Origin of the sequence: Pseudomonas sp. MWU12-2029 (assembly GCF_023242425.1) — a bacterium.
Taxonomy (GTDB): Bacteria; Pseudomonadota; Gammaproteobacteria; order Pseudomonadales; family Pseudomonadaceae; genus Aquipseudomonas; species Aquipseudomonas kribbensis.
Window position 1 is genome coordinate 230,687 of sequence record NZ_JALJDY010000001.1, and the last position, 57,671, is coordinate 288,357.

Annotated in this window: 49 protein-coding genes (2 of these 49 running past the window's edge); 29 read left to right on the forward strand and 20 right to left on the reverse strand. The window is 61.0% G+C overall.

Annotation, left to right across the window (positions count from 1 at the left end; genetic code table 11):
• From M5B44_RS01100 to M5B44_RS01110, 3 genes are all read left to right on the forward strand, one after another.
• Positions 1-341: the end of an AAA family ATPase gene (locus M5B44_RS01100; protein WP_248737987.1), read on the forward strand. The gene continues 1,060 nt to the left of window position 1, outside the view; only the last 341 of its 1,401 coding nucleotides appear in the window; its start codon lies beyond the left edge, outside the window; its stop codon occupies positions 339-341.
• A gap of 18 nt (positions 342-359) precedes the next feature.
• A complete protein-coding gene (gene ptuB, locus M5B44_RS01105) occupies positions 360-1,007 on the forward strand; it encodes a retron Ec78 anti-phage system effector HNH endonuclease PtuB (protein WP_263860086.1) in 648 nt (215 codons plus the stop codon).
• Between the two features lie 431 nt (positions 1,008-1,438).
• On the forward strand, positions 1,439-1,810 hold the full coding sequence (locus M5B44_RS01110) for a DUF6124 family protein (RefSeq protein ID WP_248737989.1): 372 nt from the start codon (positions 1,439-1,441) through the stop codon (positions 1,808-1,810).
• Between the two features lie 68 nt (positions 1,811-1,878).
• Here M5B44_RS01110 and M5B44_RS01115 read toward each other — a convergent pair whose 3' ends face one another.
• Complete coding sequence (locus tag M5B44_RS01115) at positions 1,879-10,560, reverse strand: retention module-containing protein (protein ID WP_248737990.1); 8,682 nt, start codon at positions 10,558-10,560, stop codon at positions 1,879-1,881.
• Positions 10,561-11,093: 533 nt separating this feature from the next.
• Here M5B44_RS01115 and M5B44_RS01120 point away from each other — a divergent pair.
• From M5B44_RS01120 to M5B44_RS01130, 3 genes are read left to right on the forward strand one after another with little or no spacing between them, the layout of a single operon-like run.
• On the forward strand, positions 11,094-12,458 hold the full coding sequence (locus tag M5B44_RS01120; protein ID WP_248737991.1) for a TolC family outer membrane protein: 1,365 nt from the start codon (positions 11,094-11,096) through the stop codon (positions 12,456-12,458).
• 30 nt (positions 12,459-12,488) lie between these two features.
• Positions 12,489-14,651: a type I secretion system permease/ATPase gene (locus M5B44_RS01125; protein WP_248737992.1), complete on the forward strand. Its 2,163-nt coding sequence runs from the start codon at positions 12,489-12,491 to the stop codon at positions 14,649-14,651.
• Positions 14,652-14,660: 9 nt separating this feature from the next.
• The gene (locus M5B44_RS01130; RefSeq protein ID WP_248737993.1) at positions 14,661-16,022 is read left to right on the forward strand and encodes an HlyD family type I secretion periplasmic adaptor subunit; all 1,362 of its coding nucleotides are present in this window, start codon (positions 14,661-14,663) and stop codon (positions 16,020-16,022) included.
• A 29-nt stretch (positions 16,023-16,051) separates the two neighbouring features.
• On the opposite strand, the gene M5B44_RS01135 is transcribed toward M5B44_RS01130, so the two are convergent.
• Both M5B44_RS01135 and M5B44_RS01140 read right to left on the reverse strand, forming a co-directional pair.
• Positions 16,052-16,645, reverse strand: a complete 594-nt coding sequence (locus tag M5B44_RS01135) for a tRNA-uridine aminocarboxypropyltransferase (RefSeq protein WP_248737994.1) — start codon at positions 16,643-16,645, stop codon at positions 16,052-16,054.
• A gap of 4 nt (positions 16,646-16,649) precedes the next feature.
• Positions 16,650-17,543, reverse strand: a complete 894-nt coding sequence (locus tag M5B44_RS01140) for a LysR family transcriptional regulator (RefSeq protein WP_007956593.1) — start codon at positions 17,541-17,543, stop codon at positions 16,650-16,652.
• Positions 17,544-17,748: 205 nt separating this feature from the next.
• On the opposite strand from M5B44_RS01140, the gene speB reads away from it, so the two are divergent.
• From speB to M5B44_RS01170, 6 genes are all read left to right on the forward strand, one after another.
• Positions 17,749-18,699, forward strand: coding sequence for an agmatinase (gene speB, locus M5B44_RS01145; RefSeq protein ID WP_007956591.1), 951 nt, complete (start codon positions 17,749-17,751; stop codon positions 18,697-18,699).
• Positions 18,700-18,709: 10 nt separating this feature from the next.
• A complete protein-coding gene (locus M5B44_RS01150) occupies positions 18,710-19,132 on the forward strand; it encodes a YybH family protein (protein ID WP_248737995.1) in 423 nt (140 codons plus the stop codon).
• A 56-nt stretch (positions 19,133-19,188) separates the two neighbouring features.
• On the forward strand, positions 19,189-20,700 hold the full coding sequence (locus tag M5B44_RS01155; protein WP_248737996.1) for a purine-cytosine permease family protein: 1,512 nt from the start codon (positions 19,189-19,191) through the stop codon (positions 20,698-20,700).
• A 79-nt stretch (positions 20,701-20,779) separates the two neighbouring features.
• A complete protein-coding gene (locus tag M5B44_RS01160) occupies positions 20,780-22,159 on the forward strand; it encodes a sodium:solute symporter (RefSeq protein ID WP_248737997.1) in 1,380 nt (459 codons plus the stop codon).
• An 85-nt stretch (positions 22,160-22,244) separates the two neighbouring features.
• On the forward strand, positions 22,245-22,970 hold the full coding sequence (locus M5B44_RS01165; protein ID WP_248737998.1) for an MBL fold metallo-hydrolase: 726 nt from the start codon (positions 22,245-22,247) through the stop codon (positions 22,968-22,970).
• A 47-nt stretch (positions 22,971-23,017) separates the two neighbouring features.
• Positions 23,018-23,266, forward strand: a complete 249-nt coding sequence (locus M5B44_RS01170) for a phosphopantetheine-containing protein (protein ID WP_085710356.1) — start codon at positions 23,018-23,020, stop codon at positions 23,264-23,266.
• A 101-nt stretch (positions 23,267-23,367) separates the two neighbouring features.
• Here the strand turns inward: M5B44_RS01170 and M5B44_RS28845 are convergent, their stop codons facing one another.
• A complete protein-coding gene (locus tag M5B44_RS28845; RefSeq protein WP_263860087.1) occupies positions 23,368-23,496 on the reverse strand; it encodes a PA1414 family protein in 129 nt (42 codons plus the stop codon).
• Positions 23,497-23,638: 142 nt separating this feature from the next.
• Positions 23,639-24,532, reverse strand: coding sequence for a putrescine utilization regulator PtrR (gene ptrR / locus M5B44_RS01175; protein ID WP_114881847.1), 894 nt, complete (start codon positions 24,530-24,532; stop codon positions 23,639-23,641).
• A 105-nt stretch (positions 24,533-24,637) separates the two neighbouring features.
• On the opposite strand from ptrR, the gene M5B44_RS01180 reads away from it, so the two are divergent.
• Positions 24,638-25,819, forward strand: a complete 1,182-nt coding sequence (locus M5B44_RS01180) for an MFS transporter (protein WP_248737999.1) — start codon at positions 24,638-24,640, stop codon at positions 25,817-25,819.
• Here the strand turns inward: M5B44_RS01180 and M5B44_RS01185 are convergent.
• From M5B44_RS01185 to M5B44_RS01195, 3 genes are all read right to left on the reverse strand, one after another.
• Positions 25,764-26,696 carry a DMT family transporter gene (locus M5B44_RS01185; protein ID WP_248738000.1) on the reverse strand — a complete coding sequence of 311 codons (933 nt, stop codon included), beginning with the start codon at positions 26,694-26,696 and terminating at the stop codon, positions 25,764-25,766. The two genes, M5B44_RS01180 and M5B44_RS01185, sit on opposite strands and share 56 nt — an antisense overlap.
• Before the next feature lie 152 nt (positions 26,697-26,848).
• Positions 26,849-27,259, reverse strand: coding sequence for a DUF2177 family protein (locus M5B44_RS01190; RefSeq protein ID WP_248738001.1), 411 nt, complete (start codon positions 27,257-27,259; stop codon positions 26,849-26,851).
• Between the two features lie 45 nt (positions 27,260-27,304).
• Positions 27,305-28,141, reverse strand: a complete 837-nt coding sequence (locus M5B44_RS01195) for a S1 RNA-binding domain-containing protein (protein ID WP_085710349.1) — start codon at positions 28,139-28,141, stop codon at positions 27,305-27,307.
• 350 nt (positions 28,142-28,491) lie between these two features.
• Between M5B44_RS01195 and M5B44_RS01200 the strand changes: the two genes are divergently transcribed.
• The 3 genes from M5B44_RS01200 to M5B44_RS01210 all read left to right on the forward strand — a co-directional run bounded on the left by M5B44_RS01200 (position 28,492) and on the right by M5B44_RS01210 (position 30,553).
• Complete coding sequence (locus M5B44_RS01200) at positions 28,492-28,680, forward strand: hypothetical protein (RefSeq protein ID WP_016985943.1); 189 nt, start codon at positions 28,492-28,494, stop codon at positions 28,678-28,680.
• Between the two features lie 215 nt (positions 28,681-28,895).
• Complete coding sequence (locus tag M5B44_RS01205) at positions 28,896-29,612, forward strand: TorF family putative porin (protein ID WP_248738002.1); 717 nt, start codon at positions 28,896-28,898, stop codon at positions 29,610-29,612.
• A gap of 71 nt (positions 29,613-29,683) precedes the next feature.
• A complete protein-coding gene (locus M5B44_RS01210; RefSeq protein ID WP_248738003.1) occupies positions 29,684-30,553 on the forward strand; it encodes a DUF6279 family lipoprotein in 870 nt (289 codons plus the stop codon).
• 58 nt (positions 30,554-30,611) lie between these two features.
• Here the strand turns inward: M5B44_RS01210 and M5B44_RS01215 are convergent, their stop codons facing one another.
• Positions 30,612-31,004 (reverse strand): transcriptional regulator, encoded by a 393-nt coding sequence (locus M5B44_RS01215; protein ID WP_085710345.1) that lies wholly within the window; start codon positions 31,002-31,004, stop codon positions 30,612-30,614.
• Between the two features lie 175 nt (positions 31,005-31,179).
• On the opposite strand from M5B44_RS01215, the gene M5B44_RS01220 reads away from it, so the two are divergent.
• From M5B44_RS01220 to M5B44_RS01235, 4 genes are all read left to right on the forward strand, one after another.
• A complete protein-coding gene (locus M5B44_RS01220; protein WP_248738004.1) occupies positions 31,180-31,914 on the forward strand; it encodes a DUF899 domain-containing protein in 735 nt (244 codons plus the stop codon).
• Between the two features lie 81 nt (positions 31,915-31,995).
• Positions 31,996-32,271: a hypothetical protein gene (locus M5B44_RS01225; protein ID WP_248738005.1), complete on the forward strand. Its 276-nt coding sequence runs from the start codon at positions 31,996-31,998 to the stop codon at positions 32,269-32,271.
• 226 nt (positions 32,272-32,497) lie between these two features.
• Positions 32,498-33,082 (forward strand): papain-like cysteine protease family protein, encoded by a 585-nt coding sequence (locus M5B44_RS01230; protein ID WP_248738006.1) that lies wholly within the window; start codon positions 32,498-32,500, stop codon positions 33,080-33,082.
• A 12-nt stretch (positions 33,083-33,094) separates the two neighbouring features.
• Entirely contained in the window at positions 33,095-33,694 is a 600-nt protein-coding gene (locus M5B44_RS01235; protein WP_248738007.1) for a hypothetical protein, read from the forward strand.
• A gap of 63 nt (positions 33,695-33,757) precedes the next feature.
• On the opposite strand, the gene M5B44_RS01240 is transcribed toward M5B44_RS01235, so the two are convergent.
• A complete protein-coding gene (locus M5B44_RS01240) occupies positions 33,758-35,098 on the reverse strand; it encodes a DEAD/DEAH box helicase (protein WP_248738008.1) in 1,341 nt (446 codons plus the stop codon).
• Between the two features lie 191 nt (positions 35,099-35,289).
• Here M5B44_RS01240 and M5B44_RS01245 point away from each other — a divergent pair, with 191 nt between their 5' ends.
• Complete coding sequence (locus tag M5B44_RS01245) at positions 35,290-36,588, forward strand: mechanosensitive ion channel family protein (RefSeq protein ID WP_085710335.1); 1,299 nt, start codon at positions 35,290-35,292, stop codon at positions 36,586-36,588.
• 64 nt (positions 36,589-36,652) lie between these two features.
• Here M5B44_RS01245 and M5B44_RS01250 read toward each other — a convergent pair whose 3' ends face one another.
• Positions 36,653-37,294, reverse strand: coding sequence for a hydrolase (locus M5B44_RS01250; RefSeq protein WP_007956548.1), 642 nt, complete (start codon positions 37,292-37,294; stop codon positions 36,653-36,655).
• Between the two features lie 169 nt (positions 37,295-37,463).
• On the opposite strand from M5B44_RS01250, the gene M5B44_RS01255 reads away from it, so the two are divergent.
• The gene (locus tag M5B44_RS01255) at positions 37,464-38,369 is read left to right on the forward strand and encodes a LysR family transcriptional regulator (RefSeq protein WP_248738009.1); all 906 of its coding nucleotides are present in this window, start codon (positions 37,464-37,466) and stop codon (positions 38,367-38,369) included.
• Here M5B44_RS01255 and M5B44_RS01260 read toward each other — a convergent pair.
• The 3 genes from M5B44_RS01260 to M5B44_RS01270 form a co-directional block, all read right to left on the reverse strand.
• A complete protein-coding gene (locus tag M5B44_RS01260; protein ID WP_114881835.1) occupies positions 38,314-39,195 on the reverse strand; it encodes a carboxylate/amino acid/amine transporter in 882 nt (293 codons plus the stop codon). The two genes, M5B44_RS01255 and M5B44_RS01260, sit on opposite strands and share 56 nt — an antisense overlap.
• A gap of 212 nt (positions 39,196-39,407) precedes the next feature.
• Entirely contained in the window at positions 39,408-40,007 is a 600-nt protein-coding gene (locus M5B44_RS01265) for an FMN-dependent NADH-azoreductase (protein ID WP_134825822.1), read from the reverse strand.
• A 169-nt stretch (positions 40,008-40,176) separates the two neighbouring features.
• Positions 40,177-40,491, reverse strand: a complete 315-nt coding sequence (locus tag M5B44_RS01270) for a 3-phosphoglycerate kinase (RefSeq protein WP_085710332.1) — start codon at positions 40,489-40,491, stop codon at positions 40,177-40,179.
• Between the two features lie 49 nt (positions 40,492-40,540).
• Between M5B44_RS01270 and M5B44_RS01275 the strand changes: the two genes are divergently transcribed.
• From M5B44_RS01275 to aqpZ, 5 genes are all read left to right on the forward strand, one after another.
• Positions 40,541-41,464, forward strand: coding sequence for a LysR family transcriptional regulator (locus M5B44_RS01275; protein ID WP_007956543.1), 924 nt, complete (start codon positions 40,541-40,543; stop codon positions 41,462-41,464).
• Positions 41,465-41,478: 14 nt separating this feature from the next.
• Positions 41,479-42,282 carry an alpha/beta fold hydrolase gene (locus tag M5B44_RS01280; RefSeq protein WP_085710330.1) on the forward strand — a complete coding sequence of 268 codons (804 nt, stop codon included), beginning with the start codon at positions 41,479-41,481 and terminating at the stop codon, positions 42,280-42,282.
• A gap of 3 nt (positions 42,283-42,285) precedes the next feature.
• Positions 42,286-42,849 carry a peptidylprolyl isomerase gene (locus tag M5B44_RS01285; RefSeq protein WP_085700647.1) on the forward strand — a complete coding sequence of 188 codons (564 nt, stop codon included), beginning with the start codon at positions 42,286-42,288 and terminating at the stop codon, positions 42,847-42,849.
• Between the two features lie 88 nt (positions 42,850-42,937).
• Entirely contained in the window at positions 42,938-44,770 is a 1,833-nt protein-coding gene (locus M5B44_RS01290; RefSeq protein WP_114881833.1) for an ABC transporter ATP-binding protein, read from the forward strand.
• 185 nt (positions 44,771-44,955) lie between these two features.
• The gene (aqpZ, locus tag M5B44_RS01295; protein WP_134825819.1) at positions 44,956-45,651 is read left to right on the forward strand and encodes an aquaporin Z; all 696 of its coding nucleotides are present in this window, start codon (positions 44,956-44,958) and stop codon (positions 45,649-45,651) included.
• Positions 45,652-45,669: 18 nt separating this feature from the next.
• Here aqpZ and M5B44_RS01300 read toward each other — a convergent pair whose 3' ends face one another.
• Positions 45,670-46,794 carry a GNAT family N-acetyltransferase gene (locus M5B44_RS01300; protein ID WP_248738010.1) on the reverse strand — a complete coding sequence of 375 codons (1,125 nt, stop codon included), beginning with the start codon at positions 46,792-46,794 and terminating at the stop codon, positions 45,670-45,672.
• 280 nt (positions 46,795-47,074) lie between these two features.
• Here M5B44_RS01300 and M5B44_RS01305 point away from each other — a divergent pair, with 280 nt between their 5' ends.
• Positions 47,075-48,406, forward strand: a complete 1,332-nt coding sequence (locus M5B44_RS01305) for a putative porin (protein WP_248738011.1) — start codon at positions 47,075-47,077, stop codon at positions 48,404-48,406.
• Between the two features lie 136 nt (positions 48,407-48,542).
• Here the strand turns inward: M5B44_RS01305 and M5B44_RS01310 are convergent, their stop codons facing one another.
• The 5 genes from M5B44_RS01310 to aceK form a co-directional block, all read right to left on the reverse strand.
• Complete coding sequence (locus M5B44_RS01310) at positions 48,543-48,779, reverse strand: anti-sigma factor family protein (RefSeq protein WP_248738012.1); 237 nt, start codon at positions 48,777-48,779, stop codon at positions 48,543-48,545.
• The gene (locus M5B44_RS01315) at positions 48,773-49,384 is read right to left on the reverse strand and encodes an RNA polymerase sigma factor (protein ID WP_248738013.1); all 612 of its coding nucleotides are present in this window, start codon (positions 49,382-49,384) and stop codon (positions 48,773-48,775) included. The genes M5B44_RS01310 and M5B44_RS01315 overlap by 7 nt, the downstream gene beginning before the upstream one ends.
• Positions 49,385-49,533: 149 nt before the next feature.
• A complete protein-coding gene (locus M5B44_RS01320) occupies positions 49,534-50,655 on the reverse strand; it encodes a beta-ketoacyl-ACP synthase III (RefSeq protein ID WP_114881826.1) in 1,122 nt (373 codons plus the stop codon).
• A gap of 212 nt (positions 50,656-50,867) precedes the next feature.
• Positions 50,868-54,779, reverse strand: a complete 3,912-nt coding sequence (gene hrpA / locus M5B44_RS01325) for an ATP-dependent RNA helicase HrpA (protein ID WP_114881825.1) — start codon at positions 54,777-54,779, stop codon at positions 50,868-50,870.
• A 135-nt stretch (positions 54,780-54,914) separates the two neighbouring features.
• Positions 54,915-56,636: a bifunctional isocitrate dehydrogenase kinase/phosphatase gene (aceK, locus tag M5B44_RS01330; protein WP_248738014.1), complete on the reverse strand. Its 1,722-nt coding sequence runs from the start codon at positions 56,634-56,636 to the stop codon at positions 54,915-54,917.
• Positions 56,637-57,122: 486 nt separating this feature from the next.
• On the opposite strand from aceK, the gene M5B44_RS01335 reads away from it, so the two are divergent.
• On the forward strand, positions 57,123-57,671 hold the beginning of the coding sequence (locus tag M5B44_RS01335) for a methyl-accepting chemotaxis protein (protein ID WP_412546957.1). The gene runs 1,008 nt beyond the window's last position; 549 of the gene's 1,557 nt are visible here — the first part of the coding sequence; its start codon is at positions 57,123-57,125; the stop codon falls past the right edge of the window.

Below are 57,671 nucleotides of genomic sequence, written 5' to 3' on the forward strand. Positions count from 1 at the left end.
CCTCAGTTCCTGCGCATTGCATCCGAGTGCTGCAAGCCGTATCCAACGAAGGCATCCGACGCATCACTGTCAGCAATGTGGATCAACAGACTCAAGGGGTAGCCAGCTCACAGGTACTGGCGCATGTAATGGGCATCGACCCGACACCCGATAATGAGCCTGCACGAAAACTGAGTTTGTACATGGGATTGATTCAGCAAAATCTACATGAGGGTGCGGAAGGACTGGAACTGCGAACCTATCTGGACAAGCACTTCACTCCCCAGCACCCAAGCATGCTGGACTGCGATCGGCTGATCCGACTCGAAGCCTTCAAGCGCAAGCAACTGACGAAACAGTAAGGACAAAGGAATCGGCAAATGCGAAAGCTTGTCCGGGGTGAAGGCCCACACTGTCTGACCCGCTATAGGCATGGAGTGCATAGATGGTCCCTCGAATCTCCGACACCACCCGAGCGCGAACAGGTATGGGAGCATCTTCGAACCATGCAGGGTACCCGTTGTGCCTACTGTGAAGCAGATATTGGTCGACCCGGTCGTTCTCATATTGAGCACTTTCGACAGAGAGACCGGCACCCACAAGGTACTTTTGACTGGTCGAATCTGTTTGGCTCATGCAACCGCGAAGATACCTGCGGTAAATTCAAGGACGCCTGCGGTCCCTATGAACACAGTGACTTGCTCAAACCTGACGTAGATGAACCTGATGATTTCTTCATCTACGTCAACGACGGCACTATCGCACCGCGCGACAACCTGGATGAACCAGCACGTAAAAGAGCTATCGAGACTCTGCGCATTTTCAATCTGGATGCTCAAAACGGAGCACTGCGTGAAATGAGGCGGGAGGCAATTCGCCCGTACCTGGATACGGCACAGACAATCATGGAGATGCTTGAAGAGTTCTCGCCGAGCGATATTCAAGCGTTCATAGATGGAGAGATTCAGAATATCGCGCACCTCCCTTTCGCAACTTCGATCCGGCACACGCTCTCCGTGATGGCCTGATCAAACCAATTAAATTGCTCAAAAAAGCCCATCCTCCAATTCAATAGAGAGTTTGGGCTTTTTCGTTTTTGCACAAACCCAAGCTGTTGTTGAAGAGTGTTGAATGTTATGTCCGCAAAGCCACGCCACCTTGCGCCTTTGCCTACGCATCCGCCAGAATCCGCCGGCTTGTGCGCCTTGGGGGCGGGTTCTATTGTTTGGCGGTCGCTGAAAAACAGCGATCGGGTTTAGCAGCCCGGATTCACTCTAGACGCACAATGCCGTTCGCTCGTGATCAGGCTGACGCCTGTCCGTTCACGTTATGGCGGCTTTGCGTGGGGCACTTCGGTGCGCCGGGTTCTAGAGTCCTGGTCTGCTAACCCGCGTACGGCCGCCACCTCTTTCGTTTAGCAGCGAAGCGTGGCGCCTCCACTACTCTAGAGGCTTTACCCATGATCAAACCAACGCCAAACCCGCCGGAAGTCGATTCGACTTCCCCCTACGAAACCCTCGATTCCAAGAAATTCCACGAAGCCGCCGAACGCGCCCTCGATCACTACCTCAACCCCTTCCACCCCAGAAAGCCGCTGCTCAAACCCAACACCCGCTACCTCATCGCCCCCGGTATCCCGAGCGAAGAACTGTTGGCCGACGCCTGCGAAACCCTGACCTCGGCCAAAACCATGGCCAGCGATTTCGCCGGGATGATCGATGCACCGCAGCGGTATGTGCTGCTGGGGATCGGGCAACTGATCATGCTGGCGGAACTGGCGGTAAATCGGGTGCTGGATAATCTGGAACTGAAGGCAGAGGCGCCGCTGTAGCCTTAGCAAAGAAAAAACCCGCCGCCCCGTTAGATCGGGACGGCGGGTTTTGTCGTTTCAGCCCCGGCTCACACCGTGTCCACCTTCAACGAATGATCATTCAACATCCCGTTGATGATGGTCGCCGTGTCATGGCCGCCGGCAATCACCCCGCCCGCCCCCGGTGTCACGCCGTAGTGGCTGGCGAGGTTGACGCCCGCCAGGTCGATGGTCTGGTTCGGCGTGGCGCCGGCCATGGCGCTGACGTCGATGGTGGTGACCACCGAAGCGCCGCTGCCGGTGACGGTGAAGTGCAGGTAGTCATCCAGTGACGCCGCCGTGCCGTTTTCACCTTGCAGCAGTTGCGACAGGTCGAGCTTGTCGGTGCCCGGAGTGAAGTCGGTGACGGTGTCGTGGCCGCTGTTGCCCTTGAGCCACTGGAAGGTGTCGGCGCCCGGCCCGCCGGTCAGGGTGTTGTTGCCCATGCCGCCAATCAGCAGGTCATCACCGCCGCCGCCGTTGAGGATGTCGTTGCCCAGGCCGCCGTTGATGACGTTGTTATTGTTGTCGCCGGTGAGGGTGTCGTTGAAGTTCGAACCGACGAGGTTTTCGACGTTGCTGATGGTGTCGATGCCGGCGCCGATGGTGTTCTGCGCACCGAGCAGGCTCAGGTTGACCGTGACCCCGGCCGTCGCGTGGGCATAGCTCACCGTATCGATACCGGTGCCGCCATCGAGGATGTCGTTGCCCGGGCCGCTGTAGAGCAAATCGTTGCCGGCGCCGCCGTGCAGTTCGTTGTTGCCGGAGCCTGCGGTCAGCACGTCGTTGCCATCGCCGCCGTTGAGGATGTTGTCGCCGCTGCCCGCCACCAGCACGTCATCGCCGGACGTACCGGTGAGGGTGTGGCCGTCCTGATAAGTGATGGTCACGTTGGCGGAGTCGCTGCCGCCGTGGTTGTCGTTGGCGGTGTAGGTACCGTGGAAGTCCGGGGTGACGTCGTGGGCCCCCGCGTAGTTGACCGTCATGGTCAGTTGGTAGTTTTCCGCGGCGTTGGTGTTGCTGCCGCTGGTGTTGGTGATGTTTGTTATGTGGATCTGATACGTGCCATCGGCGCTGGCGGTGATGGTGCCGCCATCGGCGATGCTGACGAACGCCCCGCCGTTCACCGAATACTCCATGGTGATGTGCCCGGCCGCCAGGTTGTGATCGAGGTTGAGGGTCTCGCCCTGTTTCAGTTTGACGGTGATCAGGTCTTCATCGTTGGCATTGGCGTTGGTCACCGCGCCGAGGTAGCCACTGACCACCAGCACGGCGGTCATGGCCGCGGTGTTGGCCGCAAAGGAGCTGCGCACATCGGCCAGGTTCTGGTTGGCGCTGGTGTTGGTGGTGCCGGTGAAACTGATCGCGCCGCTGCCGGTGAAGTCCGCGCCCTTGGCGGCCCAACCGGTGTTGAAGGTGGTGGGCGAAGCGCTGAGGGTGTCACCGTCCGGATCGGTGTCGTTGGCCAGCAGCAGCTCGCCCGGCACAGTCACATTGCTCGACAGCACGTTGGTGATGATGTGGTCATCCACCGCCACCGGTGGCGAGTTGGGGATCACTTTCACCGTCAGCGTGGAGCTGGCGAGGTCGCCGTCGTTGTCGCTGAGGGTGAAGCCAATGTTCTCGGTGATCACCGTCGTGGTGGTTTTCTGAGAGGTGTAGCTGTAGTCGCCGGTATCGAGGTTGACCACCAGCGTGCCGCTGTTGTTGGTGGCGATGCTCAGGGTGTTGTTCACCGTGTTGAAGGTGCCGTGGTTGGTGCCGCCGCTGGCGGTCAGCGAACCCTGGCCGCTGTTGGCTTTCGGATCGTAGGTGTAGGTGGTGCCGTCGACCACGATGGACTTGATGAAACCGCCATCGGCGCCGAACGTTCCGCCATCACCCAGCAACGAACCGGTGACCGGTGCGCCTTCCACGGTGCCGGACAGCACCGAGTTCAGTTGATTGAGATCGGTGACCACCACCGCATTGGTGTTGGTGTGGCTGATGCCGTCGTATGCCAGCGGATCGAGGTTGGCGTTGCTGACACCGTTGCCGAGGCCGATCGCGTAGTTCTTGATGTTGTTGGCATCAAGGAAGGCCTTGAGCGCGGTCTCGTCGGCGGTGCCGATTTCCTGGCCGGTGGTGGGTTTGCCGTCGGAGAAGAAGTACCCGACATTCTGCGCCCCGGTGAGTTTGCCCGAGGTGTTGAACGCGGTCTGCATGGTCGCCACGGCCGCATCGTAGTTGGTGCCGCCACCGGCGCTGAGGCCGGCGAGCAGGGTCTTGGCGGTCGCCACATCGACCCACACCGAAGTGCGATCGGTGGCGTTGCTGCTGAAGGTGACGAGCTGCACTTTCACATCACCCAGATCGTCGTACTTGTCGAGCAACGCACTGATCGCCTGCTTGGCCAGGTCCAGCCGCGACAGGCCTGGCACGCCGGAGGCGTCGGCCATGCTGCCGGAGATATCGAGCACGATGAGGATGTTGGAGTCGATCTCCACCGCCGCCACCGAGCGATCCGAGGCCACCGCTTTTGGCACGTCGTCGACGATGTTGACCACGATGGTGCTGGTGGTGCTGTTGCCCAGCGCATCGGTGGCCTTGTAGGTGAAGCTTTCGCTTAGCGTGTTCGCACCGTCATTGGCGTTCGGCGTGGTTTTCGGTGCCGACGTCAGGGTGTAGGTGTAGGTGCCGTCGGCGTTGAGCTGGATCTGCCCGTACGTGCCGGTGCTGCTGCCGACCAGGGTGTAGGTGATCGCGCCGCTGCCGCCGGTGACCGCGCCGACCAGGGTGCCGCTGGCGGTTTCGCCGGTGTTGGTCGGGTCGCTGCCGATGACCGTGCCGGGGGCCAGGTCTTGCCCGTCCTTGGTCAGGTCGAGGGCTTTTTCGTAGACGGTCACGTCCTGATCCACCGAGGCCACGAGTTTGCTGTCAGCCACGTTGACGGTGATGGTGGTGGTGCTTTCGTCGCCGTCACTGTCGCGGATGGTGTAGGTGAACGTGTCGGTGGCGCCCGGCGGGCTCACCGAGTTCGGGTTGCTGTGATAGACCGCGTTGCCCGCCGCATCCAGGGTCAGGTAACCGTAGGTGCCGTTGATGTTGCTGTTGAGGCCGCCAATGGCCGAGGTCGAGGTGTCGCCGCCGGCCCTTACGCCCACCACCGCACCGCCCGCTGCCGGGCCGTCGGCACCGGTGACGTCGTTGCCCAGCACACTGATATTGACGGTGCCGCCCTCCACCACCGAGCCGGTGTCGGCCTTGGCGGTCGGCAGGTCATCGACGATGTTGACGTTGATCTGCCCGGAGGCAGTGCTGCCGTCACCGTCGGTGGCCACCACGTTGAAGTTCTCGGTGATGCTGTTGGCGCCGTTGCCGGTCGGGTGCGCGTCGTTATGCACCAGGGTGTAGCTGTAACTCACGACACCGGTAGCGGCGTTAAAACCGGTGACCGTCAGCGTGCTGCCCAGCGGTGTGGTGACCGATTGCGGGAAGCCTGCGGCGACGCCGTTGGTAACCACCGCGATGCCGCCGACGGTGAGGGTTTGGAGACCGTCGAGTGCGGTGACAGTGAAGGTGCCGCTTTGGGTCAGAGCCGTGGCGTCCGGCGCTGTGCCGTTGCCGAGGTTTTTCTCGTAGACGGTGAGTTCGCCGCCATTGACGTCGAGGCCGCTGAGAATCACCGGATCGTCGTTGTTGTGGATCTGCAGCACGAGGTTGGCGGTGCTGGTGTCGCCGTCCGAGTCAGTGATGGTGTAGGTGAAGGTTTCGGTGCCGTTGCCACCGCCGTGCAGGTTTTTGAAGTCGGCGTCATTGGTGTTGAGGGTGTAGGTGTAAGTGCCGTTGGCGTTCAGCACCAGCGTGCCGTAAGTCCCGGTGAACGTACCGGCGGTGATCGGGCCGGCGTTGGGACCGGTCGGGACGCGGTCGGCGCCTTGTACGTCATTGGTCAGGACGTTGCCGGTCAGGGTCAGGTTGGTTTCCGAAGCGGTGCCGGTGTTGGTGTCGTTTACGGCTTTTGGCAGGTCGTCGACGATGTTTACGTCCAGCGATGCGTTGGCCGTGGTGCCGTTGTCATCAACCACCGTCACAGCGAATTGCTCACTCAGGGTGTTGGCGCCGTTGGCGGTTGGGTGGGCATCGTTGTGGACCAGGGTGTAGCTGTAGCTGACGACGCCGGTCGTGGCGTTGAAGCCGGTGATGGTCAGTGTGCTGCCCAGCGGTGTGGTGACGGATTGCGGGAAGCCAGCAGCTACACCGTTAGTGACAACGGCGATACCGCCCACGGTCAGGGTTGTTACGCCGTCCAGCGCAGTGATGGTGAACGTGCCACTTTGAGTCAGCGCGGTAGCATCCGGCGCGCTGCCGGTGCTCAGATTTTTCTCAAAGACGGTGAGCTCGCCGCCGTTAATGTCGAGGCCGTTGATGATCACCGGATCGTCGTTGTTGTGGATCTGCAGCACGAGGTTCGCAGTGCTGGTATCGCCGTCCGAATCGGTGATGGTGTAGGTGAAGGTTTCGGTGCCGTTGCCACCGCCGTGCAGGGCTTTGAAGTCGGCGTCGTTAGGGTTGACGGTGTAGGTGTAAGTGCCGTTGGCATTCAGCACCAGGGTGCCATAGGTCCCGGTGAAAGTGCCCGCAGTGATCGGTCCGGCATTGGGTCCGGTCGGAACGCGGTCGGCGCCTTGCACGTCGTTGGTCAGCACGTTGCCGGTCAGCGTGAGGTTGGTTTCCGAAGCCGTGCCGGTGTTGCTGTCGTCCACGGCTTTGGGCAGGTCGTCGACGATGTTCACATCCAGCGATGCGTTGGCCGTGGTGCCGTTGTCATCCACCACGGTGACAGCGAATTGCTCACTTAGCGTGTTGGCACCGTTGGCGGTCGGGTGGGCGTCATTGTGGTCGAGTGTGTAGCTGTAGCTGACGACGCCGGTCGTGGCGTTGAAACCTGTAATCGTCAGCGTGCTACCCAGCGGCGTCGTGACCGATTGCGGGAAGCCGGCGGCCACACCGTTGGTAACGACCGCAATACCGCCCACGGTCAGCGTCGTTACGCCGTCCAGCGCAGTGATGGTGAACGTGCCGCTCTGAGTCAAAGCCGTAGCATCCGGCGCACTGCCGGTGCTGAGGTTTTTCTCGAAAACCGTCAGCTCGCCGCCATTGACGTCCAGGCCGCTGATAACCACAGGATCGTCGTTGTTGTGGATCTGCAGCACGAGGTTCGCGGTGCTGGTATCGCCGTCCGAGTCGGTGATGGTGTAGGTGAAGGTCTCGGTGCCGTTGCCACCGCCATGCAGGGCTTTGAAGTCGGCGTCATTCGGATTGACGGTGTAGGTGTAAGTGCCGTTGGCGTTCAGCACCAGTGTGCCGTAAGTCCCGGTGAAGGTGCCGGCGGTGATCGGTCCGGCATTCGGGCCGGTCGGTACGCGATCGGCGCCTTGCACATCGTTGGTCAGGACATTGCCGGTCAGCGTCAGATTGGTTTCCGAAGCCGTGCCGGTGTTGCTGTCGTCCACGGCTTTGGGCAGGTCGTCGACGATGTTTACATCCAGCGAAGCATTGGCCGTGGTGCCGTTGTCATCCACCACGGTGACGGCGAACTGCTCGCTCAACGTATTTGCGCCGTTGGCAGTCGGATGCGCGTCGTTGTGATCGAGGGTGTAGCTGTAACTCACCACACCGGTCGCGGCATTAAACCCTGTGATGGTCAGCGTACTGCCCAGCGGAGTCGTGACCGATTGCGGGAAGCCGGCGGCCACACCGTTGGTGACGACTGCAATGCCGCCCACAGTCAGGGTCGTTACACCATCCAGAGCAGTGATAGTGAACGTGCCACTTTGAGTCAAAGCCGTGGCATCCGGCGCACTACCGGTGCTCAGATTTTTCTCAAAGACGGTGAGCTCGCCGCCGTTAATGTCGAGGCCGTTGATGATCACCGGATCGTCGTTGTTGTGGATCTGCAGCACGAGGTTCGCAGTGCTGGTATCGCCGTCCGAATCGGTGATGGTGTAGGTGAAGGTTTCAGTACCGTCTCCGCCACCGTGCAGGCTTTTGAAGTCGGCGTCATTCGGGTTGACGGTGTAGGTGTAAGAGCCATCCGCATTCAGCACCAAAGTGCCATAGGTTCCAGTGAACGTGCCGGCAGTAATCGGCCCGGCATTCGGGCCGGTCGGCACACGGTCGGCACCCTGCACATCGTTGGTCAGGACGTTCCCCGTGAGCGTCAGGTTAGTTTCCGAAGCCGTGCCGGCATTGCTGTCATTCACGGCTTTTGGCACGTCATCAACGATGTTCACGTCCAGCGATGCATTGGCCGTGGTGCCGTTGTCATCGACGACAGTGACCGCGAACTGCTCGCTCAAGGTATTGGCGCCGTTGGCGGTTGGGTGGGTGTCGTTGTGGTCGAGGGTGTAGCTGTAGCTGACGACGCCGGTAGTAGCATTGAACCCGGTGATGGTCAGCGTGCTGCCCAGCGGCGTGGTGACCGATTGCGGAAAGCCGGTGGCCACGCCGTTGGTGACGACTGCAATGCCGCCCACGGTCAGTGTGGTTACGCCGTCCAGAGCAGTGATGGTGAAGGTCCCGCTTTGGGTCAACGCAGTAGCATCCGGCGCACTGCCGGTACTGAGGTTTTTCTCGAAAACTGTCAGCTCGCCACCGTTTACGTCCAGGCCGTTGATGATCACCGGATCGTCGTTGTTGTGGATCTGCAGAACCAGATTCGCGGTGCTGGTGTCGCCGTCGGAATCCGTAATGGTGTAGGTGAAGGTCTCGGTGCCGTTGCCGCCGCCATGCAGGTTTTTGAAGTCGGCGTCGTTAGGGTTGACGGTGTAGGTGTAAGAACCATCGGCATTCAGCACCAGAGTGCCGTAGGTCCCGGTGAAAGTGCCGGCAGTAATCGGACCAGCGTTCGGCCCTGTCGGCACACGGTCGGCACCTTGCACGTCGTTGGTCAGCACGTTGCCGGTCAGCGTGAGGTTGGTTTCCGAAGCGGTACCGGCGTTGCTGTCGTCCACGGCTTTTGGCAGGTCGTCGACGATGTTCACATCCAGCGAAGCATTGGCGGTGGTGCCGTTGTCATCCACCACGGTGACGGCGAACTGCTCGCTCAGAGAGTTAGCGCCGTTGGCGGTTGGGTGCGCATCATTGTGATCGAGGGTGTAGCTGTAGCTGACAACGCCGGTGGCGGCGTTGAACCCGGTGATGGTCAGCGTGCTGCCCAGCGGAGTCGTGACCGATTGCGGAAAGCCTGCGGCCAGGCCGTTGGTGACGACCGCTATACCGCCCACGGTCAGCGTGGTCACGCCGTCCAGCGCGGTGATGGTGAAAGTGCCGCTCTGAGTCAAAGCTGCAGCATCCGGCGCGCTGCCGGTGCTCAGGTTTTTCTCGAAGACTGTGAGTTCACCACCTTCTACGTTCAACCCGTTGATCAGCACCGGATCGTCGTTGTTGTGGATCTGCAGCACGAGGTTCGCAGTGCTGGTGTCACCATCGGAATCGCGCAGGGTGTAGGTAAAGGTTTCTGTGCCGTTGCCGCCGCCATGCAACGCCTTGAAATCCGCGTCGCTGGTATTGAGGGTGTAGGTGTAAGTGCCGTTGGCGTTCAGTACCAGCGTGCCGTAAGTCCCGGTGAATGTACCGGCAACTACCGGGCCGCTGTTGGGGCCGACAGCAATGCGGTCAGCGCCCTGGACGTCGTTGGTCAGGACGTTACCGGTCAGGCTCAAGTTGGTTTCCGAAGCGGTGCTGGCGTTGCTGTCATCCACCGCTTTGGGCACGTCATCAGTGATGTTCACATCCAGTGAGCCGGTGGCGGTATCGCCATTGCTGTCACCGGCAATCACCGTGAAATGTTCGCTGAGGCTGTTGGCACCGTCACCCGCAGGATGGGCATCGTTGCCGTTGAGGGTGTAGCTGTAGCTGACCGTGCCGTTCGCCGGGTTGTAACCGGTGATGGTCAGGGTGTTGCCCAGTTGCGTGGTGATCGATTGCGGGAAACCGACGGGCACACCGCCGACGATCACGCTGATGCCGCCGATGCTCAGGCTGGTCAGACCATCGGGCGCGGAGATGCTGAAGCTGCCGGCCTGGGTCAGCGCGCCGGGATTGGCGGCGGAACCGTCCGGCAGATTGGCTTCGTTGAGCGTCAATTCGCCCCCGGGCACATCCAGGCCTGTGAGGGTCACAAGGTTATTGACCGGTGGCGGGATGACCGGCGCCGGCGTGTTGTCGCCGTTGTCGATCACCGCGTAGTGGCGCTCTTGCGGGAACTCGGGAATGCCATTGAAACCGGCAGTGGGGAAACCGACGACCGGATCGACCCGCCCGGCGACTTCCGTCAGCAAGACGAAACTGTGGCCACCGCCCTTGCCGCCATTGGCATCGCCCGGGGCATCGGGGCCTGCGGCAGTGGCCTCAGCAGATTTAGTCGGGTCTTCACCGGCGGCAATGGCTTTCTGGATCTGGGCGACATCGGTGAGTTGAGCATCGCTCGGGGTCAGCGCTTCCGGGGCATCCACATGGGGCGCGTGGTTGGCCAGCAATTGGCCGGTCAGGGTCATGCTGCTGTCGCGGCCCAGGGTCAGTTCCTGACCGTTTTGCAGATGGACGGCGACCGCCCCTTCCGCACCGGTGATCAATTGATCCCCCGTAAACAGCCGATCGCCCTCGACCAATGCACGCCGACTTCCGTCAGCGGCTTGAGCGAAAACCTGACCAATGACTTTAGTGACGGTCCCGATGAGCGTTGCCATGTGCATTTCCTCCGCTGCCGACCACCGTCGGCACTGGTTCGCGAAGCAGCCCATGGCTCAAGCGGGTTGTCGGGGCGACGCTCGCACCTCGACAGTTCGTTTCGCAGGTTGTGCAAGTTCAGAAACCCCAGCGCCCTCAGGCACCTGGAATCCCTGATCGATGCAGCACGCCCACTAGCGCTACGTAACGGTGGTGAATCACCCGAGTGACAAAAAACTGTCGCCCATTTGCCGCTACGCGTCCCTCCCCTTTAGCAGTACTTCGCCCGTATGTCGCAAAGTGAGTGGAACTTTCCTCAAGCCTTCATGCACTCCCTAAAGCACATAAAACAAAGGCTTTCGAATGGAACAATGTGCCGGATTCGGAGAAGCGCATAAGTTTTTTTTGGCATAAGCCATATGAAAAATTTTTCTTAGCTACGCTTCAGGATGTTCTTAGCTCTGTTGTAACAGCGATGAGACGCTAAACACTAAAAATATCGTCAATAAATTGGCGACAGCAATACACCATCAGGATTCAGGGAGATGCACCCATGCGCGTTCTAACCCCCCTCTGCAGTGCGGTTTTGCTGGCCATGGCTTGCACTTCCCAAGCCCAGGCCATGAACCTCACCGAAGCCATTCAGAGCACCATTGCGACCCACCCGGATCTCGCTTCGCGCGTCGACGCGAAACTGTCGGCGGATGAACAGGTGAACGTCGCCAAGGGCGGCTACTATCCGTCCGTCGATCTGAATGCTTCCTATGGGCGCGGCTACAGCGACAACACCAACACCCGGGCGCTGACCTCGAGCGGCCACAACACTGAAACCCTCAACTACACCCAGTCCGAGCTGCGCCTGCGTCAGATGCTGTTCGACGGCTTCAACACGTCCAACGAAGTCGCGCGCACCAAAGGCGTCTCCAATTCGCGCGCGTACTACGCGCAAGGCACCGCTCAGGATCTGGCCCTGCGCACCATCGAGGTCTACCTCGAAGTGCTCAAGCGCCGCGAACTGGTGACCCTGGCCAGGAACAACCTGCAGGCGCACCTGCGGGTCAACGACCAGATCGGCCTGCGTACCCAGCGCGGCATCGGCAGCACCGCCGACTCCGACCAGTCGGTGGCCCGTAAGGCGCTGGCACAGAACAACCTCGACACCGCCGAGGTCGATCTGGCGGACGCCGAATCGAACTTCTACAGCGTCGTCGGACGCATGCCCGACGAGCTGGAAACGCCCGCCTCAACCCGTGGTGAATTGCCCGCCACCCTGCCCGAAGCCCAGCAGAGCATGGTCGAGAACAACCCGTACCTGAAATCCGCCCAGGCCGACGTGCAATCGGCCGAGAGCCAGTACGAAGTCGCCAAGTCGCCGTTCTATCCGCGCTTCGATGCGGAAGCGGCGGTCGGCGCCAACAACAACGTGCAGGGTGACGAGGGCCACGACAACGAATGGCGGGTCGGCGTGGTGATGAACTACAACCTGTTCCGCGGCGGCAGCGACAAGGCGCGACTGGCCTCCGATGCGCACCAGATCAACCAGGCCATGGACATCCGCAACAACGCCCTGCGCCAGCTCAACGAGAACATTCATCTGGCGTGGAACGCCATGGTCAACGCCAAGAAACAGACCCCGACCGCCCGCGAATACGCGGAGACCACCAAGCGTGTGCGCGCCGCGTATCAGGATCAGTTCGGCCTTGGCCAACGCACCCTGCTCGACCTGCTCGACAGTGAAAACGAGCTGTACAACGCCAACCGTCGCTACACCGAAATCCGCTACACCGAGGAGTTTTCGATGTACCGCGTGCTGGCGAACATGGGGCAGTTGCTGAGCAAGCAACGGGTGGTGCTGCCGGCTGACGCGATTGCCGCTGCCGAAGTGAAGAACGAGGCGCGCTTGCCCGAACTGAAGTAGTCCCGATGATGTAGCCAGGGAGCGATCAATATGAATAGCATGGCCGAAGGCGGTGTTTCCGGGATCGATCCGCGGCTGAGCTTCGATGATCCGTTACTCGACGGTCTGTTGATCCTCTGCAAACTGCATGGCGCGACGGTCAGTCGCGCCAGCCTGAGTGCCGGCCTGCCCCTGGACAAACAACGCCTGAGCCTGGACCTGCTGCCCCGCGCCGCAGCCCGGGCCGGTTTGCAGGCGCGGCTGCTGCGCCGCGACCTCAAGGACATCTCCCCGCTCAACCTGCCGGTGCTGTTGCTGCTGGGCAATGGCCGCACCGCGGTGTTGCGGCGTTTTGCCGACGACGGCAAGGCCCTGATCCTGCCCAGTGAAGCCGACGGCGGCGAGCAGTGGGTCAGCCGCGAAGAACTCGCCGAACACTACACCGGCCAGGCCCTGTTTGCCCGACCCCGGCATGAACTGGAAGACCTGCGTTCACCGCTGGTGCCAAGGGTCCAGGCGTGGTTTCGCGACACCCTGAAGCTGTCGAAATGGCTGTACAGCGACGCGATCCTCGCCAGTTTCCTGATCAACCTGCTGGGCCTGATGGTGCCGCTGTTCGTCATGCAGACCTACGACCGCGTGGTGCCGAACCAGGCCACGTCGACCCTGTGGGTGCTGGCCATCGGATTGCTGATCGGCACCGGTTTCGAACTGGTGCTGCGGGTGGTCCGCGCGCACCTGCTGGACACCGCCGGCAAGAAGACCGACGTGATCCTTTCCGCCACTTTGTTCGAACGCATCACCGGCATGGCGATGAAGGCCCGGCCGGCGACCATCGGCGGATTCGCCCAGAGCATTCACGACTTTCAGGGGCTGCGGGAGTTTCTCACCGCCGTGACCCTGACCAGCCTGATCGACCTGCCGTTCGTGGTGCTGATGCTGGTGGTGATCGGCCTGCTCGGCGGCTGGCTGGTGGTGATTCCGTTGCTGGCGTTTCCGATCACGATCATGTTCGCGATGATCATTCAGGTGCGCTTGCGTGACACCGTGCAAAAAAGCCTGAGCCTCGGCGCCGAGCGTCAGGCATTGCTGATCGAAACCCTCGGCGGCCTGGAAACCCTCAAGGCCTGCAGCGCCGAAAGCGAGCGCCAGCACAAATGGGAAAGCACCCACGGCGCCCTCACCCGCCTCGACAGCCATGCGCGCAATCTCTCGGCACTGGCCACCAACGGCACGCTGTTCATCCAGCAGTTCTCGGGGATGGCGACCATCGTCGCCGGGGTCTACAGCATCATCGCCGGCAACCTCAGCGTCGGTGCGCTGGTGGCCAGCTACATGCTCGGCAGTCGCGTGCTCGCGCCCCTGGGCCAGATCGCCGGGCTGATCACCCGTTACCAGCAAGCGCAACTGACCATGAAAAGCACCGATGCGCTGATGGCCCTGCCTCAGGAGCGCGACGGCAAACAGCGGCCCCTGGAGCGCACGCAACTGCAAGGCGCACTGGATGTCAGCGGTGTGACCTTCCATTACAACGGCCAGAATGCACCGGCCCTGAGCAATGTCAGTTTCAGCCTCAAACCCGGCGAGCGCATCGGCATCATTGGCCGCAGCGGTTCCGGCAAAAGCACCCTGGCGCGGCTGGTGATGGGTTTCTACGAACCGGAAGAAGGCCAGTTGCTGCTCGACGGCCTCGACCTGCGGCAACTGGATGTCGCCGACCTGCGCCAGCAGATCGGTTACGTCGCCCACGACCTGCCGCTGCTGGCCGGCAGCCTGCGCGACAACCTCACGCTCGGCGCTCGTTACGTCAGCGATTCGCGGATGCTCGAAGTCGCCGAACTGACCGGCGTCACCGAACTTGCCCGTCAGCACCCGCAAGGCTTCGACCGGCCAGTGGGCGAACGCGGGCAATTGCTCTCCGGCGGTCAGCGCCAGGCCGTGCTGCTGGCCCGGGCGCTGTTGCTCGACCCGCCGATCATGCTGCTCGACGAACCCACCAGCGCCATGGACAACAGCAGCGAAGACGTCCTGCGCCAGAAGCTCCACGGCTGGGTGCAGGGCAAAACCTTGCTGCTGGTCACCCACCGCACCTCGATGCTGAGCCTGGTGGACCGGTTGCTGGTGCTGGACAACGGCCGGATCGTCGCCGACGGTCCGAAGGATGCGGTCATCGATGCACTGCGCAAGGGCCGGGTCGGCTCGGCAGCGGTCTAGGAGTTGCACATGTCTGCTTCCTCCTCTTCAAAACAGCGCGGCTACTTCGACAGTTTCGGTAAAAGCGCCGAAGCCGAATTCATGCCGGAAACCGCCGGCGCGTCGTTGCAGGATTCGCCGCGCTGGTCGCGAATTACCGTGTGGCTGGCGGCAGCGTTGCTGATCAGCGCGCTGGTCTGGGCCAAGTTTGCGGTGCTCGAAGAAGTGACCATGGGCGAAGGCAAGGCGATTCCGTCGAGCAAGGTCCAGGTGATCCAGAACCTCGAAGGCGGGATCGTCACCGAGATCTTCGTGCGTGAAGGGCAAATGGTGAACAAGGGCGACACCCTGCTGCGCCTGGATGACACGCGGTTTCTGTCGAACAAGGGCGAGAGCGAGGCGGATCGCTATGCGTTGATGGCTCAGGTCGAGCGTTTGTCGGCAGAGTCCGAAGGCCGGCCGATGAAGCTCTCCGACGAGATCGTCAGCAAGGCGCCGCAAGTGGCTGAAGACGAACGTGCCCTGTACGACCAGCGCCAGCGGCGCCTGGCCAGCGAACAGCGCACGCTCACCGAACAATTGCGGCAGAAGACTCAGGAACTGGCGGAGTTCCGCTCCAAGCAGGGTCAGTACAGCTCCAGCCTGGCGCTGTTGCAGCAAGAAATGAACATGTCATCGCCGCTGGTGGGTACCGGGGCGGTTTCGCCGGTGGAGATCCTGCGGCTCAAGCGCAGCGCAGTGGAAATTCGTGGTTCATTGAATGCGACGACGCTGGCGATTCCCCGGGCTGAATCGGCGATCAACGAGATCAAGAGCAAGATCGACGAATCTGAACAGACTTTCCGTTCCGACGCTGCCAAGGACCTCAACCAGAAACGCACCGACCTGTCGAAAATCACCGCCTCGAGCATCGCCATCGACGACCGTGTCAGCCGTACCACCGTGACTTCGCCGGTTCACGGGGTGATCAAACAATTGAAGGTCAACACCATCGGCGGCGTGGTGCAGCCGGGCAGCGACATGGTGGAAATCGTGCCGCTGGAAGACAACCTGCTGATCGAAGCCAAGGTCCGTCCGCAGGACGTGGCGTTCCTGCACCCGGGCCAGAAAGCCATGGTCAAGTTCAGTGCCTATGACTACACGATCTACGGCGGGCTCAGCGCCAAGCTGGAGCTGATCGGTGCCGACACCATCACCGACGACAAGGGCAACAGCTTCTACCTGATCCAGGTGCGTACCGACAAAAACCATTTGGGCGGGGATGTGAAACCGCTGCTGATCATTCCGGGGATGGTGGCGACGGTGGACATCATTACCGGGGAGAAAAGCGTGCTGGATTACTTGCTCAAACCGGTGCTCAAGGCGCGGACCGAGGCGATGCGCGAGCGGTAGTCGCACTCGTTCCCACGCAGTGGGAACAATCAGCCTCCGTGATTCTTCTGGAAGGTCTCCTCCCCCATCGCCGCGATCTGCCCCTCGATCAACGCCTCGAACGGTTTGAGCAACGGATCGAAAGAGGCCGGGGCTTCCAGGGTCTGCAACGCCTGAGCAATCGCCTCGATGGTCGACAACGCCCCGGGCCCCGGTGCCTTGCGCAGCCGATACCGTGAAACCCCGCCCTCCGCCAGCGTGACCCGAGGCAACGCCGCCAGCAGCGGATTCAGATGCAGCATCTTGCGTGCCTTGCGCCACGTGCCGTCCGGCACCACCAGCAACAGCGGCTCATCGGATGCGGCGTAAGCCTGCATCGGCTGCGCATCGTCCGCCGGAAACAGCAATCGCGCCCGATAGCCCGGCTGGTTCAGCAGCGTTGGCAAATCCTCGAACACCTCGCCGACGATCAGTTCGGCATTGTTCAAACCGAGTGCCGCCAGCCGTGCGGTGTTGAGCGCGTGATTGACCTCGCTCGGGTGCTGCAACAGCAACACTCGGGTGCGGCTGTCGAGGCTGGGGATCAGCGGGCACAGGCAATGGGTTTGAGGGCGCAGGCAGCGTGGGCATTGGGGTCTGGACATGTTCTTATGCCTGATTGAGCTGCGCTTTGAGCAGATCACGGAAAGTCTGGATCAGCGGCTCGCGGCTGCGGCCACGGCGCATGATCATGGAAAAAGGCGCCTGATAACCGAAGGTCGCCGGCAGCAAAACCCGCAGGTCGCCCTTGTCGGCCCAAGCCTGGGCGTAGTGCTCAGGCAGGTAGCCGATGTAAGCCCCGGACAGCACCAGAATCAGCTGCGCCTCCATACTTTCCACGGTCGCCGCGCTGTGTTTGAAGCCGTGGCGCGCCAGTTCCGCCTGGCTCCAGTAGCCGCGCCCGACCATGCGTTGCTGGGTGATGACCTGCTCGGGAATCCGCCGTTCGTTGAATAACGGGTGACGGCTGCTGCAATACAGCCAGTGCTGTTCGCGGTACAGCGGCATATACACCAGGCCGCTCATGCGCGTGGAAAACGCGCCGATGGCCAGATCGAGGCGGTTGTCCTGCACGCCGAGTTGCAATTCGTAGGGGCTCATCACCGACAGATGCAAATGCACCGCCGGGTGTTCCTGACTGTAGGCGCCGATGGCTTCGGCGAACGGCAGGGCCTTGTCGCTGACCGTGGAGTCGATCACCCCCAGATTGAGCGTGCCGCGCAGTTCACCCTTGAGCGCTGCGGCGTATTGCTCGAAACCTTCGAGTTCGGCCAGCAGGCGCAGGGTTTCCTGATGGAACAACTCGCCCTTGCTGGTCAGGCTGAAACCACCGCGCCCGCGATGGCACAGCACCAGACCGAGGGCGGCTTCGAGCTGGCTCATGTAGGTGCTGATCGCCGAGGTCGACAGGTTGAGTTCCTGCTGCGCGTTGGCAAACCCCTGATGGCGCACGACGCTGACGAAGATGCGCAAAAGTTTCAGGTCGGGTAAAGCGTTGGCCATGGGGACTCCACTGATCGGGCAACGAGCATGGGCGAGAAGTCTATCTCCAGCCTTTCGATTAGTTTAGAAAATTCTGAACTAAGTTTTTGTTCGTAGCGATTCTTCCGCCTCACTACATTTCGCAGAATCGGCCCCACAGCGGCGTCCGAACCTGTGCTGAACGGCGCGCCGACATAAATAAAACAAAGACGATGAGGCCCTACCCGTGGACAAGATTCTTCACCAACCACTGGGCGGCAACGAAATGCCGCGCTTCGGCGGCATCGCCACCATGCTCCGACTCCCCCATGTACCGACCGCTGCCGGTCTGGACGCTGCCTTCGTCGGCGTGCCGCTGGACATCGGTACTTCGCTGCGCCCCGGCACCCGCTTCGGGCCACGCGACATCCGCACCGAATCGGTGATGATCCGCCCGTACAACATGGCCACCGGCGCTGCGCCGTTCGACTCGCTGTCGGTTGCCGACATCGGTGACGTGGCGATCAACACCTTCAACCTGCTCGACGCCGTGCGCATCATCGAAGAAGCCTACGACAACATCCTCGAGCACAACGTGATCCCGATGACCCTGGGTGGCGACCACACCATCACCCTGCCGATCCTGCGTGCCATCCACAAAAAGCACGGCAAGGTCGGCCTGGTCCACATCGACGCTCACGCTGACGTCAACGATCACATGTTCGGCGAGAAGATCGCCCACGGCACGACCTTCCGTCGCGCCGTCGAAGAAGGTCTTCTGGACTGCGACCGCGTGGTGCAGATTGGTCTGCGTGCGCAGGGTTACACCGCTGACGACTTCAACTGGAGCCGCGATCAGGGCTTCCGCGTGGTGCAGGCCGAAGAGTGCTGGCACAAGTCGCTGGAACCGCTGATGGCCGAAGTGCGCGAGAAAGTCGGTGGCGGCCCGGTGTACCTGAGCTTCGACATCGACGGCATCGACCCGGCCTGGGCACCGGGCACCGGCACCCCGGAAATCGGTGGTCTGACGACCATTCAGGCGATTGAAATCGTTCGCGGCTGCCAGGGCCTCGACCTGATCGGCTGCGATCTGGTAGAAGTCTCGCCCGCTTATGACACCACCGGCAACACCTCGCTGCTGGCCGCCAACCTGCTGTACGAAATGCTCTGCGTACTGCCGGGCGTGGTCCACCGCTGAGGGTCGGGTCATGAACGAACGTGATCAGGTTCTGAAAGCGGCTGCCGATCTGGTGTCCGCCTTCGCCCGCAACGATCGCGAAGCCTACTTCGGCGCGTTCAGCGCCGATGCGAGCTTCGTGTTCTACACCCTCGAACAGCCCCTGCTGTCGCGCGATGCCTATCAGGCGTTGTGGGACAGCTGGCGCGCCGAGGATGGCTTCGAGGTGCTGTCGTGCACTTCGAGCAACGCCTTCGTCAGCCTGCAGGGTGACGTGGCGGTATTTATCCATGACGTGGCCACCGAGCTGCGCATGCAAGGGGAGCAACACTTCAGCCAGGAGCGCGAGACGATTGTTTTCAAGAAACAAACGTCGAGCCTAGAACAACAAGGCCATTGGCTGGCCTGCCACGAACATTTGTCCGCAATGCCGGAAGGGCTGCCACCCCCTTAGCCAAGACAGGTGACGCTCACGACACGATGAGCGCGCCTTTATGATCGGAGCAGATCATGAATAACAACAACAAAGACCAAAGCCTTACGCAGATTGAAACCCACGGGGTCGAACAGATCCCGGACAACGAACGCACCGCCGGTCCCGTGGACTTGTTCCGCATGATCTTTGGCGGCGCGAATACCTTTGCCACCGCCGTGCTCGGCAGTTTCCCGGTGCTGTTCGGCCTGTCCTTTCAGGCGGGCGTCTGGGCGATTGTCTCGGGTGTGCTGCTCGGCTCGCTGATCCTCGCACCGATGGGCCTGTTCGGCCCGCTCAACGGCACCAACAATGCCGTGTCGTCCGGTGCGCATTTTGGCGTGCACGGGCGGATCGTCGGTTCGTTCCTGTCGCTGTTGACCGCCATCGCCTTCTTCTCGCTCTCGGTGTGGAGTTCGGGGGATGCGCTGATCGGTGGTGCGAAACGCCTGATCGGCCTGCCGGAAACCGACCTGACTCTGGGCCTGGCCTATGGTCTGTTCGCCATTCTGGTCCTGACCGTGTGCATCTACGGCTTCCGCTTCCTGCTGTGGGTGAACAAGGTTGCGGTGTGGAGCGCGAGCCTGCTGTTCCTGCTGGGCATCTTCGCTTTCGCCGGTCCTTTCGATTCGCACTACGCCGGTACCGTCAGCCTCGGTCAGCCGGGCTTTTGGGCCGCGTTCATCGGCGCCGCGCTGGTGGCCATGAGCAACCCGATTTCCTTCGGCGCGTTCCTTGGCGACTGGGCCCGCTACATCCCGCGTGAGACCTCGCGCAAGCGGATCATGGCGGCGGTGATTTTCTCGCAGATCGCTACCTTCATTCCGTTCCTGTTCGGCCTGACCACCGCCACCATCGTAGCGATCCAGGCACCGGACTACATCGCGGCCAACAACTACGTCGGCGGTCTGCTGGCGGTGTCGCCGAGCTGGTTCTTTCTGCCGGTGTGCCTGATTGCGGTGATCGGCGGCATGTCCACCGGCACCACGTCGCTGTATGGCACCGGGCTGGACATGTCGAGTGTGTTCCCGCGCCTGCTGTCGCGAGTGAAAGCGACGCTGCTGATCGGCGTGCTGTCGATTGCCTTCATCTTCATCGGGCGCTTCGCGGCGAACCTGGTGCAGAGCGTGTCGACCTTCGCCGTGCTGATCATCACCTGCACCACGCCATGGATGGTGATCATGATCATCGGCCTGGTGGTGCGTCGCGGCTTCTACTGCCCGGACGACCTGCAAGTGTTCACGCGCGGCGAGCAAGGCGGACGCTACTGGTTCAGCCACGGCTGGAACTGGCGCGGCCTGGGTGCATGGATCCCGAGCGCGGCGGTCGGCCTGTGCTTCGTCAACCTGCCGGGGCAGTTCGTCGGCCCGCTGGGTGAACTGGCCGGCGGCATCGACATTAGCCTGCTGGTGACCCTGGGCCTGGCCTCGGTGATGTACCTGATGCTGCTGAGCCTGTTCCCGGAACCGGCGCTGGTCTACGGGCCGAAGGATCCACGGAGCAACGGCGCCCATGCGCCGGCGGAAGCGGCGCTGCGTCAGGCCGCCTGAAGAAACGAATCGCCTGTGGGAGTCAGCCTTCTCCCACAGTGTTCCACCCCATAAAAAAGACAATCGGAGACACGCCATCATGGCTTTGGATTTATTCGTCGTCCTCATCTACGCGGCCGGCATGCTGTTGCTCGGCTATTTCGGCATGCGCAAAGCCAAGACCAACGAGGACTTCCTCGTCGCCGGGCGTAACCTCGGCCCGAGCCTGTACATGGGCACCATGGCCGCGACCGTTCTCGGTGGCGCGTCCACCGTCGGCACCGTGCGTCTGGGCTACGTGCACGGCATCTCCGGTTTCTGGCTGTGCGCGGCACTGGGTTGCGGCATCGTGGCGCTGAACCTGTTCCTGGCCAAGCCGCTGCTGAAGCTGAAGATCTACACCGTTACCCAGGTCCTGGAAAAACGCTACAACCCGATGGCCCGCTCGGCGAGCGCGGCGATCATGCTGGCCTACGCGCTGATGATCGGCGTGACTTCGATCCTCGCCATCGGCACCGTGCTGCAAGTGCTGTTCGGCCTGCCGTTCTGGGTCTCGGTACTGCTCGGCGGTGGCGTGGTGGTGGTGTACTCGGCCATCGGCGGCATGTGGTCGCTGACCCTGACCGACATCGTCCAGTTCATCATCAAGACCGTGGGCCTGATGTTCATCCTCCTGCCAATCTGCCTGTACAAAGTCGGTGGCTGGGACGAACTGGTACTGAAACTGCCGGCCACCGCCTTCAGCTTCACCACCATCGGCTGGGACACGATCATCACCTACTTCATGATCTACTTCTTCGGCATCCTGATCGGTCAGGACATCTGGCAACGGGTGTTCACCGTCAAGACTGCCAAAGTCGCCCAGTACGCCGGCAGCATCGCGGGCATCTACTGCATCCTCTACGGTCTGGCCTGTGCCCTGATCGGTATGGCGGCGCACGTACTGATCCCGGATCTGGACAACGTCAACAACGCCTTCGCCGCCATCGTCAAACTGTCGCTGCCGGACGGCATCCGTGGTCTGGTGATCGCCGCTGCCCTGGCCGCGATGATGTCCACCGCCAGCGCCGGCCTGCTCGCCGCCGCCACCACCCTGACCGAAGACCTGCTGCCGAAACTGCGTGGCGGCAAACAGTCGAGCCTTGGCGTGAACCGTCTGTTCACCCTGCTGACCGGTGTCGTGGTGCTGTGCATCGCATTGGTGGTCAACGACGTGATCAGCGCCCTGACCCTGGCCTACAACCTGCTGGTGGGCGGCATGCTGATCCCGCTGATCGGTGCAATCTTCTGGAAACGCGCCACCACCGCCGGCGCCATCGCCAGCATGGGCCTGGGTTTCGCCACCGCCCTGCTGTTCATGGTCAAGGACGGTCTGGACGCCAACACCCCGATCTACTACAGCCTGGCTGTGGGTCTGGTGAGTTTTGTGGTGGTCAGCCTGATGTCCCGCCGCCCAAACGTGGTGGCCAGCGCGATCTAAGCTGAACATAACGACTTGATGCTTTCTTCGACGGGTGTGGCGTCGGTTGCCACACCCGTTTTTTTTCGTCTGGAGAAAATGCTTGATGAAGATTGTTTCTCGCGATCAGTGGTTCGAAGTGCAAACCCTGAGCGACGGCATTCGCCTGATTCATGAGCCGTATATCCGTCCCTTCTACCGCTGCAACCTCTGGCACGTTCAGGGGCGGGACAAGGATCTGCTGCTCGACAGCGGTTCCGGACTGGTGAGCCTGCGCGAACAATTGCCGTGGCTGACCGAGCGGCCGCTGGTGGCAGTGGCCAGTCATTGCCATTTCGACCACATCGCCGGGCATCACGAATTTGCCGAACGGCTGGTGCATCCCGCCGAGGCGGATATTCTGGCGGCGCCGGATGGCGAGAATGACTTGAGCCGGGCCTTCGTCGGCGACGACATGTTCGAAGCGCACCCGGATTGCCCGTTGTGCTACACCGAATACCGGGTCAAGTCTGCGCCGGCCACCGGGTTTGTCGAGGACGGTGATGTGCTGGACCTGGGCGACCGCACGTTGCAGGTGCTGCACACGCCGGGGCATTCACCGGGCGGTATCAGCCTCTATGAAGCTGCCACCGAAACCCTGTTCAGCGGCGACATCATCTACGACGGGCCGCTGATCGAAGACGCCTACCACTCCAATCTCGAGGACTACGCCGCCAGCCTGCGACGCTTGCAGGCCCTGAAGATCCGCACGGTGCATGGCGGGCATTTCGGCAGTTTCTCGGGAGAGCATTTACGTTCAATGATTGACGAATGGTTGCGCCGACACGCCTGAGGCCTGCTGTACTCCAGTCAGATCCCGCCACTTTTTGAACATCTGCCATGAGAAGAGCTGCCGTGCGTGCCGCCGTGCACCGATTCATCAAACGCCTGCTGGAACACCGCGACTTCAATGACAACACCAGTCTGGCGGAACTGGGTCTGGAGAAGGCGGACATCGAGGATCTGATCTTCCATCTGGAAGATGAATTCGGACTGACGGCATTCACCGCAGAAGAGGACCGCATGCTCAAGAGCGCGAAAACCGCGAATGACTTGAGCCGGTTTCTGTTGGAAATCGGGCGGCACTGAATAGCAAAAGGTCGCCGTTTCGGGCGGCTCCAGCTTCTTTTCTGCCGGAGCCGCCCGAAACGGCGACCTCTCTAATCTTTAATCCTTGAAGCCGGAAGGCATTACCGCCGACGCTGCTGACGCCGGCGCAGTTCGTCGTCAGTGCGAATCGGGACCGGTTGCAGAGGCGGTTCGATCAAGCCGAGGGCAACACCCAAATCGTGCAGCCAGTTCTGAATTTTCTCTTTCATCGTCATGCCCCCTTCAGGGTGGTGCTGAGCGGCCGGAATTCTGTAGCCGCTTCGCACTGATAATAGTCCGAAGTCCTACGCAATGCTCGGCGAAATCCGCAATGATCTGTTACTGAATGGATCAGAATCCCTGACCGTTCGTTCAAGCCGTTTCCCGGGTATCTTCGCCAGCCACGGGATAGAGCGCCTGCTGCTGTTCAATCCACGCATTGAGGTTGGCCCCGACCATACCCCGGCGCCACATGAGCCATGTTGTCGCACTGGCAAAAGGCTCGGCCAGCGGGTGCACTGCGACACTTTCGCGGCCTGGCAGGCTGGCGAGCATCGACTCCGACATCAGTGCCACCCCGCTGCCGGCAATCACGCAAGCCAGCATTCCCTGGTAAGACTCGATCTCCATCGCCCGGCCCATCGCCGCGTGATAGTGGGCAAACCACGACTCCAGCCGCGCCCGGTACGCGCAGCCATGACGAAAGGTGAACACCGCCCGCCCCTCGACATCCTTGGCACTGCGCACCGGCGGGTGATCGGCCTCGCTGATCAGTACCAGCCGCTCGTTGCACAACGGCACGCCGTCGATCCCGGCCAGTTGCGGCGGGCCATCCACCAGCGCCGCGTCGAGCCGCCCGGTGAGCAGTCCCTCGAGCAATTCGCCGCTGGGCCCGGACTGCACCTGCAGATTCACCGCCGGATACTGCTTGTGATAGCGCGCCAGCAACGCCGGCAAATGGATCGCGGCGGTGCTGTACAGGGTGCCGAGCACGAAATCCCCCGCCGGTTGCCCGCCCATTACCGCCGCACTGGCCTGATCACGTAGGGCGAACAGTTTGCCGGTGTAGTCCAGCAGGACTTTTCCCGCAGGCGACAACTGCAAACGCTGACGCTCACGGACGAACAGCTCGACACCCAATTGCTCTTCGAGCTGTTTGAGCCGGGTCGACAGGTTCGACGGTACTCGATGCAGGCGTTCGGCGGCGCGAGTGATCGAGCCCTCCTCCGCCACGGCCTGGAAGATCCGCAATTGGCTGAACTCCACAACCTTTCTCCTGAACAGAACAAGTTGCTCACTATTATTCAATTTTAAAGAAAGTCAATCAGTCCTAGCCTGACGGTCATCGAACCTTCCAACGGAATCCAGACCATGTCGCCGCTGATTCGCTTATCCGCCAGTTTCATTGCCCTGATGATGGCCATGGGCATCGGGCGTTTCGCCCTCACGCCGCAACTTCCCCACCTGATCAGCGAAGGGCAGATCGACCTGACCGCAGCCGGTCTGATTGCGGCCGCCAACTACCTCGGCTATCTGCTCGGGGCGGTGGATGCGATGTTTTCCCGTCGGCCCGATCAGGTGCAACGGCGCCTGCATGGTGGCTTGTGGCTGTGTGTGCTGCTGACGCTGGCGTCGTTTTGGGCCAATGGTTTCTGGTCGCATTTGCTGCTGCGCTTCGGCACCGGTGTGGCGAGTGCCTGGGTGCTGGTGATGATTACGGCGCTGAGCCAGCCACTGGCTGCGGCGGCGGGTCGCCCGAGACTGGGCGCGCTGGTCTTTGCCGGGCCGGGCCTTGGAATCTTTCTGACGGGGTTGCTGGCGCTGTTCTCACATCTGGCGCAGCAAACTTCCGCCACTTTGTGGCTGATCTACGCCGCCGTGGCGCTGGTGATGTTGCTGGGCATCGTGCGGATCCTGCCGCAACCGGGCGTCGGCGCCCCGACCGCAGTGACTACCGCCAGCCCATCAAATCGTGGCATTGGGCGATTGGCAGTGGTGTATGCCTTGTACGGCGTGGGCTACATCATTCCGGCCACGTTCCTGTCGCAGATGGCCAACGCGCAGTTTCACGGGCAATGGCAGGCGGATCTGTTCTGGCCATGCTTCGGCCTAGCCGCCGCGATTGGCGTGTTGCTGGTGAGTCTGCGTCGGCACGATCCGGAAACCACCCGTCACTGGTTGATGGCGACGTTGTGGCTGCAAGCGGTTGGTGTCTTTGCCTGCCTGCTGGGAAGCGGCCTCGGCCTGGCTTTGGGTGTGATCCTGTGCGGCACGCCGTTCCTGGCCTGCATGCAACTGGTGATGCAGCGTTCCCGGGAACTGGCGCCCCACGCCACCCAGCGCAACGCCGGCCTGCTCACCGCGTGCTTCGCTGTCGGTCAGCTCAGCGGGCCGTTGCTGGCAGCGGTCAGCAGCCACTTCAGCGGCGGCCTGCACCCGGCGCTGGTGATCGCCGGCAGCGGCCTGCTGATCGCCGGTGGCCTGGCGTGGAAACCGCTTACGACTGGCCGAGCGCTTTGCGCAAACGCCGACGCACCCACTGTTCCGCGCTGACGAAGGTGATGCCGAGCAGCACCAGCACGGCACCGATGATGAAATTCAGGCTCAGTTCTTCGCCCAGCAGTACCACGCCAAACGTGACGCCGAACAACGGCGTCATAAAGGAAAACACCGCCAGATTGGCCGCCAGATAACGGCGCAGCAGCCAGAACCAGGTCAGGTAACTGAAGAACGACACCACCAGGCCCTGGAACAACACGCTGCCCACTGCCACAGCGGTCAGGCTGACGTGGGTGATCTGGCCGCTGAGCAGTGCGATCAACAGCAGGCCGACGAAACCGACGATCAGCTGATAAAACAGAGTAAGCGTCACCGGCGCTTCCGACAGGCGCGAGGCGCGCACCACCACGGTGGTCGCGCCCCAACTGGCCCCGGCCAGCACGCCGAGGGCATCGCCCAGCAGCATGCGGTGATCGAGGTTGTCCCACGACACGCCACCGGCAAACGCCACGGCGATCCCGACGAACGCCATGAAAATCCCCAGCCATTGCACCGGCCGCAGACGCTCGCTGGGCAACAGGAAATGCACGCCCAGCGCGGTGAAGATCGGCGCGGTGTAGAGGAACACCGACATGTGCGCTGCCGTGGTCAACTGCAAGCCTTCAGAGATGAACAAGAACTCCAGCCCGAACAAGGCGCCGGCCAGCAAACCGCCGCGCCATGTGGTGCCGACCAGATCCCAGCCGCCCTTCCAGCAGAGCAGCAATCCTACAAGCAACGCGGAAATCCCCGACCGCCCCGCCGCCTGCATCACCGGCGCGACGTCGCTCGCCGCCCACTTGATCAGCACCTGCTGCACACCCCAGATCAGGCACAGGCCGATCATCACTTGCAGGGCAAAGCCGTCGGCACTGCGCCGACTGACGCTCACCGCAACACCTCGAACACACACGACATGGCAGTTTTTCCAATGGTCAAAACAAAGCCCCGGCTCTTCGTCCGGGGCGAAAAATGGTCTAGGGGATTATTAACCAGTTGGCCAGAAAAAGCCGTCTGGAAGAGACACTTCATTCTCCTGAAGCGTCAGCGGTGAAGGATTGATCTGCCAAACCGGCCGGCCACGACAAATCCGACCGAACAGGCCAGCGCCGTGGCAAACGTCCCCCATGCCCAATCCAGCAACGTCACCTGCACCGACCAGCCGCGCAGCGTCGCCCAGTTGGTCAGGTCATAAGTGCCATAAGCGACCAGCCCGAGCAGCGCCCCCATGCGGGCGGCGCGTTGCCAGGTCAGCGCCGACAACACCACGAACACCACGCAACCGAAAACGTACAGGCAATAAAAAACCGCTGCTGGCACCAACAACGGTTTTTCAAGCATCAGCGGACCGAGCAGTTCGCGATAGGTCGGCGCCATCAACACGCCGAGCCAGAGGCCGTCGAGCAAAAGAAACGTCAGCAGCGTGGCGACGTAGGCAATCAGCGCTTTTTTCATCTGCCAGACCTCAAGTGAGCCCATGCAACATGGGCCACGTCAGGCTCAGGTTAGTTCAATGCGATCGGCATGAATGACGATCTTGCCTTCCTTGTACAACGAACCGATGGCCTTCTTGAAGTTGCCCTTGCTGACACCGAACAGGCTGCTGATCAGCGCCGGGTCGCTCTTGTCGCTGACGGCCAGGGTGCCGTTGCTTTCGCGCAACTTGGCGAGGATCTTCGAACTCAGGCTGCTGGCCGCTTCCTGCCCCACCGGTTGCAGGCTCAGGCTGATCTTGCCGTCGGCGCGCACTTCCTTGATGAAGCCTTTCTCGCGCATGCCGGAACGCATGAACTTGAAGATTTCATTCTTGTGGATCAAACCCCAGTGCTTGTTGTTGATGACGGCCTTGAAGCCCATGTCAGTGGCTTCGGCCACCAGCAGATCAACTTCCTGGCCCACGCTGTAGTTGGCCGGGGTCTTGTCGAGGTAGCGATCAAGACGTGCGGTGGCGGTGATGCGGCGGGTGTGTTTGTCGAGGTAGACATGCACCACGCAGTATTCGCCGGCGGTCATCTGGCGTTTTTCTTCGGAGTAAGGCAGCAGCAGATCCTTCGGCAGGCCCCAATCGAGGAACACACCGATGCTGTTGACTTCAACAACTTTCAAACTGGCAAATTCACCGACCTGAACTTTTGGTTTTTCAGTGGTGGCAATTAGTTTGTCATCGCTGTCCAGATAAATGAAAACATTGAGCCAGTCTTCATCTTCGCTGGGAATATCTTTGGGGATATAACGGTTGGGCAAAAGAATTTCGCCGTCGGCACCGCCGTCCAGATATAAACCGAAGTTAGTGTGTTTAACCACTTGCAAACTGTTGTAGCGCCCGACTAAAGCCATTTCCAATACCCTCATTGCGTGGGCGGCATTCTACCCGGTTTTGCCGGGTTCGTTGGCCGGCAGATGCTCCCGCAAACTGAAATTTGCGCGAAGCCTTGATTTTCCTTGGTTTGCCGCCGCGCAGGCGCCACTCGTCAGACCACCTCGGCGACTCCCCGGCGCCGCGCCCCCGCGGAAAAGCCACCGATGCCGATAAATGTTGTTATTTAAAACAGCAGGTTAGCAGGATATTTCTAATAATTAATCGAGAATAATCCACCCGCACGCTGGGTTATTCCGGGGGATATTTACCAAGCAATTGTCAAGTTATTCCTGTACGATGCCTGGCCGAGTTACTTTTCTACAGGTTAATGGCCGCCATGCGTGTAAAAGCATCCACCAGCAAAGCAAAGCCAGCTCCAGCCGTTGAAACCAGCGAATCGATCAACGATCAGATCGCGGCATTCCTCAAGTCCGGCGGCGAGATCCAGCAAATTGCCAAGGGCGTCAGCGGCCAGACGTTCGGCCCGTCCAAGCAGATCAGCCTGGGCAAGAAGTAACACCCCGCAACACACCAGTCCCAAGACGCTTTGAGCTTCGAAGCGTCTGGACCGGAACCCTCGCAAGACCTCTCTCGCGTTTAATCAAACCGACAAAACAACAGAAATCGACGAACGGCCCTCGATGCCGATCATTCGCCGGTATCCTTGCACGCGTCTGGATCAAGCGTTTCAGCAGGTACGTCACCCTGCGCTCGCTGTTCAAGGAGTGACGCATGCTCAAACCCCTCTGTTTATTTCTTGCAGGACTGCTGGCGAGTCCGGTGGCGCACGCGCAGATTTTCCAGCGCGAACTCGGCGACTTCGACCTCAAGCTCGGCACCACGCCCAGCCGCAGCATGGCCCAAGGGCTGGTCAAACCCTCGGCGGCCGGCTCCTTCCACGGCGGCCTCGACCTGAGCCACGACAGCGGCCTCTACGTCGGCCAGTACGCGCCGAGCATGGGACTGACCCCGGGCAAGAATCTGGAGATCGACTCCTATGTCGGTTTCAAACAACCCTTCGATCAAACCCTCGGCTACGAAGTCGGGATGATCCATTACAGCTATCCGAAGGTCGACACCCTCGACAGCCAGGAGCTGTTCGGCGGCCTGACCCTGCTCGGCAGCCGTTTCGGCATCGCACTGAGCAACGATCCGGACAAACAGAACAACACCCTGTTCGCCGATCTGGGCGGTAACCAGCCGTTCGGCATCGGGATCAGCATGAAATACACCACCCATCAGCTCAATACGCCGGTCTCGGTGGACGGCGGTTATGTCAGCAGTTTTACCGACTGGTCGGTGAAATTTTCCCGGCCGGTGATGGGCATCGACCTGGACCTGATCTATAGCAATTCCAGCCTCAGCGGCAGCGATTGCTCCGCCTATTCCGGGCACAACAGCCAGTGCGACGGGCTCGTCACGCTCAAGGCCGAACGCGCGTTCTATTGATTGGCTGAACTGCCGGGAGCATCCTGCGTTCACATAAGAATCAGACGCCAGGCTTTCGCAAGGACTCGCTCATGTCTCGCTGGTTCAAACACTGCGCCACCCTGTTGATCTTCACCCTCGCCCTCGGCGCGTGCAGCCGCGTCGGCCTGGCCTATCGCAATCTCGACGTGATCATTCCATGGACGCTCAGCGACTACCTGGACATGACCGGCGAGCAGAAAGGCTGGTTCAACGAACGCCTCAAGGAACACCTGAGCTGGCACTGCACCACGCAGTTGCCGGGCTACCTGGACTGGCTGGATCGTCTGCAGACCATGGTCGAAACCAATCAGGTCACCGACGCCGCACTTCAGGCCCGCACTCTGGAAGCCAAGCAGGCGATTGCCGAAACCGCCCGGGAGATCACCCCGTCGGCCATCGAGCTGCTGCAAGGGCTGGACGACAAACAGGTCGCCGACATGAACGATGCGTTTGCCAAGGATCTGCGCAAACGTCAGCAGGAGTACGTGAAACCACCGCTGGCCCAGCAGATTGCCGAGCGTGGCGCCCGCATGGACAAGCGCCTCAACGACTGGCTCGGGCCATTGAGCACCACGCAAGAGCAACGGGTAATGGCGTGGTCAACCGCACTCGGCGACCAGAACACCCAATGGATCGCCAACCGTGCGCACTGGCAACAGCAGTTCAGCGCCGCCGTTGCCCAGCGTAAAAGTCCGGATTTCCCACAGCGGATCGAGACACTTCTGGTCTATCGCGAGCGTTTATGGACAGCGGATTACCGCAAGGCCTACGCCGACACCGAAGCTCAGGCGCGCTCGCTGGCAGTGGATCTGATGGCAGAAAGCACACCGCAACAACGCCAGCGCCTGTTGAAGAAAATCGAAGGGGTGCGCAAGGACTTCAATGATTTGAAGTGTTTGAAGGCTGCGAAAGCAGGCTGAGGTTCATTGAACCTGCGGGAGCCGGAAAACCCGGCCCCAGAGGGATTACAGCAGGCGCTCAGGCAATCTGCGCTTTTGACGCCACACGGTCGAAGGTCGCCTCATCCAGCGCATCCTCCTGTTCATCCAGCACCTGACGCGGATGATCATTACCAGGAATGCTGCTGTCGATCAGGCTCAACAGGCTCGAGCCGCGCGGGGTCAGGCTGAAATTGTTGCCGGTGCTGCCTTCATCGTCGCCACGAGGCTCGATAAAACCGCGCAGCAACAGCTTCTGCTCATATTCACAGGCGATGGTTTTCAGATGATCCAGATTCTCGATCGGCTCGCCTGCCGCGGCTTTTTCCGCTGCGTAGTCTTCGGCATAGGACCGCGGTGCGAAGCTGTGGCCTGCGCCGTTCTGCACTTCATGCAGCAGGCGTTCAATCAAATCCCAGTTATAAGTCGTCATCCTGATTCAACCTCCGGTGCGCGTGATTAATGGCGCTGTCCTAGGTTGTGACCCGAGCGGGCAATAGCCGTTCAGCTTCATTTGCGGCCCCGACCGACCGGCGGTCTGTCGAATCCCGTGGGCCTCGAGCGACTAGTCTGAAACAGACGGTTTCAACCCCGCAGGAGAAATCATCATGAACGTTGAGAATCATCCGGTGGTGTCGCGCGAAGAATGGCTCGCCGCCCGCAAGCAGCATCTGGCCGATGAAAAGGCCTTCACCAGGGAACGCGACCGCCTCAGCGCCAAACGCCGCGCTCTGCCGTGGGTGAAAGTCGACAAGGACTATCGCTTCATGGGGCCGGACGGCGAATTGAAACTCGCCGACCTGTTCGGCCAGCACAGCCAGCTCATCGTCTATCACTTCATGTTCGCCAAGGGCTGGGAAGAAGGCTGCCAGGGCTGTTCGTTCCTCGCCGACCACTTCGACGGCGCCAATCTGCACCTCGCCTATCACGACATCGCGCTGGTGGCGGTATCCCACGCGCCATTCGCCGAATTCCAGGCGTTCAAGCGGCGCATGGGCTGGAAGTTCAACTGGGTGTCGTCGGACGGTTCCGATTTCAACTACGACTTCGGCGTTTGTGCCCGTGCTGAAGACGCCGAATCCGGAAAAGCTACGTACAACTATGAAAAGACTGACAGTGGCGAAGAGGAAATGCCGGGGCTGAGCGTGTTCTATCGCGCCAATAACGGCGAGATATTCCACACCTACTCAACCTACGCCCGGGGTCTGGACATGCTGGTGGGCGCTTACAACTTTCTCGACCTTACGCCCAAGGGGCGGAACGAGGACGAAATCATGGAGTGGGTGCGGCATCATGATCGGTATGACGGAGAGCAAAAATCCAGTTGCTGCCACGGCGACTGAGCCGGCAAAGACACTGAACTTTTCACTGATCACGGCCCTCAACCGGTTAACCCGCCTTAACCGGACCCGAGGCCTGCCCCCATGAAAACCCTGCTCCCCCTCACACTCGCCGCCACCCTCGCCTGTGCCCTGCCCGTCTGGGCCTGCACGCCCGAAGAGGCCACCGCCAAACGCGAACAACTGGCTCAGGAAGTGGCAAAACTCACCGAGCAAAACCCGACCAAGGCCAAGGAAATCAATGCCGAGCTGCAGAAAATGGACCTGGGCACCGCCTCTGCCGATCTGCCGGACAAATGCCAGTTGATCGACCAGCGCTTGAAGGAGCTGGATTCGGCCGAGCACAAAACCGAGGGTTAACGGCCTCGGGCTTCAGCCTCCACCACAAAGGACATGCTCAAAGCAGTGTCCTTTCGTCCGTAGAATTGCATTTGTGCATTTATTTATTTGCACAAACGCATATTCAGACCTAGGGTTACCTCGAGCCTGATCGGAACCGACCCTCGGAGATGGCAACCCATTCACAGCCGATCGCTCGCAACATCCACACGTTGGACATTTGTTTTCATTCATGGAGGATTGAAAAATGTTAACCACTGAAACAACGCAATACACCGGCAACACCCTGCCCGGGTGCCTGACCGGCCATCTGCTCGACGCGCAACTGGTCGAGGTCGAAGCCGCGCCACAGGTCGAGGCCCTGGCGGCCTCTAGCCTGAACTTCACGATGCAGCAACAGACCCAGACCAACTGGTGCTGGGCCGCGGTTTCCGCTTCGGTCGGCAACTATTACGGCACCGGGGCCTGGACCCAGTGCGGCGTTGCCAGCACCCAATTGAACCGCAACTGCTGCAGCCAGCCGGGGCCGTGCAACGTCTATGGCTATCTGGATTCGGCCCTGCAAACCACCCGCAGCTACAACGGGATGAATCAGGGTTCGTTGCAGATGTCGGCCATCCAGAACCAGATCAACATGGGCCGGCCTGTCGGTCTGCGCTGTGCCTGGTACGGCGGCGGGGCGCACTTCCTGACGATCTATGGCACCAACGGCAACTACGTGCTGGTCGCGGATTCGATCTACGGCTATTCGACCCGCGCACTGAGCTCGTTCCCCGGTTCCTACAACGGTGGCGGCAACTGGACCCACACTTACTTCACGGCGAAAAACTAGGAGGGCGACATCATGCAACTGACTTATCCAAAGGCGCCTTCCAACGGCGTACAGACCTTGCGTCCGGTGCTGCAAGCGGCGCTGCAAACCCAGGGGTTTGGCATCAATCGCCAGTTCGCCAGTGCGGCGCCGGCGAAAATCAGTCTCAGCGAGGCCTATCGCGGCTACTCGCTCAGCCTGGAGGATCTGAGCCAGGGCAAAGGCCTCAAGGACGCCCGGCTCGGCGACTGGCATTACCTGGTGTTTGCCGACGGCGTGTCGATTGCCGATGCGCAATTGGCCGAAGTCCGCGGTCACGTCGAGTTCGCCTCGTTGAACCACGGCAACCTGGCGGCCGCCACGGTCGATGCACTGAAACTGGCCGAGCAATCGCCGCAGTTGCAGGGCAAAACCGTCGAGCTGCGAGTGCTGTTCGTTTCGGCGCTGCATGTCGTGACCATCTGGCTGCACGCGGCAGGTGAGGATGTGCTGATCCCGATCGAGCCGACGCCCAAGGAGCTGGCCCTGACCGGGCTGTACAGCGAGGCAGCCCTGCTCGCACAGCTCAAACCGAAGGCGGATCAGGCAAAGCAGCGCTTTGATGCCGACACCCGTGGGCAATTGGGCAGCTGATAAACGTTGGCAATAAAAAAACCCGGACAATGTCCGGGTTTTTTATTGCCTGCCTGAAACGCCTTACTCGGCCGCAGGTGCTGCCGGCTTGCGGCGCTTGAGCGGGGCCATGCCGTCGCTGCTTACCAGAGAATCCGGCTTCGGACGGTTGGCGCTCTTGCGCTTGGTCGGGGTCTTGGCGGCGGCTTTTTTCTTGTCGCCCTTGGCGTCGGTCTTTTTCTTCTTCACGCCGACGGCCTTGCCCGAGGCCTTGACCTTTTTCGGTCCGCCGTAGGTGCCTTTGACTTCCTTGATGGTGCGGCGCTCGAAGCTCTGCTTCAGATAACGCTCGATGCTCGACATCAGGTTCCAGTCGCCGTGGCAGATCAGCGAGATCGCCAGACCGTCGTTGCCGGCGCGGCCGGTACGGCCGATGCGGTGTACGTATTCGTCGCCGCTGCGTGGCATGTCGAAGTTGATCACCAGATCCAGACCATCAACGTCCAGACCACGGGCCGCCACGTCGGTGGCCACCAGGATCTTCACGCCGCCCTGCTTCAGACGGTCGATCGCCAGTTTGCGATCCTTCTGGTCTTTTTCGCCGTGCAGCACGAACGCCTTGTATTCCTGGGCGACGAGGCGACCGTAGATGCGGTCGGCCATGGCCCGGGTGTTGGTGAAGACGATAGCCTTCTGATAGGTCTCGTTGGCCAGCAGCCAGTTGACGATCTGTTCTTTGTGCTGGTTGTGGTCGGCGGTGATGATCTGCTGACGGGTGGTGTCGTTCAGCTGGCTGACCGCGTTGAGCTGCAGGTGCTCAGGGTTGTTCAGCACCTTGGCGATCATCTCGCGCAGGCCGGAACCGCCGGTGGTGGCGGAGAACAGCATGGTCTGCTGACGGTTCGGGCATTCGTCGACCAGACGCTGCACGTCTTCGGCGAAACCCATGTCGAGCATGCGGTCGGCTTCGTCGAGCACGAGCACTTCGACTTCTTTCAGGTCGAGGTTGCCGGCGTTCAGTTGCTCGATCATCCGGCCCGGGGTGCCGATCAGGATGTCCGGCACCTTGCGCAGCATGGCGGCCTGGACCTTGAAGTCTTCACCGCCGGTGATCAGGCCGGACTTGATGAAAGTGAACTGCGAAAAGCGCTCGACTTCCTTCAGGGTCTGCTGGGCCAGCTCGCGGGTCGGCAGCAGGATCAGGGTCTTGATGCTGACGCGGATCTTGGCCGGGCCGATCAGGTGGTTGAGGATCGGCAGGACAAACGCGGCGGTCTTGCCGCTACCGGTTTGCGCCGTCACCCGCAGGTCACGCCCCTGAAGCGCCAGCGGAATGGCCGCGGCTTGCACAGGCGTTGGCTCGACAAATTTCAGCTCGGCCACGGCTTTGAGCAGGCGTTCGTGCAGGGCGAATTGGGAAAACACGGGTGCTACCTCGAAGATATGCAGAAAAACAGCTGCATAGGTTACCGGTTTCGAGCGCTCAGGCCGAGTTTCTTTATGAAATCAGCCGCAATCAGTGGCTTTTTTGTTGCTCGATTTGTCTCCAACGGTAATACACAGCGTCTTAAATGCTCTAATCGCCCGTCGCGTCCTACAGAAGAATCATTGCCCTCATGGATTTCAAACAGCTCTGGCTCAACGCCCAAGACCTCTGGGGTGCCCTCGATCAGCACCCGCTCCTGCACGCCGGCCTGGCACTGATCCTGTTGCTGGTGATCGCGCTGGTCCTCGGACGAGTGGCGCGCTACCTGATCCTGCATGCCAGCCGCATGCTCGGTCGCCAGCCCGCGCTGCACTGGATCAACGACTTTCGGCATAACAAGGTGTTTCAGCGCCTGGCCCAGATGACGCCGTCGCTGGTGATCCAGTTCGGCCTGCATCTGGTGCCGGAGCTGAGCAAGACCGCGATGGTGTTCCTCGGCAATGTAGCGCTGGCGTTCACCATTCTGTTCCTGCTGCTGTCGGTCAGCGCCCTGCTCAATGCCCTGCTGGACATCTACGCCCGCACCGAACACGCCCGCACCCGCTCGATCAAGGGTTACGTGCAACTGGCAAAAATGGTCCTGTACGTGTTCGGCGCGATCATCATCGTCGCCACCCTGATCGACCGTTCGCCGCTGTTGCTGCTGTCCGGTCTGGGTGCGATGTCGGCGGTGATCCTGTTGGTCTACAAGGACACGCTCCTGTCGTTCGTCGCCAGTGTGCAACTGACCAGCAACGACATGCTGCGGGTCGGCGACTGGATCGAAATGCCGCAAGTCGGTGCCGATGGCGATGTGGTCGACATCACCCTGCACACGGTCAAGGTGCAGAACTTCGACAAGACCATCGTCTCGATCCCGACCTGGCGCCTGATGTCCGAGTCGTTCCGAAACTGGCGCGGCATGCAGCAGTCCGGCGGGCGGCGGATCAAGCGCAGCCTGTTCATCGACGCCAGCGGCGTGCGTTTTATCCGCGACGATGAAGAAGAGAAACTGTCCCAGGTGCACCTGCTGACCGCGTACATGGGCCGCAAGAAAGCCGAGCTCAAGGCCTGGAACGAGGCCCAGGGCAACGTCGCGGCGATGTCGGCCAACCGCCGGCGCATGACCAACATCGGCACCTTCCGCGCCTACGCGCTGGCCTATCTGAAGAGTCACCCGGAGATCCAGCCGAACATGACCTGCATGGTCCGCCAGATGCAGACCACGGCCCAGGGCATTCCGCTGGAAATCTACTGCTTTACCACCACCACGGTGTGGGCCGATTACGAGCGGATCCAGGGGGATATTTTCGATTACCTGCTGGCGGTGCTGCCGGAGTTCGGGTTGAGTCTGTATCAACAGCCGAGTGGTGGGGATTTACGGTCGGGGATATTGCCGGCAGTCCTTGGCGCGAGCCACATTCCGGAAGCCGAGAAACATCTGATGTAGCGCTTTCTTCAGCGCAAAAAAAAGACGCAACCCGGGTTGCGTCTTTTTTTGTCCTGCCGACTTATCAGGCCTGCCGCTGCGGTGCCTTGTGCACCATGGTGTAGGCGTAGTCGACACCCATGCCGTACGCACCGCTGTGTTCCAGCACCAAGTCCATCACCGCCTGATAAGTGTCTTTGTGCGCCCAGTCACGCTGGTACTCGAGCAGCACCTGCTGCCAGGTCACCGGTACGGCGCCGGCCTGAATCATCCGCTGCACCGACATGTCGTGGGCTTCCTTGGTGGTGCCGCCGGAAGCGTCGGTGACGATGTACACCTCGTAGCCTTCAGCCAGCGCTTCCAGGGCCGGGAAGGTCAGGCAGACCTCGGTCCACAGCGCGGCGATGATCAGTTTCTTGCGGCCGGTGGCCTTCACCGCGTCAACCAGCGCCTTGTCTTCCCACGAGTTCATCGAGGTGCGCTCGATCGGCTTCTGCTCCGGGTGCACCGCCAGCAGCTCCGGCCAGATGTAGCCGCTGAAGCTTTCGGTTTCGACCGAGGTGTAGATGGTCGGCACGTTGAAGATCTTCGCTGCCTTGGCCAGGCCGACGGTGTTGTTCTTCAGGGTCTGACGGTCGATCGACTGCACGCCGAAAGCCATTTGCGGCTGGTGGTCGATCAGGATCAGGGCGGAGTTGGTCGGGTTCAGCAGTTCACGGATAGACATGGCGCGTTCCTTTTGATGTCGATTCAGAGTTTCGATTGGGTAATGGGTGAGTCGAGTGGCTTGCCGTCTTCGGCGTTGTTGTCTCGGCTTGGATGTCACTTTAGGGGCTAGCCGATAAAGGGACAATTACCTAAAATCGAGAATCATTGATTCCAAAAAAGGGACAATCATGGATCGCATCGAATGCATGCGCGCCTTCGTGGTGACGGTCGGCGAGAACGGCTTTGCAGCCGCCGCCCGGGCCATGGACGTGCCCCGCTCGAAAGTCAGCAAACAGATTCAGGCGCTGGAAGAAGCCATCGGCGTGCAACTGCTGCAACGCACCACCCGCAGCCTGCACCTGACCGAGGCCGGTGCGGAGTATTTCGAAGCGGCGCGGGAAGTGATTGCGGCGCTGGACGAGGCCGAGCAGCGAGCCCGGGACGGGGTAGGCGAATTGCGCGGGGTGTTGCGGGTCAACGCGCCGATGTCGTTCGGCCTGCGGCGACTGGGCAAGCTGATTCCGCTGTTCCACGAACAGCATCCGAACATCGAGCTGCAACTGGTGCTCAGCGACCAGCAGGTCGATCCGGTGCGCGGTGGGTTCGACGTGACGATCCGCATCGCCAGCCTGCCCGACTCGACCATGATCGCCCGGCAACTGGCGCCGGCGCCGCGCATCATGGTCGCCTCCCCCGCTTACCTCGAACGCGCGGGCACGCCGCAGTCGCCGCAGGATCTGCGCTCGCATCAATGTTTGAACTACGGCTATCTGCAGAGCGGCGTCAGCCTGCAACTGTGCAATGGCAAGGAAATCCAACGGGTCAACGTCACCGGCCCGCTGCACGCCAACAACGGTGACTTGCTGGCGCAGGCGGCCGAGGCCGGCATGGGCATTGCGCTGCTGCCGGACTTTATCGTCGAAGAAGCGCTGGCGGCCGGGCGCCTGGTGCCGGTGCTGTGCGAATGGCAAGCCCCGGCGATCACCATCAACGCGGTGTATTCGTCAGCGCGGCGGGTGCCGCAGAAGACTCGGGCGTTTATCGAGTTTCTGGTGGGGCAACTGGCGCCGGCTTGCGAATCCCCAACCGGCTGATCCATACCGCCGCCAGAATCACGCTGCCACCGAGGAACAACCGCCCGAGCTCTTCGTGCTGATTCCAGATCAACAGGTTCAACAACAACCCCACCGGCACATGCAGGTTGTTCATCACCGCGAGGGTGCCACCGTTGACCAGGCAGGCGCCCTTGTTCCACCAGTACAGGCCGAGAGCAGTCGAGACCAGACCGAGGAACACCAGCACGCCCCATTGCAGCGGTGCTTCGGGCAGGAAACTGGATTTGCCGAACAGCAGGAACGCCGGCAGCGCCACCGCCAATGCACCGAGGTAAAAGAATCCGAAGCGCCGGTAATGCGGCAAATCGCTCGGATGCTTCGCCACCAGATGCTTGTACAGCACCTGCCCGGCGGCGTAGGTGAAGTTGGCCAGTTGCAACAACAGGAAGCCCATGAAGAAGTCCGGGTTGATCCGGTCGTAGCGAATCACCGCCGCGCCTGCGACCGCCACCAGTGCGGCGATCAGCGCCCACGGGTTGAAGCGTCGGTTGAGCGCGTCTTCGATCAGCGTCACATGCAGCGGCGTGAGGATGGTGAACAGCAGCACTTCCGGCACCGTCAGCACCCGGAAGCTCAAATACAGGCAGACGTAGGTCACGCCGAACTGCAACGCGCCAATCAGCAGCATGCCGCGCATGAACGCCGGCTCCACCGAGCGCCAGCGCGTCAGCGGGATGAACACCAGCCCGGCCAGCACCACACGCACCAGCACCGCGAAGTAGCTGTCGACATGCCCGGCCAGGTATTCGCCGATCAGACTGAAGGAAAACGCCTGGATCAGCGTGACAATAAGTAGATAGCCCATGGTCGCCTCGATTTCGAATGGCGGCGACGATAGCGGTTTTTCCCGGCCATCGCTAAATCCCGGGCAAAAAAAAGCCCGATCTCGCTAAAGCGTTCAATCGGGCTACAGCACTCAGGAGCAACAAGTGCAAAGGGAGGTTCGATGCGCGTAAAGCCTTGAAGGGGTTGCGCCAGGTCACTAGAACAATCGGCGATTATCTGGCGATTAACATATCAAGCGACCTGGGAGAGTTTGGCGTTGGCCTGGTTGAGGCCTTTCTCCTGGAAGTCGCCGCCCAGGTTCATGCCTTCAGCGTGGATGAAGGTCACGTCGTGGATGCCGATGAAACCCATCACCTGACGCAGGTACGGTTCCTGGTGATCCGCCGGGCCGCCGGCGTAGATGCCGCCGCGAGCGGTCAGCACGTAGGCACGCTTGCCGCTGAGCAGGCCTTGCGGACCGGTCTCGGTGTACTTGAAGGTCACGCCGGCACGCAACACGTGGTCGAGCCAGGCTTTCAGGGTGCTTGGAATCGCGAAGTTGTACATCGGCGCGGCCATCACCAGCACGTCGGCGGCCAGCAGTTCATCGGTCAGTTCGTTGGAGCGATCCAGCGAGGACTGTTCGTTGGCATTGCGCTGTTCGGCGGGTTTCATCCAGCCGCCCAGCAGGTTGCTGTCCAGGTGTGGCACCGGGTTCACGGCGAGGTCACGGACGGTGATCTGATCGGCCGGGTGTGCAGCTTTCCACTGACTGATGAAGGTCTGGGTCAGTTGACGGGATACCGAGTCTTGCTGGCGGGCGCTGCTTTCGATGATCAGAACGCGGGACATGGTGTGTAGCCTCCATCCGAGAATGTTGTAAGTCGATGGAGTGAAGGTTAAACAGAGTCGTATCGATGAAAAAGCGCAAATAATTGCTGCAAACCATCGAAATATTCGTTTATATGCAAGCTACACCTGCAGGAGCGGGTTGACTCGCTCCCACAGAGAGGCAAAACCGCTATTTCGGGTTGCAGCTCAGCTCGACGCGCAGCTTGATGATCTCGCGGGAGAACTTGGCGGTGGCGTTGGTATGTTTGCCGGCCGGCACTTCGATATTGCGGGTGCGCGGCGCTTCCGGGCCATTGCTGAACACGACTTTGCAGACCGCGTCGACCTCGCCGTAGTTGGCGACCCGGATGGAGCCGATGTCTTTATCGGTATCGAAGGACTCGTAGTCGATCTTCAGGCCATTGAGATTCTTCTGCACATCGATCGGATACGCAAACGCGGTCAGCGGCAGCAGCGCCAGTACCACACAACAGAATTTTTTCATTCGGCAGTCTCCATGAGGGACCGCCAGCTTAGGACAAGAGGAGCTATCGATGAAAGCGCCCCGCGTGACCCTCGATCAATGGCGAACGTTGCAGGCAGTGGTCGACCACGGTGGATTCGCCCAGGCCGCCGAAGCCCTGCACCGTTCGCAATCGTCGGTGAGCTACACCGTCGCCCGCATGCAGGATCAACTCGGTGTGCCGCTATTGCGCATCGACGGCCGTAAAGCCGTACTGACTGAAGCCGGCGGCGTATTGCTGCGGCGTTCGCGACAACTGGTGAAACAGGCCAGCCAACTGGAAGACCTCGCCCATCACATGGAGCAAGGCTGGGAAGCCGAAGTGCGGCTGGTGGTCGATGCCGCCTACCCGAGCGCCCGCCTCGTTCGCGCGCTGACCGCGTTCATGCCGCAAAGCCGTGGTTGCCGCGTGCGTCTGCGTGAAGAAGTGCTGTCGGGTGTCGAGGAGGTGTTACTCGAAGGCGTGGCCGATCTGGCGATCACCGGCCTGAGCATTCCCGGCTACCTCGGTGCGGAGTTGAGCGATGTGGAATTTGTCGCCGTCGCCCACCCCGAACACGCGCTGCATCGCCTGAACCGCGAGCTGAATTTCCAGGACCTGGAAACCCAGATGCAAGTGGTGATCCGCGACTCCGGCCGCCAGCAACCCCGGGATGTCGGCTGGCTCGGCGCCGAGCAGCGCTGGACCGTCGGCAGCCTCGCCACCGCCGCCAACTTCGTTTCCAGCGGGCTGGGATTTGCCTGGCTGCCACGGCACATGATCGAACGGGAATTGAAGGAAGGCCTGCTCAAGCTGCTACCGTTGGATCAAGGCGGCAGCCGCAATCCGAGTTTCTATCTGTATTCGAACAAGGACAAACCGCTGGGCCCGGCCTCGCAGATCCTCGTCGAACTGCTGCGCACCTTCGACACCCTGCCGCTGGACGCACCGTTCGCCGCCCCCGAACAAGCCTGACACGGAGTTCACCGATGGCGTATTTCGAGCATGAAGGCTGCAACCTGCACTACGAGGAATATGGCCACGGCGATCCGTTGCTGCTGGTTCACGGGCTCGGCTCCAGCACGCTGGACTGGGAAATGCAGATCCCGGCACTGGCCGCGCAATACCGGGTAATTGTCCCGGACGTGCGCGGTCATGGCCGCTCCGACAAGCCTCGCGAGCGCTACAGCATCGCCGGGTTCAGTGCGGACATCGTCGCCCTGATCGAACACCTGAAGCTCGGCCCGGTGCACTACGCCGGGCTGTCCATGGGCGGCATGATCGGATTTCAGTTCGCTGTCGATCAGCCGCAGATGCTCAAGAGCCTGACCATCGTCAACAGCGCGCCCGAGGTCAAGGTGCGCAGCCGCGACGATTACTGGCAGTGGTTCAAGCGCTGGAGCCTGATGCGCCTGCTGAGTCTGGCCACCATCGGCAAGGCCTTGGGCGCCAAACTGTTCCCCAAACCGGAGCAGGCGGATTTGCGACAGAAGATGGCCGAGCGCTGGGCAAAAAATGACAAACGTGCTTATCTCGCCAGCTTCGATGCGATTGTTGGCTGGGGGGTTCAGGAACGACTTTCGAGGATCTCCTGTCCAACGCTCGTCGTCAGCGCCGACCGGGACTACACCCCCGTCTCGCTGAAAGAAACCTATGTCAGACTGCTGCCCGATGCGCGGCTGGTGGTGATCGCCGATTCGCGCCACGCCACCCCGCTCGACCAACCCGAACGCTTCAATCAAACGCTGCTGGCGTTTCTCGCCACAGCCGATATTCACCCTCAGGATCACTGAACCATGCTGAAAAAACTCGCCCTCGCCGCCGGCACTGTGCTGTTCGCCGCCAACCTGATGGCTGCCACGCCGGCCAAGGCGCCACACGTCGAACTGGTGACCACCAACGGCACCATCGAAATCGAGCTGGATCCGGTCAAGGCGCCGATCAGTACCAAGAACTTCCTCGATTACGTCGACAGCGGCTTCTACACCAACACCATTTTCCACCGTGTGATCCCGGGCTTCATGGCCCAGGGCGGCGGTTTCACCCAGCAGATGCAACAGAAAGAAACCAAGGCACCGATCAAGAACGAAGCCAGCAACGGTCTGCACAACGTTCGCGGCACCCTGTCGATGGCCCGCACTTCCGATCCGAACTCGGCCACCAGCCAGTTCTTCATCAACGTCGCCGACAACGCGTTCCTCGATCCGGGCCGCGACGCCGGTTACGCCGTGTTCGCCAAAGTGGTCAAGGGCATGGACGTGGTCGACATCATCGTCAACTCCCAGACCACCACCAAACAGGGCATGCAAAACGTGCCTGTCGACCCTGTGATCATCAAGTCGGCCAAGCGCATCGACTAAGCTTTACAGGGCATATCGAGCGGCTGCAGCTTAAAACTGCGCCGCTCACACTGATAAAAGGAGAGCCCGTACTCCGGGCGGTTATCTGATGCTCTATCGCCGTTTCGAACAACTGATCGACATATTCCGTGACGCGCCTACGGCATCCCCGCCGGACCGTGTTCTGCCCTTCTATACCTATTACCTGAAGCAGGTCTGGCCGAGTTTCGCCGCCCTGCTGATCGTCGGTCTGTTCGGCGCCCTGATCGAAGTGGCGCTGTTCAGTTACCTGAGCCGCATCATCGACCTTGCCCAAGGCACGCCGAACGTCGATTTCTTCAAGGTGCATGGTGCCGAACTGGCGTGGATGGCCGTGGTGGCCCTGCTCCTGCGACCGCTGTTCCTGGCCCTGCACGACATGCTGGTGCACCAGACCCTGAGCCCGAGCATGACCAGCCTCATCCGCTGGCAGAACCACAGTTACGTGCTCAAGCAGAGCCTGAATTTCTTCCAGAACGACTTCGCCGGGCGCATCGCCCAACGCATCATGCAGACCGGCAACTCGCTGCGTGACTCTGCGGTGCAGGCGGTGGATGCGTTGTGGCACGTGCTGATCTATGCGATCAGCTCGCTGGTGCTGTTCGCCGAAGCCGACTGGCGCCTGATGATCCCGCTGCTGACGTGGATCGCCGCCTACATCGGCGCGCTCTATTACTTCGTGCCACGGGTCAAGGACCGTTCCGTCGCCGCTTCCGACGCGCGCTCAAAACTGATGGGCCGCATCGTCGACGGCTACACCAACATCGCCACCCTGAAGCTGTTCGCCCACACCAACTTCGAACAGCACTACGCCCGCGAAGCGATTCAGGAACAGACCGAAAAAGCCCAGCTGGCCGGCCGTGTGGTCACCAGCATGGACGTGGCCATCACCACCATGAACGGCCTGCTGATCGTCGGCACGACGGGGCTCGCCCTGTGGCTGTGGACCCAATCGGTGATCAGCGTCGGCGCCATCGCCCTGGCCACCGGCCTGGTGATCCGTATCGTCAACATGTCCGGCTGGATCATGTGGGTGGTTACCGGCATCTTCGAGAACATCGGCATGGTCCAGGACGGCCTGCAGACCATCTCGCAACCGGTCAGCGTCACCGACCGCGAACAGGCCAAACCGCTGGCCGTGGCCCGTGGCGAGGTGCGTTTCGAGCACGTGGATTTTCACTACGGCAAGAAGAAAGGCATCATCGGCGACCTCAACCTGACCATCAAACCCGGCGAGAAAATCGGCCTGATCGGCCCGTCCGGCGCCGGCAAATCGACCCTGGTCAACCTGCTGCTGCGGCTGTACGACGTGGAGGGCGGGCGGATTCTGATCGACGGCCAGAACATCGCCGAAGTCGGCCAGGAAAGCCTGCGTGCGCGGATCGGCATGATCACCCAGGACACGTCGCTGCTGCACCGTTCGATCCGCGACAACTTGCTGTACGGCAAGCCTGACGCCACCGACGCCGAACTCTGGGAAGCGGTGCGCAAGGCCCGGGCCGACGAGTTCATCCCGCTGCTGTCGGATGCCGAAGGACGCACCGGATTCGATGCCCATGTCGGCGAGCGCGGGGTGAAGCTGTCCGGCGGCCAGCGCCAGCGGATCGCGATTGCGCGAGTGCTGCTCAAGGACGCGCCGATCCTGATCATGGACGAAGCGACCTCGGCGCTGGACTCGGAAGTCGAAGCGGCGATCCAGGAAAGCCTGGAAACCCTGATGCAGGGCAAGACCGTGATCGCCATTGCTCACCGCCTCTCGACCATTGCCCGCATGGACCGGCTGGTGGTGCTGGAAAACGGCAGGATCGCCGAGACCGGCAACCATGCCGAACTACTGGCCCATGGCGGATTGTACGCACGGCTATGGGCGCACCAGACCGGAGGGTTTGTCGGTATCGACTGATCCTGCGACAAACGAAAAAACCGCCACAGCCCTTACACCATGGGCTCTGGCGGTTTTTTCATGGCTGCTGGAAATCCCCGCATTCCCTGCTGTACTCAGCGAAGGCTCTGGAGATGAACCTGTCGTAATTGCAAGGAAGCACAACTCGATGCAGTCTCGATAGCGCGTCTATCAAGGACTCTCTCATGTCTCTGTTAAAACGTTCAGCCACGGAGTTGTTGGGTACGTTCTGGTTGGTGCTGGGTGGGTGCGGCAGTGCGGTGATCGCCGCGTCCTCACCGGTGGGGATCGGCGTGCTGGGGGTAGCCCTGGCGTTTGGCCTGACGGTGCTGACCATGGCGTTTGCCATCGGCCACATCAGCGGCTGTCATCTCAACCCGGCCGTGTCGGTCGGTCTGGTCGTCGGTGGTCGGTTCCCGGCCAAAGAACTGCCCGCCTACATCATCGCCCAGGTGATCGGCGGGATCCTGGCAGCGGCGCTGCTGTATCACATCGCCAGCGGCAAGGAGGGTTTCGACATCGCCGCCGGCCTTGCTTCAAACGGTTATGGCGAGCACTCGCCGGGCAAATACTCGATGGCCTCCGGGTTCGTCACGGAGCTGGTGATGACTGCCATGTTCGTGGTGATCATCCTTGGCGCCACCGACAAGCGCGCCCCGGCGGGACTGGCACCGATTGCCATCGGCCTGGCCCTGACGCTGATCCACCTGATCTCGATTCCGGTGACTAACACCTCGGTCAACCCGGCCCGCAGCACGGGCCCGGCGCTGATGGTCGGTGGCTGGGCCATCGCGCAGTTGTGGATGTTCTGGGTCGCGCCGCTGCTGGGCGCGGTGGTCGGCGGCGTGGTCTATCGCTGGCTGGGCAAGGAAGACAGTTGAAGGCAGAAGAGGCGAGGATCAGGCTTGTCGATATGGCAAGGCGCTCCTCGCCTCTTCCGCGTAAGCCAGCACACCGGCGCGTTCCTGCTGGAGGAAATCCTTCACGGCGGCTTTCAGGCCGGGATGGCGCAGGTAATGCCAGGAGTGAGTGATCACCGGTTCAAAGCCGCGAATCAACTTGTGTTCGCCCTGGGCGCCAGCGTCGAAACGCTGGTAACCCTGGGCAATCGCGTAATCCATGCCCTGATAGAAACAGGTTTCGAAATGCAGCCGGTCGTACTCGGCCAGGCAGCCCCAGTAACGCCCGTAGAAACTGTCGCCACCCACAAGGCTGAACGCCATCGCCACCGGCCTTGAGCCCTGTCTGGCCAATACGACACGAATCGATTCCGGCATGCGCTCGGCCAGCAGGCTGAAGAACTCCCGCGTCAGGTACGGCGCCTGACGGCGCACCGCATAAGTGTTGGCATAGCAGGCGTAGACAAAATCCCACTGCGCCTCATCCAGCTCTCGCCCCTCAAGCCATTCGAATTCGAAGCCCTGCCCCGCCACTTGCTCGCGCTCCTTGCGCATCTGCTTGCGCTTGCGCGAGCTGAGCACGTCGAGAAAGTCCTGGAAGTCGCGATAGCCGCGATTCTGCCAGTGGTACTGGCAGCCGATGCGTTGCAGCCAGCCCGGCTGCTCGGCCATGGCGGCATCGGTGAAGGGATCGGTGAAGTTGATGTGGGCGCCGGAGAGTTCTTCGATCTCCAGGTAGCCCGGCAGGCTCTTGAGCAGTTCGAAGCCATCTTCGACGTTCGCCGCCAGCAGACGCGGCCCGGTGACCGGACTGAACGGCACCGCGCTCAAAAACTTGGGGTAGTAATCGATGCCGGCACGGGCGCAGGCATCGGCCCAACCGTGATCGAAGACGTATTCGCCGTAGGAATGCCACTTGCGATAACCGGGCAGCGCCGCGATCAGACGGCCGTCTTCGACGTGCAGCAAATGCTCCGCCTGCCAGCCGGTGTGCGGGCCGACACTGCCGCTGTCTTCCAGCGCGCCGAGGAAGGCATGGCGCAGAAACGGCTGGTTGTCCGGCACCAGTGCATCCCAGAGTGCCGGTTCGATTTCCGACAGTTTTTGCAGGCGCTGCAACGGCATTTTCCTCTCCACTTTTGGCCCTGAAAGCCTCGCGAGTATCGCTGATCGGCCCTGTCTTGCCCACGTCCGATTGCGCGACAGCGCTCTAGATCAATAGTTCACGCAAGTTTTGTATCGTCATCAACCTGCCATCACCGTGCCACTGCTCTGTCATAAACCATCGCGATACTGGCGCCTGTTTTTAGAGCGCCGGGTTCTACCCGGACACAGTTTTCCGACGTTCAAATCGTCGGTTGTGCCCAGGATGGTTCAGCCATCCCTCTCATCTTCGGAGATTGCTATGCGTCTTGCTTCCACGAAAACTGCGGCGGCCCTGTGCGGTGGCCTGTTGCTGGCCATGAGTGTTCCGGCCAGTGCCGCAGTCGACGCCAAACTGCTCGACATGCTCAAGGCTAACGGTTCCATCACCCAGGCGCAGTACGTAGAACTGCAAACCGAACTGGCCCAGGATCAGAAGGCCCAGCAAATCGCGCAGCAGGCGCAGCAAGAGACCAACGAGCAAATCGCGGCAACCGCGAAGAAAACCAACGAGCTGAGCAGCTTCGACCAGAAGCTGGCCTGGGCTGCCAAGACCCAGTTCAAGGGTGACGTACGTTTCCGTCAGGAAACCGTGAAGAACGATGGCGTACCGAACGCCAAGGACCAGGACCGTCAGCGCATTCGTGCCCGTCTGGGTGCCTACACCGAAATCAACCCGCAGGTTGATACCGGTATCCGTATCGCCACCGGCAGCAGCGACGACGCCCGCTCCACCAACCAGGACCTGAACAACTACTTCGACAAGAAGCAGATCTGGCTCGACCTGGGCTACGTCGACTACCACCCTGACGCGGTCAAGAACCTGCACCTGATCGCCGGCAAGATGAACCAGCCTTGGGTGAGCATGGGCGACATCATCTGGGACAGCGACATCAACCCGGAAGGCCTGGCCGTCACCTACAAGTACCCGCTGAACGGCAGCGCCGAGCTGTTCGGTAGCGCCGGTCACTACACCCTCAAGGACAACGTCGACGGCGAAGGCGTGCAGTTCAAGCACGACCTGCGTCTGTACGCTGGCCAGCTGGGCGGTCGTTTCGCGCTGACCGACAGCCTGAAACTGACCCTGGGCGGCAGCATCTACTCCTACGACAACGACAAGGACAGCGCCTGCCCTACCAGCGGCACCGTGACTGCGCCATGCGCCCTGGCCGTCAACGGCAACAGCCCGAACGAAACCTTCAAACTGTATGAAGGCTTCGGTCAGCTGGACATCGCCAACCTGCCGGTTCCGCTGTCGATCTACGGTCAGTACGTGAACAACAAAGATGCCAGCAACGACCAGGACACTGGCTGGCTGGCCGGCGTGAAGACCAAGGTTTACGGCTTCGGCATCGATTACAACTACCGCGACGTACAGCGTAACGCGGTGGTGGGTGCCTTCACCGACTCCGACTTCGCCAACGGCTACACCGGTTCCCGCGGCAGCAAGCTGAAAGTGAGCTACGAGCTGGACAAGAACTTCACCCTCGGCGCCACCTACTTCATGGCTAACTCGGACTACACCAACGCCAGCCTGAAGAAGACCGACTCCGACATCAACACCCTGCAACTGGATGCTGAAGCCAAGTTCTAACATTGCAGTGACAAGCTTCAGGCAACCAGTGAATGCCTCATTTGTAGCCTGAAGCTGATTTTCTCCTACAGCCCGGTGCCGCAGCAGCGATCCCCATCATCCGTTCGCTGCTGTTACGCCGGGCTGTTTTTTTGCCTCAGGAGTTGTCTTTGCGGCGCTGCGTCGCCAGCCGCTCGGCCAACGCATCCACACCCTCCTCCGGTTTCTCCGGCATCACCCGCAATGTCGCCTGCATCAAGCGCATCTGGCGGATGAAGCGCCGGCAGTTGCGGCAGAACATCAGGTGATGACGCACCATCAGCTTCTCGCGAAAGCTCAACTGGCCATCGAGATAATCGCTGGAGCGCGCCACTTGTTCTTTACAGGTCAGCATTCGCCGGTCTCCTCGAAATGCTCCACGGTGGCGAAGACTTTCAGCCGCGCACGATGCAGCAGCACACGGACATTGGAGAGCGAGATCTCCAGAAGATTACAGATCTCTTCCAGCTCCAGCCCCTGACGCTCGCGCAGCAACAGCACAGTGCTTTGCAGTTCTGACAGGCTGAGCAACGTGTGCTCCAGGCATTCGCGCAGTTCATTTTCAGTCAGCAACGCTTCGGGCGTGTCCTGATGCCAGGCGAACGGTGCGACCAGCCAGTGGCCGTCGCCGGGGGAAAAGCGATCATCGTCGATGGTGCCATGGGGCGATGGCAGATCATCCATCAACACTTCGCGGCGATTCTGCTTGTAACGGCCCTTGGCCGAATTGGCGGTGATGGTCAGCAGCCAGGTCTTGAGACTGGAGCGTCCCTCGAAGCTGCCAATATGGCGCACCACCGACAGCCAGGCATCCTGTACCACTTCCTCGACATGACGCTGGCCAACAATCGCGTACGCCACTGCACGCATGGCGCTCTGGTAGGTGGTGACCAGTTCCTTGAAAGCCCTCTGCTCGCCAGCCAGCAAACGTGCCAGCAGTTGGGTGTCGTCAGCCGCCATCCCTCAATCCCCTTGTCCTGACTTCGAAAATGATAACGGCAGGATGGCGCGCAACACACCATCCTGCCGTCAACGTCGAAAATTACAGCGTTATAGCTGATTAGGCTGTAGGAAAGATCAGCGCGGTTAAGAGGAAATTAACCTCAATCTCAGCGCTTGCGCAGAATCACGCTACCAATCGAATAACCGGCACCGAACGAACTCAGCACCGCCAGCGATCCGGCCGCCAGATCGTCCTGATACTTGTGGAACGCGATCACGGAACCGGCGGAGCTGGTGTTGGCGTAGGTGTCGAGAATCACCGGTGCTTCTTCTTCGGTCGCTTCGCGGCCCAGCAGCTTGCGCACGATCAGGTGGTTCATGCTCAGGTTGGCCTGGTGCAGCCAGAAGCGTTTCACATCACCGACGTTAAGCTTGTTCTCTTCCAGATGCTCACCGATCAGCTCGGCCACCATCGGGCACACGTCCTTGAACACCTTGCGGCCTTCCTGCACGAACAGTTTGTCCCGGGCACCGATGCCCTCTTCCGCTGCGCGGTTGAGGAAGCCGAAGTTGTTGCGGATGTTGTTGGAAAACTTGGTCAGCAATTTGGTGCTGACTACGTCGAACTGGTGCTTCGACGTTGCCGTATCGGCTCGCTCGATGACGACGGCGGTAGCGGCGTCACCGAAGATGAAGTGGCTGTCGCGGTCACGGAAGTTCAGGTGACCGGTGCAGACTTCCGGGTTGACCATCAGGATCGCCCGAGCCTGACCCAGTTGCACGGTGTTGGCGGCTTGCTGGATGCCGAAGGTCGCCGACGAGCAGGCAACGTTCATGTCGAAACCGAACCCCTGGATGCCCAGTGCTTCCTGGACTTCGATGGCGATGGCCGGGTAGGCACGTTGCAGGTTGGAGCAGGCGACGATCACGCCGTCGATGTCGGCGGCGGTCTTGCCGGCGCGCTGCAAGGCTTGCTCGGCAGCGCCGATGGCCATCTGGCAGAGCACCGACCATTCGTCGTTGGAACGCTCCGGCAGGCGTGGCGCCATGCGTTGCGGATCAAGGATGCCGTCCTTGTCCATGACAAAGCGACTCTTGATGCCCGAGGCTTTTTCGATAAACGCGGCGCTGGATTCGGTCAGGGCCTGGATCTCGCCGCTGGCGATGGCATCGGCGTTGTCCGCGTTGAACTGCGCGACGTAGGTATTGAAAGACTGCACCAGCTCTTCGTTGGAGATGCTGTTGGCCGGGGTGTACAGGCCGGTGCCGCTGATGACGACGTTATGCATGGTCGTTTCTCTAATCTGTTCAGGCAGAAAGTGCTGGCACCGACGTGCCAACACGCAAAGGGTCTATTCCCATAGAGGGGACGCAAAAACCTGGCATCGCTTTATTCCGACCTCGCCCGCGGCTGACAAGGCTCAAAACCGCGGGGCCGGCGTTTATAGGCGCGAAGTTTGCCATAAACCTTGGCATTTGGCGCCTTTTGCAGGATCGGAGGTCAGGCCTCGACCTGCGTCCACTGCTTGTTCAGGCGCTTGTCGGAGATCGGCACTTTCGTCCCCAACTGCTGGGCGAACAGCGAAACCCGGTACTCCTCCAGCCACCAGCGGTACAGCTCGAGCTGCGGATCGCGCTTGCCTTCCTGGGCATGTTTGGCGGCGCGAGTCTGATATTGCGTCCAGAGGCCGGCGAGTTCGCCGCTCCAGACCCGATCCTTCTGCACCTGCGCGCCCAGTTTCTCGAAACGTTGCTCGACGGCCTTCAGATAGCGCGGCAGCTCCTTGAGCCACAGCATCGGTGTTTCCCGGACGAAGCCTGGGTACACCAGATGACTGAGCTGCTGCTTGATATCGTTAAGCGCCACCGCCTGAGCCAGGTCGATCTTGCCCTTGAAGCGTTTTTGCAGACCGTGCCAGAGCTTGAGGATTTCCAGGGTCAGACGCGCCACGCGCTCCGCATGCTCGGTCCAGCTGCCACGCTTGCGCTCGGCCAGTGCCGCCAGGCCTGCGCCGTCGCGAGGCAACGGGTCTTCGCCATCGAGAATGCAGCTGTCGAGGCTCGCCAGCAGAATGTCTTCGACCAGCGCATCGACCCGGCCCAGTTCGCGGTACAGCAGGCCCAGTTCGGTCAGGCCCGGCAACTTGCCGCGCAGAAATTTGGCCGGTTCAGCCAGTTGCTGCATCAGCAGACGTTGCAAGGCGCGGCGATGCTGGAACTCGGCTTCGGCCGGGGTCGAGAAGCGTCCTTCCTTGACCGTGCCGCCCTCTTCCACCAACGCCGGATAGACCGTCATCGACAGCCCGGCAATCTTCTGTTGCGTCTTTTCCGCCACCGGGGCGAAGACCTTGGCTTCCACCGGTTGCTGACTTTTCGCACTTTGCGGCACGGCCAATGCGGCCTGACTGGCTTCGGCGAAACGCGCCGTCAACTCCGCCAGATCCCGCCCTTCGCCGAGGAACTTGCCCTGGCCGTCGACGATTTCCAGGTTCATCCGCAGATGGCTTTCGACCTGCTGCGCCGCTTCGGCCCAGGCCTCATCACTGACCCGCGCACCGGTCATTCGCAGCAGTTCACGGCCCAGCGCTTGCGGCAACGAACCTTCGGCAAAGGTCATGCGTTGCAACGCAGCCTTGATGAAGTCCGGCACCGGCACGAAGTTCTTGCGCAGGGCCTTGGGCAGGTTGCGCACCAGCGCGATGCACTTGGCCTCGATCAGCCCCGGCACCAGCCATTCCAGGCGCTCCGGCGGCAGCATCGGCAACAGCGGTGCCGGTACGCGCAGGGTCACGCCGTCGCGCGGGTGATTCGGTTCGAAGTGGTAACTCAGCGCCAGTTCAAGATCGCCGATGTGCAGCGTGTCCGGGTAATGCTGGGCGGTGACTTCGCTGGCTTCGCGGGCCAGCACGTCCTCTTCACGCATGATCAGCAGTTGCGGGTCTTTCTGGCTGTTGACCCGATACCAGCTGTCGAAGGTCGCGGTCTGGTGAATCTCCGCCGGCAGTCGCGCATCGTAGAACGCGTAGAGGGTTTCCTCGTCGGCCAGAATGTCCCGGCGACGGGCCTTGGCTTCCAGTTCGTCGAGTTGTTCCAGCAATTGCTTGTTGGCGGTCAGGCACTTGGCCCGGGACTGAATCTCGCCCCGCACCAGGCCTTCGCGGATGAACAGCTCCCGCGAGACCACAGGATCCACCGGGCCGTAATGCACCGGTCGGCGACCGACCACGATCAGCCCGAACAAGGTGATCTGTTCGAATGCGACGACCTGACCGCGCTTCTTCTCCCAGTGCGGTTCGAAGTGGTTCTTCTTGATCAGATGCCCGGCCAGCGGCTCGATCCAGTCGGCATCGATCTTCGCCACCATCCGCGCGTAGAGCTTGGTGGTTTCCACCAGTTCGGCGGTCATCACCCACTGCGGGCGCTTCTTGCCGATGCCCGACGACGGGTGAATCCAGAACCGTCGCTGACGGGCGCCAAGATAGTCTCCGTCCTCGGTTTTCTGGCCGATCTGGCTGAGCAGGCCGACCAGCACAGCCTTGTGCAGCTTCGGATAATCCGCCGGCTCTTTGTTCAGGCTCAACTGCAAGTCGCGGCAGATCAGGCTCAACTGGCGATGGGAATCACGCCACTCTCGCAACCGCAGGTAGTTGAGGAAATTCTTGCGGCACCAGTTGCGCAGCGGGTTGGCAGTCAACGCCTGGCGCTGCTCTTCGAAGCCACGCCACAGATTGACCAGCGCAGCGAAGTCCGAATCGGCGTCCTTCCACTGCGCGTGGGCCTGATCGGCGGCTTGCTGACGCTCCGGCGGACGCTCGCGCGGGTCCTGAATCGACATGGCGCTGGCGACGATCAGCACTTCCTGCAAGCTGCCGAGTTTCGCCGCTTCCAGCAACATGCGACCCATGCGCGGGTCCACCGGCAGGCGCGCCAATTGACGGCCGAGCGGGGTCAGCTGACTGTTGCGATCCACCGCCGACAGTTCTTGTAGCAGGTTGAAACCGTCGCTGATCGCCTTGCCGTCCGGCGGCTCGATGAACGGGAACGCGGTGATCTCGCCGAGGCGCAGATGCAGCATCTGCAGGATCACCGCCGCAAGGTTGGTGCGCAGAATTTCCGGATCGGTAAATTCCGGGCGACCGAGGAAATCCTCTTCACTGTACAAACGCACGCAAATGCCCGGTTCGACCCGACCGCAACGACCTTTACGCTGGTTGGCGCTGGCCTGGGAAATCGCTTCGATCGGCAGGCGCTGAACCTTGGCGCGGTAGCTGTAGCGGCTGATGCGCGCGGTGCCGCTGTCGATCACGTAACGGATACCCGGCACGGTCAGCGAGGTTTCGGCGACGTTGGTCGCCAACACCACACGACGGCCCGGATGGGACTGGAAAATCCGCTGCTGTTCGGCCGGTGACAGGCGCGCGTACAACGGCAGGATTTCGGTGTGTTTGAGCTGGGCCTTGCGCAGCATGTCGGCGGCGTCGCGAATCTCGCGTTCGCCCGGCAGGAACACCAACACGTCGCCAGGGCTGCGGCGTTCGCTGCGCTCATAGGCGGCGATTTCGTCGAGGGTGGCGAGGATCGCCTGATCCACGGTCAGGTCGTCCTCGACCCGGTTACCCTCTTCGTCCTGCTCAAGCGTCAGCGGGCGATACCAGGTTTCAACCGGGAAGGTGCGGCCGGACACTTCGACAATCGGCGCATCGTCAAAATGCTTGGAGAAACGCTCCAGATCAATGGTCGCCGAGGTGATGATGACTTTCAGGTCCGGGCGACGCGGCAGCAGGGTTTTCAGATAACCCAGCAGGAAGTCGATGTTGAGGCTGCGTTCGTGGGCTTCGTCGACGATGATCGTGTCGTAGCGCTCGAGGTAGCGGTCGTTCTGGGTTTCCGCCAGCAGGATGCCGTCGGTCATCAGTTTGATCAGGGTGTTCGAATCGCTCTGATCCTCGAAGCGCACCTGATAGCCGACCAGCGCGCCCAGCGGTGTACCGAGTTCTTCCGCGACCCGACTGGCCACGCTGCGTGCCGCGATTCGGCGAGGCTGGGTGTGGCCGATCAGGCCATGTTGGCCGCGACCGATTTCCAGACAGATTTTCGGCAACTGCGTGGTTTTGCCCGAGCCGGTTTCGCCGGCGATGATCAGCACCTGGTGCTTTTCCAGGGCCTTCTTGATTTCGTCACGCTTGGCCGCAATCGGCAGGCTGTCGTCGTAACGGATCACCGGCAGGCTGGCCTTGCGCGCCAGCACCTGATCGCAGGACGCCTGCATGCGCGCCACCCACTGGGCCAGCTTGGCCTCGTCGGGTTTCTTGCGCAGCTCAAGCAACTGCCGCCGCAGCCGGTGGCGGTCGGCGAGCATGGCGTGATCGAGGTTTTTCAGCAGTTTGTCGATGGAGGGCGATTCGTCGGTCATCGGGTACGCAATTCGGTCGTCTAGTGGCGCAAGGACGCGATTGTCGCAGAAAAGCAGCTACAAGCGCCAAGCTACAAGCCGCAAGTTGAAAGCGGCCTTTGACTTGACGCTTGTAGCTTGCTGCTTGCGCCTGCTTTATTCGTTATCGAGGCCCTTGCGCCGATACGGAAAGACGTCGATAACCTTTCCGGCCCGGATCGCCTCCTGCAAGCCCTTCCAGTAATCGGCGTTGTACAACTCGCCATGCAACTGATCGAACAGTTTGCGCTGCGCTGCATCGGCAAACAGGAACGGTGGAAACTCTTCGGGGAACACATCCAGCGGACCGATCGAATACCACGGCTCGGAAGCCATTTCGTCCTCCGGCGTGCGCGGTGCCGGGATATGACGGAAGTTGGCTTCGGTAAGAAAGCAGATTTCGTCATAGTCGTAGAACACCACCCGACCATGACGGGTGACGCCAAAGTTTTTCAGCAGCATGTCGCCGGGGAAGATGTTGGCCGCCGCCAGTTGCTTGATCGCCAGCCCGTAATCTTCCAGCGCTTCGCGCACCTGGGCTTCGTTGGCGTTGTCCAGATACAGATTCAGGGGGGTCATCCGGCGTTCGGTCCAGCAGTGGCGGATCAGCACGGTTTCACCTTCCAGCGACACCGTCGACGGCGCAACTTCCAGCAATTCCGCCAGACACGCCGGATCGAACTTGCTCAGCGGGAAACGGAAATCGGCGAATTCCTGGGTATCGGCCATGCGCCCGACGCGGTCGACGCTTTTCACCAGTCGGTACTTTTCGATCACCGTGGCGCGGTCGACGTTTTTCGACGGCGAGAAGCGGTCCTTGATGATCTTGAACACGGTGTTGAAGCCCGGCAGCGTGAACACGCTCATGACCATGCCGCGCACGCCCGGGGCCATGATGAACTGGTCGTCGGTGTTGGCCAGGTGGTTGATAAGCGCGCGATAGAACTCGGATTTGCCGTGCTTGTAGAAACCGATTGAGGTGTACAGCTCGGCGATGTGCTTGCCCGGCAGGATGCGCTTGAGGAAACCGATGAATTCCGCCGGCACCGGCACATCCACCATGAAATACGAACGGGTGAACGAGAAGATGATCGACACATCCGCTTCGTCGGTGATCAGCGCATCGATCTGAATCCCCCGCCCCTCGCGGTGCAGCAGCGGAATCACCAGCGGCCATTGATCGTCGTTGGTGTAGATGCGCCCCACCAGATAGGCGCCCTTGTTGCGGTACAGCACCGAGGAAAACAGCTCGACGCTCAGTTCCGGATCCTTGCACACCCAGTCCGGCAGGTTCTCGCGCAGTTGCGCTTCAAGGCGCTGCAGATCCCGGGGCAGATCGGCGTAATCCTCGCTGAATCGGTAATCGGCAAAGATGCTCGCGAGCATGCCCGACAACTGTCCTTGCGGCTTGTAGGTGCGGGTTTGCGCAGCCCGGGCCCGGCGCAGGCTTGGCCGCGTGGTGTGGATGAACATGCAGCCGTCGCTGATCAGGTCGTGGCTGAACAGGCCGCAGAAAATCGAGTTGTACCAGGTCTCGGAGAGTTCATCGTCGAAGCGCAGGTCGATGATGCTGATGTAGGCGCTTTTCACCAGCGGCCAGCAACTGACTTCCATCAGCGTGTCAGCCTCGAAATACTCGCGCAGACGCGCGACGGTTTCGTTGACCTTGTCTTCGTAGAGGTTGATCCGCGCCGCCGACGCGGTTTGCGTGTCCTGCCAGCGCGCCTGTTCGAAACGCTCCCGGGCGCCATCGGTGATCCGCCGGAAATGCTCGCGGTAATCGTCAAAGCCATCGAGGATCATGCGGGCGATGTCGGTGGCTGGCCATTGCTGCGGCATAGATGAGACCTCTGCGGGAATTGAAGAATCTGTGCTCGAAGGCCTGAGCTTAGCCACGGAACCGGGGACAGGAGAAGCGTAATTTCTGCCAAATCCGCGACCGGGTTGTACAACGACACAGTTTTTATCAAAGTTTTTTTAATCGACCGTTCGGTCAGCAAACACGTCCATCAGTCTTTCTCTCCGTTCGGCGCCAGCCCGCGAATTCTCTGGGTTTCGGATCCAATCACAACGTGACATCTCTATTCCGCGGCTTTGCCCCACCTGCGCATTCCTGTCCATCGTCCGTGACCTTGATTGCTGAGTGACCTTACCAAGGTGATGGCACTTTGATATACAGCCCGCCATCACCCGCCTCACAACAAGATCCTCGGCCCACGAGGACGCCCTCTTTCTCAACGTTCAAGGAGCACATTGATGTCTATCCGGAATCTGCGCATAGGTTTGCGCGCCAGTTTGAGTTTTGCCGTTCTGGCCGGTCTGCTGATGGTGGTGGGCCTGTTCGGTCTGGGCCAGATGAAGGCCCTGCGTGAAAGCGCAGCGGTGATCGAAGAATCGTGGATGCCCAGCATCGAAAGCATTCATGACGCAGCGGCGAACATCGCCAGCATCCGCCTCGAATCCCTGCGCCTGATCACCAGTACCCAGGCCGCTGTGCGCGAACGCAGCAAGGGCATCCTCACGGCGCAGCGTCAGGAGTTGCTCAAGCGCCTCGACGATCACAAAACCCTGATTGCCAATGATCAGGAACGGGCGATGCTGGAAGGTCTGGGCGCCGACACCGCCAAGTACCTGAGCATCCTCGACCAGATCATCAAACAGATCGATGCCGGGCAGAACGATCAGGCCTACACGCGGCTGACCACTGAACTGGCGCCTCAGGGCAGCGTGCTCGACAAGACCCTGGAGCAAATGATCACCCTCAATCAGCAAGGCGCCGATGCCGCCGCAAAATCCGCTGCCGCGACCTATCAGCAGTCGCTGTGGATCGTCGCGACAATCATCGTCATCGCCCTGATTGCCACATTGCTGCTG

What these genes read in the sequence shown, in the direction of transcription:
- ptuB (WP_263860086.1), top strand. Translation starts at nt 360, where the DNA reads ATGCGAAAGCTTGTCCGGGGTGAAGGCCCACACTGTCTGACCCGCTAT.
- M5B44_RS01110 (WP_248737989.1), top strand. Translation starts at nt 1,439, where the DNA reads ATGATCAAACCAACGCCAAACCCGCCGGAAGTCGATTCGACTTCCCCC.
- M5B44_RS01115 (WP_248737990.1), bottom strand. Translation starts at nt 10,560, where the DNA reads ATGGCAACGCTCATCGGGACCGTCACTAAAGTCATTGGTCAGGTTTTC.
- M5B44_RS01120 (WP_248737991.1), top strand. Translation starts at nt 11,094, where the DNA reads ATGCGCGTTCTAACCCCCCTCTGCAGTGCGGTTTTGCTGGCCATGGCT.
- M5B44_RS01125 (WP_248737992.1), top strand. Translation starts at nt 12,489, where the DNA reads ATGAATAGCATGGCCGAAGGCGGTGTTTCCGGGATCGATCCGCGGCTG.
- M5B44_RS01130 (WP_248737993.1), top strand. Translation starts at nt 14,661, where the DNA reads ATGTCTGCTTCCTCCTCTTCAAAACAGCGCGGCTACTTCGACAGTTTC.
- M5B44_RS01135 (WP_248737994.1), bottom strand. Translation starts at nt 16,645, where the DNA reads ATGTCCAGACCCCAATGCCCACGCTGCCTGCGCCCTCAAACCCATTGC.
- M5B44_RS01140 (WP_007956593.1), bottom strand. Translation starts at nt 17,543, where the DNA reads ATGGCCAACGCTTTACCCGACCTGAAACTTTTGCGCATCTTCGTCAGC.
- M5B44_RS01150 (WP_248737995.1), top strand. Translation starts at nt 18,710, where the DNA reads ATGAACGAACGTGATCAGGTTCTGAAAGCGGCTGCCGATCTGGTGTCC.
- M5B44_RS01155 (WP_248737996.1), top strand. Translation starts at nt 19,189, where the DNA reads ATGAATAACAACAACAAAGACCAAAGCCTTACGCAGATTGAAACCCAC.
- M5B44_RS01160 (WP_248737997.1), top strand. Translation starts at nt 20,780, where the DNA reads ATGGCTTTGGATTTATTCGTCGTCCTCATCTACGCGGCCGGCATGCTG.
- M5B44_RS01165 (WP_248737998.1), top strand. Translation starts at nt 22,245, where the DNA reads ATGAAGATTGTTTCTCGCGATCAGTGGTTCGAAGTGCAAACCCTGAGC.
- M5B44_RS01170 (WP_085710356.1), top strand. Translation starts at nt 23,018, where the DNA reads ATGAGAAGAGCTGCCGTGCGTGCCGCCGTGCACCGATTCATCAAACGC.
- M5B44_RS28845 (WP_263860087.1), bottom strand. Translation starts at nt 23,496, where the DNA reads ATGAAAGAGAAAATTCAGAACTGGCTGCACGATTTGGGTGTTGCCCTC.
- M5B44_RS01180 (WP_248737999.1), top strand. Translation starts at nt 24,638, where the DNA reads ATGTCGCCGCTGATTCGCTTATCCGCCAGTTTCATTGCCCTGATGATG.
- M5B44_RS01190 (WP_248738001.1), bottom strand. Translation starts at nt 27,259, where the DNA reads ATGAAAAAAGCGCTGATTGCCTACGTCGCCACGCTGCTGACGTTTCTT.
- M5B44_RS01195 (WP_085710349.1), bottom strand. Translation starts at nt 28,141, where the DNA reads ATGGCTTTAGTCGGGCGCTACAACAGTTTGCAAGTGGTTAAACACACT.
- M5B44_RS01200 (WP_016985943.1), top strand. Translation starts at nt 28,492, where the DNA reads ATGGCCGCCATGCGTGTAAAAGCATCCACCAGCAAAGCAAAGCCAGCT.
- M5B44_RS01205 (WP_248738002.1), top strand. Translation starts at nt 28,896, where the DNA reads ATGCTCAAACCCCTCTGTTTATTTCTTGCAGGACTGCTGGCGAGTCCG.
- M5B44_RS01210 (WP_248738003.1), top strand. Translation starts at nt 29,684, where the DNA reads ATGTCTCGCTGGTTCAAACACTGCGCCACCCTGTTGATCTTCACCCTC.
- M5B44_RS01215 (WP_085710345.1), bottom strand. Translation starts at nt 31,004, where the DNA reads ATGACGACTTATAACTGGGATTTGATTGAACGCCTGCTGCATGAAGTG.
- M5B44_RS01220 (WP_248738004.1), top strand. Translation starts at nt 31,180, where the DNA reads ATGAACGTTGAGAATCATCCGGTGGTGTCGCGCGAAGAATGGCTCGCC.
- M5B44_RS01225 (WP_248738005.1), top strand. Translation starts at nt 31,996, where the DNA reads ATGAAAACCCTGCTCCCCCTCACACTCGCCGCCACCCTCGCCTGTGCC.
- M5B44_RS01230 (WP_248738006.1), top strand. Translation starts at nt 32,498, where the DNA reads ATGTTAACCACTGAAACAACGCAATACACCGGCAACACCCTGCCCGGG.
- M5B44_RS01235 (WP_248738007.1), top strand. Translation starts at nt 33,095, where the DNA reads ATGCAACTGACTTATCCAAAGGCGCCTTCCAACGGCGTACAGACCTTG.
- M5B44_RS01245 (WP_085710335.1), top strand. Translation starts at nt 35,290, where the DNA reads ATGGATTTCAAACAGCTCTGGCTCAACGCCCAAGACCTCTGGGGTGCC.
- M5B44_RS01250 (WP_007956548.1), bottom strand. Translation starts at nt 37,294, where the DNA reads ATGTCTATCCGTGAACTGCTGAACCCGACCAACTCCGCCCTGATCCTG.
- M5B44_RS01255 (WP_248738009.1), top strand. Translation starts at nt 37,464, where the DNA reads ATGGATCGCATCGAATGCATGCGCGCCTTCGTGGTGACGGTCGGCGAG.
- M5B44_RS01260 (WP_114881835.1), bottom strand. Translation starts at nt 39,195, where the DNA reads ATGGGCTATCTACTTATTGTCACGCTGATCCAGGCGTTTTCCTTCAGT.
- M5B44_RS01265 (WP_134825822.1), bottom strand. Translation starts at nt 40,007, where the DNA reads ATGTCCCGCGTTCTGATCATCGAAAGCAGCGCCCGCCAGCAAGACTCG.
- M5B44_RS01270 (WP_085710332.1), bottom strand. Translation starts at nt 40,491, where the DNA reads ATGAAAAAATTCTGTTGTGTGGTACTGGCGCTGCTGCCGCTGACCGCG.
- M5B44_RS01275 (WP_007956543.1), top strand. Translation starts at nt 40,541, where the DNA reads ATGAAAGCGCCCCGCGTGACCCTCGATCAATGGCGAACGTTGCAGGCA.
- M5B44_RS01280 (WP_085710330.1), top strand. Translation starts at nt 41,479, where the DNA reads ATGGCGTATTTCGAGCATGAAGGCTGCAACCTGCACTACGAGGAATAT.
- M5B44_RS01285 (WP_085700647.1), top strand. Translation starts at nt 42,286, where the DNA reads ATGCTGAAAAAACTCGCCCTCGCCGCCGGCACTGTGCTGTTCGCCGCC.
- M5B44_RS01290 (WP_114881833.1), top strand. Translation starts at nt 42,938, where the DNA reads ATGCTCTATCGCCGTTTCGAACAACTGATCGACATATTCCGTGACGCG.
- aqpZ (WP_134825819.1), top strand. Translation starts at nt 44,956, where the DNA reads ATGTCTCTGTTAAAACGTTCAGCCACGGAGTTGTTGGGTACGTTCTGG.
- M5B44_RS01300 (WP_248738010.1), bottom strand. Translation starts at nt 46,794, where the DNA reads ATGCCGTTGCAGCGCCTGCAAAAACTGTCGGAAATCGAACCGGCACTC.
- M5B44_RS01305 (WP_248738011.1), top strand. Translation starts at nt 47,075, where the DNA reads ATGCGTCTTGCTTCCACGAAAACTGCGGCGGCCCTGTGCGGTGGCCTG.
- M5B44_RS01310 (WP_248738012.1), bottom strand. Translation starts at nt 48,779, where the DNA reads ATGCTGACCTGTAAAGAACAAGTGGCGCGCTCCAGCGATTATCTCGAT.
- M5B44_RS01315 (WP_248738013.1), bottom strand. Translation starts at nt 49,384, where the DNA reads ATGGCGGCTGACGACACCCAACTGCTGGCACGTTTGCTGGCTGGCGAG.
- M5B44_RS01320 (WP_114881826.1), bottom strand. Translation starts at nt 50,655, where the DNA reads ATGCATAACGTCGTCATCAGCGGCACCGGCCTGTACACCCCGGCCAAC.
- hrpA (WP_114881825.1), bottom strand. Translation starts at nt 54,779, where the DNA reads ATGACCGACGAATCGCCCTCCATCGACAAACTGCTGAAAAACCTCGAT.
- aceK (WP_248738014.1), bottom strand. Translation starts at nt 56,636, where the DNA reads ATGCCGCAGCAATGGCCAGCCACCGACATCGCCCGCATGATCCTCGAT.